Raw genomic sequence first — 57,671 nt, 5'->3', positions numbered from 1 at the left:
TGGGCTGCGGAAACGGCAATATTTCTTTCGAGATACTGCTCATCGTCCAATAGTTCATCTTTCGGAATCATTAACATGCAGTAGGAAAAGTCGCCGGAGAAATGCAATCGACCACCTTCATGAGGTCGGTACAGCATGATTTCATTGCAGCGGGGAATGTCAGTGCTGGTCGGTGTATCGATGCTAACGTATCCGGACATCATATAAATCAGCGAAACCGTATCGGGCATCATGGCAGCCAGATCTTCGTCAAACTCAATCCATATGGAACCGGATCCTTTCACCAGATTAACCGCCCAGTGACCCACATCCCTGGACTTAAATTGATACAGGTGATTATCGCCACCCCTGACGACATTGACGTGCTTCTGTGCATAACGCCAAAAGGTGGCGTATCTGGACTCGCTCTCGCCTGTGTCCATGGATTCGAATAGGTGTCGCAATTCCGCCACGTCCGCTACTCCCTGGTTAGATCATATGCCCAGGCGCATTATTGCAATAGCTGGCGCTGGGGATCAATGTTCGTTGTTCTTGATTGTGGTCTTATATCGGCAACAGCTTGAATAGCTTATCAACCAAGGAGGCCGATAATGACGTCCGACAACAGTATCAAGAATATCCGCTTAATAGAAAGGGGTGAGCGATTTATCCCTCAGGGCATTGGGGGCTACGATGAATGCTGGTATCCCATATGTCTGTCCTCAGATGTATCAAGCGGTGAGGTAAAGGGTTTCGAGTTTCTCAACGGTAAGGTTATCGTGTTCCGGGACGAACAAGGCAAAGTTTCCGTCCTCAGTGCTTACTGCAGGCATTTGGGGGTTGATTTGAGCCTCGCCAAGGTAGAAGGCTTCTCTTTCAAGTGCCCTTACCACGAATGGCGTTACGACCAGAACGGTAAGTGTGTCGAAACCGCTGTTGGGGATAAGCCGCCACCTTCCGCCAAGCTGTTTGAATTTGCCTGCGGTGAGCGTTATGGACTTGTTTGGGCCTACAATGGCACAACGCCCGCGTATGATCTGCCCAAATTCGATATGGAAGATAACGAGCTTGAGTTTGACGTCAGGCGCGGTGCCGTCTGCCCGATGGACCCATTCATGCTTTACTCCAATACCATGGATCTCCAGCACCTTATCTCTCTGCACGGTGCGAAGTTTGAGACCACCCCTGACCAATTTGATATTCGTGAACATACCATAGCTTATGAGCAGGAGATGAAGCTTCCGGGGTTAGGGCACAGCCGTCAGTCCGTAAAGTTGCACGGTACCAATTGCATCTCGCTGTCGAGCGAAATGATGGGTCGAAAGACATTTATGATGTCCACCGGATTAGCGGTAAAAGGGCCAAAAACCATAACGTTTAATATTTCCGCAACGCCGAAGAGTACGGACAAGCCTGGCGAAGAACAGATGATTCAGCAACACCTGAAAATGTGTCAGGACTTTGGTGACCAACTCAATAAAGAAGACGAGCCCATCTTTCAGTCCGTTAGCCCGAGACTGGATAACCTCTCTGCTTCCGACAAGGCACTGGGGCTCTTTTTCCGATACGCCATGCGCTATCCGCGCTCCAATGTCGCCGAAGACATGATTTGCAATGACTATATTGCTGCTGCTCAGCAGTAATCTTTTACATTTTTGAACAGGAGAAAATTTCTATGAACCTCACTCTAACTGCCAGTCAAGCTTTTACTATCCTGGGGCGTGCTATTGAAGCTTCTGAATCTCAATCCGTCCCGGTAGCAGCGGTGATAGTGGATTCAGAAGGCAATACAAAGGGCTCCATCAAAGCCGATGGTGTTCACAATGTTAATCTGGACGCCGCCCGTAAGAAGGCGTTAACCGTTTCCGCGTTTAAAATGGCCAATCATGAGTTAATCGATCAGATCAGCCGGGACGATCTCGCCAAGACGGTACTGTTTTCCCAGACTGACCTTAATCTATTGCCCGGTGGTGTTCCCATCATGGCAGGGGATGCTGTCATAGGCGCTCTGGGAGTGGCCGGTGGCCTATATCCACAGGATCAGGCAATTGCGCAGTACGCGGTCGACAGTGACAACAATCAAGATTAAGAGGAGCGATACCTGTGCTGGTTGTACATCGAGAAACCGCCCCCAAGGGTGGAGCGGCCCAACACAGAAATGGCGGCATTGAGTTTGATTATCTGCTTGACGGCGAAGAAGGTTCGAAGGGTAACTATGCACTCATGCTCGTTAGAACCACCGAGGCCTTTACGACTCCAAAGCATCGTCACAACTTCGAACAGGTTCGTATTGTCCTGAACGGAGAGTTCGGATTCAGTCCGGGCCGGATTCAAAAGGCAGGGACTGCGGGGTACTTTTGTGAGGGAACCTTTTACACTCAAAAGAGTGGCCCGGACTGCGAAGTTCTCCTGCTGCAAGTTGCTGGCCCATCGGGTCAGGGCTATATGAGCTCAAGGCAGCTTCGTCATGGAGGTGACGAATTAGCGAAGATGGGCGAGTTCCGCAATGGCCGATATTTCCCGAATGATTCTGAAGATCAGGTCAAGAGTCAGGATGGTTACGAAGCTATCTGGCAGTATCATTTTGGCTCACCACCGCTCTACGTAGAGCCCCGATTTACAGAGCCGGTGATTATGGTACCGGATCGCTTTCGCTACCTGCCGGTGCCTGGCGTACAAGGATGCTGGAGTCGGCGGCTGGGTTCATTTTACGAGGCGGGACTGGGTCTCAGCCAGCTCAAACTGAATGCAGGCTGTAGCTATTTATTCAAAGCAACGTCGCAGCCGCATCTGCTCTACGCAGTTAATGGAAGCGGCAGGGTAGAACATGAATCCTGGCGAAGTCAGTCGGCTATCAAGCTTGATACGGGGGAATGGGCAAAATTCACGGCGGAGACAGATTCTGAATTCTATGTCTTCCGTTTGCCGGTGTTTCCAGGCACTGATTAACAATAACGAAAACAGGGCGACCACGGTGTCGCCTGGAGTAGCTTACATGAATCAATCCAAAATTTGGAAAACAGCTTTAGGCGGCATGCTGGCCCCGCTGGTCTGCTCTTCGGCTCTATCCAATGCCGGTGACGAGAGTCTGGTACTGGAGGAGATAATAATTACGGCGAGGAAAATCGAGGAATCCCTGCAACGAACTCCGGTTTCAATCTCCGCCATTGATAAGGAGGCTCTGGAGCGACGGTCTATTGCTGACATTGCCGAAGTGGACAACTTTATTCCTAATATGTCCATTGATTCCTCCGCCAGAGGCAGTGGCAGTGCTGCCAGCGTTACTGCGTTCATTCGGGGGGTGGGTCTGAACGATTTCAACATATTTACTGAACCCGGTGTTGGGCTCTACGTAGACGATGTCTATCTTGGGCGAACCATTGGTGGGTTGCTGGATCTCAATGATGTGGCTCAGGTCGAGGTATTGAGAGGACCCCAGGGGACACTTTATGGGCGCAATACCATAGGTGGAGTGGTGAGCCTGAAAACCATGCAGCCGTCCGATCAGCTGGAGGCTATGGCCAAGTTCACATTGGGAGAGAATCGCCAGCGTGAGTTTGACGGTATGATCAATACGCCACTCAGCGATGCCGCAGCGGCCAGGTTTTCCCTGAACTATCGTCAGCGGGATGGCTACGCAGATTCAGATTCTACGGGCGAGGAATTGGGGGATATCGACAAGATTACTTTCCGTGCACAGTCAAAGATAAGTTTGAGCGAAGATTTCGAACTTCGACTCAGTGCAGATTACAGCAAAGTTGATCAGACCATTCCACCGACGGTGGTTCGCGCGGTGGACACGGACAATGGGCTACTGGGACTATACAACGCAACGCTTGGCAATCCGATGTTTGGCGGCACACCGATCACCGCTGAACTCGTCAGCTCTGACAGAGACGAAGCCCACCAGAACTTCATCACTGGAGACGAAGCGGAGATTTGGGGATTTTCGGCTATTGCCGATGTTGCAGTGTCTGATCACATTCAATTTCGCTCGATCACATCCTACAGGGATCTGAAGGCAAACTATGGTATCGATATCGATTCTACCGGTTACAACGTTTCCAGGGGCTATAACGATACATCGCAGTCTCAGTACAGTCAGGAGTTTCAATTAACGGGAGTTTCCTTCGATGACGCATTGACCTGGGCTGTTGGACTTTATTATTTCCATGAGGAAGCACAGGACGATTATTTCGCGGCCTTCGGTGAGGGAATGTTCGATCTGGTGGAAGCGTTCCCGACTTATTCAATGCCGTTGTCGCCAGAGGCTGCGCCTTTCTGCGCGCCTGGACCATTCGTACCGGGCGTAACCGATATGGCCTGTGCTGGAGGCGTTGGGAATCCGCTCAATGCTCGGCTCTCCTCAGTATTTCAAGGTGACCTGAGTACGGACAATGACAGCTCCGCCGTATACTCACAAGGTACCTATCGCTTTTCGGACAAATGGAGTTTGACCGCCGGAGTACGATACACTCGTGATGTTAAATCCATGGACACCACGATATTCAATCCGGAGTCAAATCAGTTGTTGCTGCCCTACAGTCGCTTTGATGAAGACTTTGAAGCGGTCTCCGGTCGTATCGGAATCGAATATCAGGCCAACGAAGACACCATGATTTACAGCTCAGTTTCACGGGGTTTTAAAAGCGGAGGATTCAACGGTCGTGGCATTACCCTTGAAGAGGTAACGACGTTTAAACCCGAGTATGTGTTGTCCACAGAAATTGGAATAAAATCGGAGCTTTTGGATAATCGCTTGCGGGTCAATATGGCCGCGTTCCACACAAGCTACACGGATATACAACTGACCGTTGCCAAACTGTTGCCATCCGGGCTGCCCGCTTTTCCCGTCGAAAATGCCGGCGAAGCTGAAATACAGGGCTTCGAGTTCGAAGGCGTGCTGTTGCTGACAGAGAGCCTGACTATGAATGCCAGCTTCGGTTGGATGGACTCCGAGGTCACTGACATCGAAGGTTCGACGGAATTGTTCGAAGGTGCTCAGCTGCAAAAGTCTCCAAAATTCCAAGGGGCTTTGGCGCTGGACTATTCGACTCAGCTTAACGCAGCCTATAATTTTGATGCGCATCTGGACTACAGTTATGGCGATAAGATGTACAACGACTCCGCCAATACAGAGGTTATCGCCCGAGAATCGCTGGGACTGGTTAACTCCCGGATTTCAATATCACCTGCTTCAGGCGAATGGGAACTGAGTATTTTTGGCATCAACCTGGCCGATAGAAAGTACATCGAATCAGGCGCCGTTCCTGCGTTTGGCGTTGCCACGGCAACCTATGCAAGGCCAAGGCAGGTTGGTGTTTCGCTTGCTTGGTACCTCTGACCGAGCGCTAGGGCACTGTGATGAATCAGTCTGCAACCGCGCACTATCGTACATGGCTACTTGTAGGCGTATTGCTGGGAGCGGTGGGGTTGTATACAGCATCGTCAATACAACCCCGTTCGCTGCTGGCGGAGTGGGCCACTGAGGCGCTGCTGGTATTTTTGGCGCCAAAGACCTGCGCGAATGATTTCGCGCAGGTCACGAATGTGATCCGGTTGCCGGCTGAAATGCCTGAACTCTACGAGAGTCTTGTCGCTCTCAAAAATGGTGATTTTGTTGTGACGGCTGCTACTCGGGGTGAATTGATCCGGGTTAGTAGAGACGGGAGCTGGAACCTACTGGCGACGTTGCCAGTAGGTAAGACGGATCTCACCCGGTTTAACGGATTACTGGGGGGAATGGTTGTCGGAAGGGACTCCGCAATCTACGCTGCGGTTAATGCCATTGATGCTCAATGGCGGGGCATCTGGCGAGTTGATCGAAAGGGCAACAGTAAGTTATGGTCTAGATTCCCGGAGCAGGCGACCCTTAATGGTATGGCGATGGACAGTCAGGGAAACCTCTTTGTGGCTGACTCTTCACTAGGACTGATTTGGAAGGTCAGTCCTCAGGGGGAAGCCCCGGTTCGTTGGCACGAAAGCCAGTTGGCGGGGGCAAATCGAAATGTGCCTCTGCCAACGGCCAATGGGTTGAAGATCCATCAAAACCATGTCTATCTTAGCAATACCTGGGACCAGCACATTCTTAAAATTCCCGTGCTTGAAACTGGAGAGTCCGGACGAGAGCAGCTCTGGGATACAGGTGTTGCGGGTGATGATTTTGCGATTGACGAACAAGGCCATCTCTACTTGACTACTCACCCCTTCAACACGGTCGTTCGATTGCAGCAGAGTGAAGCGTGCAAGTTGGTGGCAGATCAGCATCGATCTAATCTCGCAGGACCAACGGCAGCGGTTTTTGGTGAAAGACTTGAAGACCGCGACATCCTTTATGTACTCAATGACGGTGGTTTCTCCCGAAAGGTTGAAAATGGTTTTCCGTCGATTGTGGCTTTATCCATTGATCCTTGAAAAACGCCTTGTGCTGCATGGGGTCTCTACAAGCGCAGTTACTGACGCTTGTAGAGAGTGCCGGTTTGTGAGGATAAGAATTAGCAGATGTAGGACAGGGCCTGCTCCAAATTCCGGATAAGGTCTTCGACGTTCTCTATTCCCGTGGAATAACGAACCAGCCCCTCCGGAATACCCGCGGCGGCTCTTTCTTCTTCGCTACATTCCACATGGCTGGTAACCACGGGTGGACCGACAACGGTTTCCACACAGCCGAGATTGGCAGCCATATGCGCGTATTTGAGTTTGGGTAAAAATACCTTGATGGCATCAAGCCCTCCTTTCACGCTAAAACTCAGCATGCCGCCAAAACCGCGCATCTGGCGTTTGGCAATGTCGTGGTGTTCATGACTTTCCAGCCCGGGATAGTTTACCTGCTCGACGACCGGGTGCGACTGCAACCAGCGGGCAATCGTCATGGCACTCTGGTTTTGTCGCTCGATACGAAGCTGCAGGGTTTTCATGCCTCGCAAGAGACTATAGGCGTCCATGGGCGCAAGGGTGGCGCCATTGATTTCCCGATAGTGGTAGAGTTTCTTAATCAGGTCGCGGTTGCCACAGGCAACACCACCCAGAGCATCGGCATGACCACCCAAGAATTTCGAGGCACTGTGCAGAACAATATCAACGCCCAGAGCCAAGGGATTTTGGTTGATAGGTGTGGCGAAGGTGTTATCAACCACTACCATGGCGTTAACGGCCTTTGCAGCTTTGGTCAGGCGTTCGATGTCAACGATTTTCACCGTTGGGTTGGTGGGAGACTCCAAGTACAACATTGTACAGCCTTTGGCGATTTCCGCCTCTAGGGCATTGTGATCTGTTGTATTGCACAGAACGACTTCGATACCCATGGGCGGAAGAAACTCAGTAAATAACTTGTTGGTACCGCCATAGCTGTCCTTAATGGAAACAATTTTGTCTCCGGGACGCAAAAAGGTGCCAAAAGTATTGCTGATGGCGGCCATGCCACAGGAAAAGCTGGTGGCGGCCTCTGCACCTTCCAGTACTTTGACCTTGTCCTCAAACGCCCGCACGGTCGGGTTGGTGTTGCGCGAGTATATGTGGCCTTGTTCTTTTTCAAGCGCAACCGCGTGCCAGGTATCAATGTCTTTGTAGCCAAATGAGACACTGTGAACTACCGGCACTTGTGTTGAGCGCTCGTAGAGTTCATGTTCGGTTTCGCCGCCCCAGATGCTGAGCGTGCCTGAGCCAGGCTGAGTTGTTTTCGTCATGTTGGTAATCCTCAATCGTGATTGCATTGTGAGTGGATGGCTAAAATGTCTTCGACAAGCGCAAATCCGGTTTCCATGCGCCCGGCGCCGGGGCCAATAAGGGTGACCTCGCCCAGTATTTCGGTTTGATAGGTAATCGCATTGGTTGCTCCACGAACCGAAGCCAAAGGGTGATCAGCGGAAATCCGTTCAGGTTTGACAGACGCATGGTAGCCCGCGGAATTACGTTTGATGGTGGCCAGTAGTTTCCAATGCTGGTTGTTATCCCGTGCGGACTGAATGTCCTCTTGGGTCAGCCCCGAAATTCCCTCGCAGGCAACATCTTGCAATGACAAGGGTAAATCCATCAGCAGGTTTCCTAATATGACCACCTTGGCGGCCGCATCGTGTCCGTCCACGTCGCCGCTTGGATCAGCTTCGGCGTAACCATTGGACTGCGCTTGAGCCAGTGCCGTTTCAAAATCACAGCCGTGCTCCATTGCGTCCAGCATGTAATTGGTGGTTCCATTGAGAATACCCTGGACTTGCGAAATTCCTGCGGCCATTAATGATTCCCTGGCCAAACACAACGCAGGAGTGCCGCTCATGACCGTGCCCTCTACACCAAGCACGGCACCATTTTCTTTGGCCAATGTGCGTAAGGCGGGATAGTCCGTTACCAAGGGTCCCTTGTTCGGCATGGAGACATGCATGCCCCGACGCAGGGCCTGTTTAACGTGCGTTAATGCAGGCTCTCCGGTCGCCAAGTGCGTTGGTGTCAATTCCAACATAATGCTGGCGCCGCTGCGTTCAATGGTCTGCGTGGCATTCCAGTCATTATGGTATGGATGCATGTTTCGTAGATCCCCGTCGCGACCCAGCTGATCCAAAAGCTCAGCTGGGTCCAATCCTTCTGCGTTTGCGACACTGCCCTTTATCGCATCACACACCGCCACGATACGAATATCCACTTCATGGTGTGACTTTAAAAAATCGTATTTTTCACTCAGAATTCGGGCAAGGCCTTGCCCTACATTTCCGAAGCCGATCAACGCCAGTTTGTAGATTTTCATAGATCTGTTTCACACCCGACTGATTGCTGAAGATTAAAACAATAGGTTTTCACGTCGCTCATTTCCCGAGCCGCGTGGGCGACCCCCTCTCTACCAATGCCAGAACCCTTGGTACCGCCAAAGGGCATGGCGTCTATCCGGAAGTCACTGCTGTCGTTGATCATCACTCCACCGCAGTCCAGCGCATCGGCAACCCGAAAGGCGATATTGAGATCACGGGTAAAAATTCCGGCCTGAAGGCCGTGGTCGACGCTGTTGGCCTTGGCGATGGCCTCCTCTACAGAGTTGAAGCGTTCTAAAATTGTCACCGGGCCAAACACCTCTTCCTCGGCGATGGCGCAGGTCGGATCGACATTGGCCAATACCGTTGGGAAAAAGACGTTGCCTTGACGACGTCCGCCACATAGCAGCGAAGCACCGGAATCAAGCGCATCAACCACGAGTGCTTCCAGCTTTTTTGCCGCTTGCTCATTGATCATTGGCCCCATATCGGTCGCGTCATCCAACTTGTTGCCAACGCGAAGAGCGGTTGCGCGTTGACAAAATTGCCGTGCAAAGTCGTCGAAAATGGTCTCGTGCAGCAGCAGTCGCTGCACATGCAGGCAGTTCTGTCCCGCTGCCCAAAAGGCACCACTGATGCTGGCATCCAGAGCTAATGCTTCGTCCGCATCAGGAAAAACGATAACGGGGCAGCTTGATCCAAGTTCCATTGCCAGCTTTTTCACACCGGCAATGGCTTGAATGTGTTTTCCTACGTCTTTGCCACCAGTGAACGATATCATTCTGACTCTGGGGTCAGATACCAGGGTGTCGCCTATTTCAGACCCTCTGCCCGTAAGCATTTGCAGCAATCCAGCAGGCAGCCCTGTGCGTGCAAAAAGGTTTACAAGCCGTTGGGCGGATAGTGGAGTTTCAGAATGCGGTTTGAGTATGACCGCATTGCCAGCGGCAATTGCCGGACCAATCTTGTGTGCGACCAAATTCAATGGGTCGTTAAAAGGCGTTATGGCGACCACAACCCCCAAGGGAATCCGACGGTAATAACCTACACGGTTCTCAGAGCCTTCGGCCTGGTCAAAGGGGATGGTTTCTCCGGTTAATCGGCTAACTTCTTCTGCACTGAGCTTTAGGGTATTTACGCAGCGAGCGACTTCCCTTCGTGCCTCACGAATTGTCTTTATCCCTTCTCGGGCGATCAAACGAGAAAATTCCTCTCGCTCTTCATGCAACAATTTGGCGACTTCCGCCAATGCACTTGAACGTACATTGGCGGGTAAGGTTCGATAGCTCTCAAAAGCACGGCTCGCAAAGTCGACAGCTCGTTCAGCATCCGCTTTGCTTGCTGCAGGTACAGTGCCCACAGTTGAGCCGTCCTGGGGGTCGAGGACCACAATCTGGCCAGGGATCTGCACTTCATTTTCTACAATAGTCATCACCATATATCACCTGTATCGTTATCCTCAGAGTTGATCAATCTGATGAATACTCTAACAGCGATGTGTGATAGCGTACTTTCGAAAATGTGTAGTCAGTGATTGATTTATGTCATATTGTGGTTTTGTTTAATCCAATTCTCTCCACGCAGTGAGCTGGCGATGCAGGTTTCAATGATCTCAGCGGTAAGAAAGGTCGGTACACCATCATAGCCAGCCCGACTATGACTAAAACGCGTCTGTCTTAGCGATCGTGAGGGTTTTCGACCCAAGGGTATTTGTCTAAACTCATGCGACTATAGGGAATTTCATTAATCGCCGGAACAATTGCGCCAGGTGCTGCCATATAGATGATCTCTGCGGCAATCGGTTCGAAAGCGGCGGCAAAGTGGGTGGTTGATTTTACCAGCAGAATTTTTTTGCTCATCGGGTCGATACCGAAGTCAGTGTATATCTTCGGAGAGAAACACTGGCTTCGGGCACTACAAACCAAAATATCGACACCCTGGCCATGCAGCGCTACGGTATCGCCGATATCAACGGAGGTGGACTCGTTTTTTCCTTGGGGAAACTCGTGCTGGTAAGCCTCAAGCAGCTTTCCTACCGTGACTTTGATATCTATCGGATCTCCAGAAGAGGGGCCGAGCTTGCCACCGAGTCGTACATTGATTTCGGCACCATAGCCCACTGCTTTTGCGATAGATACGACGGCCGGGTCGTAAATCATGGCGAGTGCCACATCTTTAACATCGTTTTCCAATATCCATTGCAAGGCAAAGGTCGAGTCGCCAGGAGCGCCTCCACCAGCGTTGTCGGACTGATCGGCGACCACCACGGGGAATTGCGTACTTTTTGCTGCTTTGGTAAGAGCGCCCTCCAATGACAGAGAGTTCGGACGCAGCTTGTCTCGCATGTCAAACAGTCTCATTCCGAGTGATTCGGCGGTATCGATTGCCAATTGCGGATTGTCGTCACTGATGACCAGCATCTTGGTACCTGTGGACTCAGTGTCCCCCCATGGGAAACCGTGTACCAGTGAGGAAGTGAGTATGCCGTTTTCCGCTTCCAGTCGATGCAGGTCATCCACAAAGCCGCGCATGGGTTGCGTATTGGTGGGATACATGGACATCATTCGGCAGTCAAACAGCGCCTTGGTTGGTCTTACCTCTCTGCGCCGAGCGGCCACGGCCAGTTCGATCAGCTCGTCTGATCGCTCCATGACATCGATATGGGGGTATTCCTTGTAGGCAATCAGGAAATCAGAGCAATCCATCATGGTGGCGCTGACGTGGCAGTGAGGGTCCAATAGCATCCCTATGACGACGTCTGCACCGACCAGGGAACGAATTCTTTGCGTTAGGTCGCCTTCGCAGTCCTCGTAACCGTCAGCCACCATTGCTCCGTGAAGGTCCAACAAGACAACATCTACAGGCAGGGCGTTTTCAAGGTCCGAGAGAATTTCATCTCTCAAAGCTTCATAAGCGTGTTTGACGGTGGGGCCGGCGGGTTCAGCGATGGCCATAAGGCCAAAGGAGTATTGGTGTTGATGTTGTTTGCAGTAGTGACTCCAGCGGTTGGCGGGCCCCAATACCCAGTCAGACGATTCCAAATGTCCCCAGTCACTTGCGCGAATCACTTGAAAATCGTCGATACCCGTCGGTAGCGGTGAAAATGTATTGGTTTCCGAACGAACGCCGGCTGAAAAAATGTGCATAGTTGAGTATTCCTTTTTCCTTCTCGTTGTTGGTCATCAGGCGAGCAGTTTCGCGAGCAGGACTCCAATAAAATTTGCAATAACATAGCCAAACACACCACACATTAATGCCGGCGTGATCAGCGGGTTCCAGCCGCGACTGGCAGCGAATGCGGCCGCGGTAGGCGGCCCGATAACACAGGCATTGGAGGCAATCAGCACCTCGCGCAGATCCAATTTGAAAATTGTTCCGGCAGTAAGCAGGACTAACACATGAACGCAAATAACAGTCATTGCCAACAGGATGATTTCTGAAGCGGAATCCAACACTGCCCATAGGTCGGTTGAGAACCCGATGACTGCAAAGAACAGGTACATAAAAAAGATGCCGATGTCGAACTGTCCTTTAACTTTATCGAGTGGGCGGTGAAACACCGTTGCCACCACCACCGACAGTAGGGTAATCAGCAGCAGCAGATACTCTTCCATGCCCAGTTTCAGCGTAATCAATCTGGAAAGCGCAAACAGGGAGAGACTAATGCCCAGGCCACAGATCAAGTGGCGGGCGACTGTTAAGGGCGGGCGTTGGTTGGAGTGTTGTTCTTGCTTGCCTGATGTATCTCTGGTGGTGTCCGTGACAGTATCTGAAAAAGGCATTAATTTCTGCAACAGGGTGACCGACGGCAGTACCGCCAGTATCATCAAAAACACAATACCAATGATGTTGTCGGTAGCCAGTGCTGCGGACGTCAGTTCGGGTTCCAGGCCGAGAGCATTGCTGACAGTCACGAAGTTCATCGATCCGCCAATATAGGTAGCGGTGAAGACACCGGCAAGCTTATGCCCCTCCTCCCCCAGATCCAGCAAATGAAAACCGAGCAGGGCACCAATGACAGAGCCGCTGGCCGCCAATATGAAGATCGGTAACATGCGACCGGTTTCCAACAGGATCTGTCGCAGATTGGCGTGTAATAACAGCAGTGGTATAGCGAGGGGCACCAGGTACTGAACCACCCCCTGGTATATAGGGGAACTCTTGGTGATTAGGCCGGTGTTGGACAATAACATCGCGGTAAAAAGGATGACTACTGTCGCCGACAAAAAGCGTCCCCAGGGCCAGCGCTCAGACCAATAACCAAAAGCGCATATCGCCAGGAGGATAGCGCAAACCGCTGGGTTTGATTCAATCACAAGAACTCCACCTCAATATAAAAAATTGCAGAATTGCTAAAATATAGGTTAAGTCTAGCCATAATTTGCAAATATAGCAATATTTGGTAGGGTGACTATGTTCTGATTATCTTCTGAAGTTAAAACGCCGGTTAACGAGTTTCTCGGGAATTCTGCTGTAATTGGGATAAAACATTGAATTTTTGGGTTGTTTCACCGGATCTTGTTGACAATGCAAAAAATTGCAGATAAAACAAAAGTTAATTTCATATAAAGCAAAGACTGTAAACTATCCCAATGAATTTCCTGCAGCGAAGGGGAGCACCTTGGCTCCTTACTTTATTGATGTTGCCCATTCTTTCCCCTGCTCACTCAGCAGCAATCCCTGATGGGATCTGGGAGCTTGAGGGCTACCAGTACATATTGGAAAGCCGTTCCGGCGACCTGCAAGGGTTCTACACAGTAGCCGGCAGTTATTGTGGCGCTTTACCCCGGTCGATGGCCGACGAGTTTGGTTTTGAGATGGTCGAATTCAAGGGGCGCAAAAGCATCGAACTCAAGGCCGGTATCAGTCGATATAGGGCGCGGCGACTGGCCCAACTGCCGCATCAGTGCGAGGCTCTGTCTACTGGACCGGATTTCAATCCCGAGACCAACTTTGATGCTTTCTGGGGCTATTTCGATCAGAACTACGCCTTTTTTGACGAGCGCAATATCGATTGGTCTTCTGTCTATCGGCGCCATCGTCCCGCTATTACCGAAAACACGACACCGCAGCAACTGTGGCAAATTCTGGGCACGGTGATTGGCCAGCTGGGGGACGGACACGCCACCTTGGTCAATGACATCCGAACCAGAGAGCAGACGGCGAGGGGAGGGCAGGTTCGCGAACTCTTACCCTTGTTATACGAATACTCGGGTAAATCCATTGACTTCAATAGGTACCCGGGAGTATTTCTGGGTTTTAGAGAGGATGTTTTTCGCCAACTGCCCGCAAAGCTGAAACCGGGTAGCCACTGGCGCCTTGCCAACGGCATGATTCAGGGCGGTTATGTCAATGAGCGCACTGCCTATCTGGCGATCAATGAAATGTCCGGCTTTAGCGATGGGCAGTCGTCCGATGAGGTGAGTGCAATTAACGCCTTAATGAATCAGGTGATGGACAGAGTGAGAGGTTCGGATTCGCTGATTGTGGATGTACGACTGAATCCGGGTGGTGATGACAAGGTCTCAATGGCGATTGCAGAGCGTTTCGCCGACAAGCAACGGTTAGCGTTTACTAAACAAGCCAGGCTGCGCCATGGCTTTACTGCGCCTCAGGAAATCACAGTGCAGCCAGGTGCGACCCAAGGCTACCGCAGACCGGTGTGTCTATTGGCCGGCGAGCTGACCGCCAGTGCTGCCGAAATATTTGTTTTGGCAATGCGGGTTCTTCCTCAGGTCACGGTTGTGGGTGAACCCACAAAAGGCATCTTGTCAGATACCCATGTGTTTGTCATGCCGAATCAATGGATGTTAACCGGCTCCAACGAACGCTATACTGCCGCTGATGGAAATCGCTATGAAGCCGTGGGCGTGCCACCGGATATAGTGTCCAAACGCTACGACAAGCAGCGCCTGATTGACAGTCACTTTGATTCCATGGCGGATTGCACCGCATATCTATCGGCAGGGCGCTAGCGCGGTGGCGCAGGTTTATATAAGCTTTGCCGGTCGTCACCAGCTTCCGGCAATCCACAAATTCAACGAATCTTCAGGGGAAATTTCAGTTTGATTGACAAGACTCGCGTAGGGAATCGAATCAGAGAGTTGAGGCGTGAGCGCAAGCTGACGTTGGAGCAGGTGAGCAAGGGCACGGGCATTCCCGTGTCCTCTTTGTCGAGGATCGAAAACACTCGCCTTGCGCTCAATGTCGAAAAAATGGCCAAGCTGGCGAAGGTGTTTGATCTTGAAGTATCGGAGTTACTGGAATCCACACAGCCCCAGGCTGAGCCGGTTCGCCCTCGACGACCAATGGCACGGCGCGCCATTGAAAAGCGCATCGACAAAGATCTGGTGGTTGAAGAAGTCGGACAATCCCAGGCGCACTATTTATTCTCGTCCATCAACGGTGCCAATATCCAAACCATGTACTATGAAGTATCGGGAAAGAGCCCCTGGGATACCTACTTCCTGAAGTATGCGGGTGAAAAATCGACCTATATCATTGAAGGCCGTGGCGTACTCTACTCCGAGTTTTACACGCCTCAGATACTGGAGGCGGGAGATGCCATTTTTATCGATTGTGACGGTTGGCATTGTCTGGTCGCTGCAGAAGATTGCGACGTCGTCAAACTGTTTGTAGTGAACTACTACGACCCTTCTGTGAATCCGCCAGAGATGGAAACCAAGGAGTTTACCGAACAAGAGTGGAATGCGTTGACAGGAAGTTAAATGTCAAGTCACCCAGTGGGAGTTACCCTGTGGGTAGGGGTAACTCCAGTCCAACTTTAGTACGCTCCATTACCACAGACGTTTTGTAGCGGCGCACATTTTTGTCCCCATAGAAGACCTCTTGAACAAAGCTATTAAACTCTTCCATGTCCCTCGTCATCACAATAAGCATAAAGTCGGCATCTCCCGTGACATAGTAGCATTGTTGAATGCGGGGCTCATTTTTGATTTTCGCTTTGAACTCTGACAAGAACCTGAGTTCATCGCGCTCCAATTCGACGGAAACCATAAAGGTCATGGCAAGGCCAACGCGCTTAGGGGACACAACAGCCACCTCGGCGGCGATCGTTTGTTGCTGTCGAAGGCGCTTTAAGCGCCTTTGCACGCTGGCGGTAGATAGTCCGACTTGTTCTGATAACCGCTCAATGGGAATCCTGGCATTGGTTTGCAATACACTCAGGATTCTTAAATCATGCTGATCAAGTGTCATGGCAGCTCTTTGGGCGGATCAGTCCGAACAAAAGAGAGGTCATGAAAATCATAACTGAAGTCCGTTGCCGGTGAAATGGCCTGCATGGTCATGCCATTGGGGTGACCATTGAAATCCGTCGAGAAATTAATATAGGCATCCGCGTCCAAACTTCGATCATCCCAATGCACCGTGAATACATTGCCTCGATAAGGAATCATCTTGCCCCTAAGTCGTGTCGAGCGCTTGGAACGAAAGTAGAGTCCCTGATCCTGAGCTGAGATCTCGACATCACCGAACCATTGATCACGGTATACGCCTACAAAATTGTCCAGCGATGCGTCAAATGGCTCTCTATTGTCTTCAATTTTTATCAGTATCTGATCTGCTTCGGTAGTGCTTTCTTCGTCAAGTGACTTGAATCGAGCGATCCAGTTATTTTTCTCCTGCCCAGCGTAGGCGTCCAGTATACTGAACACGATTGTATCCAGTGCGCTGCCGGATTGCTGATTAGTCAGTACCACAATTCCCAGATCCAGCTCCGGAATCATGGCCACTGTGCTTACCATGCCCAATAAACTGCCGCCATGCCCGATCCACTTGTAGCCATAGACATCTTTTACCTCCCAGCCCAGTCCGTAGCTCCTGAAGCGAGTGTTGAACCATTGATGCTCCAGCTCACTGATGCCGATAAGGGTATGCGCGCCGACTAAGTTGGCCTGTTGTTGTTTGCTCAAAAATTGCTTTCCGTCCGCAGTAACGCCTTCATTGAGGTGCATGGCGAGCCACTGCAACAGGCTGTCGACGCTGCACTGCAGTCCACCTGCAGCGGCGATAACGGCCGGCTCGTGCACGGCTTCGAGACGGGTGGCTTTCTCCAGATTCCCCTGTGCCAGAATGTGAGGCTCGGCGATGTTGTTCTCTTGTTTGAGGCGGGTACGATTAGCTGCGCAATGATTCATTTGTAACGGTCGCAAAATACGTTGATCTACAAAGTCCTCAAATGACTTGCCGGTAATAGCCAGGACAAGTTCACCGGCAGCGATATACAACAAATTGTCATAAGCAAACTCTGAACGAAAGCTGCTGACGGGTTTCAGGTGTTTCAGGTTGGCAATAATGTCCTCACGGGATGTATCCGACGAGGGCCAGAACATCAGGTCACCGGCCCCGATTCCCAGACCACTGTTGTGAATCAGCAGGTCTCGAACGGCGAACTCCCTGGTGACCCAGGGATCATAAAGTTGGAACTGCGGCAGGTGTTTAGTGACTTTATCTTCCCAACGAAGCAAACCGTCATCTACTAGCAGTGCTAGAGCAGCGGCGGTAAACGCCTTGCTGACCGAAGCGATGCTGAAGAGCGTTTCAGGGGTAACAGGTGACGGTTTTCCGTTTTCGCGAACTCCATAACCTTTGGAGAGAACTACCTTGCCGTCTTTGATAATACCTACGGCTACCCCAGGCACTTGAAAGTTGGACATGGCAGATTCCACCAGGACGTCAACAGACTTCTCGTCCAGCGGCGTATTAGAGGCAGAAGCAAATCCGTGGCAGGGCAACGTCGACAGCAATGCCACCGCGAGCGTGTGTTTAAGCGCGTTGAGCACAAAAAATCCTCAGGAGAATTGAAATGGTTGCTCACCGGTTGCCTGCGGGCATAACCGGTGAGCAGCTTAAGGTTTAGAAAGATTTGCTGATATTCAGACCAATGGTTCGGGGGCGGTTTCGGTAGTTGACCTGCCTGCCCGAAGCGGCCTGGTCGAGGAATATATCGGCTTTTTCGTTGGTAAGGTTGTTTGCGTAGAGTGCGATATCCCAACTGTCGTCCTGGAATCCCAGTCGCAGGTTGGTCAACACATAGCTATCCATCTTGCGGCGCAGAAAACTGAACTGGCCCTGCTCGTAGGTGTTGTAAGATTCGCCGGTGTAAGAGACATCCAGATTCAGATAACCATCAAAGGCCGCGACGACACTGGGAACCACGTAGTTAACCGCCACACTGTAATTGTGCTTTGGAATGCCGGGGAGTCTTTCGCCTTTGGGAGCCAGCGTCAGGTGATCAGGATAGGGTATTCCCGCAAGATCACGCAGTACCGGGTCTACTTCTTCCGCCGTCAGTTTGGCGTCGGTATAAGCAGCAGATGCCATTACGTCGAGATGCTCATTCACCCGATAGTGGAACTCAAGCTCCACACCTTTGGTTTCCGCCGAAGGTCCATTGGCCGTGTAGCCAAATCCGCTGGAATCATTAACATCCACCCGAATATCCTCCCAATCGATCAAGTAGATTGCACCGTTGACGATCAGTCGATCATTCAGCCAGGAGGTATGGGCTCCAATTTCCCAGTTGGTCACCAGATCGGATTCGAATTGTGTCGGCATATTGTGTACGCCGAATGCGGCCGCAACTCCAATGCTGTTGTATCCGCCCCGACGGAATCCCTCGGCAACCGCAAAATAGAACAGAGCATCGTTCGAGGGTTCGTAGGCGACTTTTAACTTGGTGTAGTAGTTATTGTGATCCGATTTTTCCGGCACCAGGGGGCCAAGCCCTTCCAGGCCGAAAATCGCCGAATCGAGATACATCTGAAAACGTTGCTTGATGTCCAGGTAGCGAACGCCTCCGGTAACATAGAGTTCATCATGGAAATAATAGGTCAGCTCCCCAAACCCGGCGATTTCGCGCACGCTATCGTTCATGGTGTACTGCTCCACCAACATGTCCGGGTGGCTTAAACCGTTGATATTGCCGACACGATCACCCAAGCCGGGATTATCCGGGTCAATTTCTTCCACGAAAATGGAGGTGTCGCCGCCACCGTTCAACTCCTGGTAAAAGACGCCCACCGTCCATTCGAAATCACCCTCCGTGTCGGACACCAACCGTAACTCGGACACTTGCGAGCGATTCCAAGCATCGTCATTTTCCTGATAAACCGACTTAAAAACGTAGCCGAGCTCGGCGTTAAGAACCGCAGAGGCGTCGTCGGTCATGTTCACCTTTTGTTCTACGTAGGAACCGCTGTAGACCAGGTTGGCAAAGCCCAAATCCCAATTCACAAGCAGGTTGGCCAGATTGACTTCCAGATCCTGCACTTGACGGATATCGGTGGTTTGCTGGTAGTCATCAAGACCGTGGGTTTCGGCATCCTGGTAGTCACCTCGGTCGATACTCTCGTGCATATAGGTGGCCTGTATATCCAGCACATCATTGGGGGTCCAGAGTAGTGACAGGCGGCCGCCATTGACTTTTTCGTCATTAATCTTCTCGATTCCCAGGCCAAGGTCATCGATAAACCCATCGTAATCGTGCCGGTAGGCGACGGCTCTCAGTGCGAGGGTATTTTCGACCAGCGGCAGGTTGACCATAGCATTGATTTCGTTGTTGTCCCCATCGCCACTGGTAACAGAGTACTTGGTATCCAGTTTTGCGCTAAAGCGTTCGGTATCGGGCTGATTGGTGACCAGTCGCACGGTGCCCCCCATGGCTCCGGCACCGTAGAGGGTACCCTGCGGTCCACGCAATACTTCGACCCTGGCGATATCAAACAGTCTGAAGTCGTGGTCCAGCGGAATTTCATCCAGGTATCGAGATACGGTACTGGAACCGCCCCTGGAACTTTCCAGCTGCGAGCTGAGACCTCGAATGGTATAGCCTGTTCCGGTTTTTATCAGCCCGGGTACCTGTTCGACGATGCCGTCAAGGTCAACGGCACCGAGTCGCTTTATCATATCTTCATTGACAACCTGGATACTTGCTGCCGTCTCTTGGAGGCTGGTAACTCTTCGCGTGGCAGTAACTTCAATTTCTTCGAGTTTGAATATTGACTCGTCCAGAGATTCATCGGCGTTTTCCGCCCACACTCCTCCTGAGCCCAGTGTGAGGCCGGCTATCGCCATCGCGAGCGCTGTGGGTAATCGGCGACGAACCGCTGTGGCAGCAGTCATTGGCAGGGTCAAAAATGGATGTGTTGTCTGGTCATGGTTCATATTGCCCAGGCTCCTCATAGGTAATTTTGATTATAGGCGTTGAGTACAGAATTCGAATCCTGTTTGCAGTAAATCACAAAATTTGCAAAAAGTGCAATAAATAAATAATAATTACGCCTTACTGCAAATCACCAAATGATATAAGCGGCTAAACTTGCCGTATTTACTCGTTATGCAGCCTGGGTGCTGCCGGAATCAGGAGATTGTCTCTATGCCTTGCCTACTCAGGCCACACGTTTATCTGTTTTTGACACTCTGGCTTGTCAGCGTGGTCGTCGCTGCTGCCTCAACCGGCAGCCTGGACAGCCCCCAGAGACTAGAGGCCTTTATCGACGGGCTGATAGAACCCAGGATGAAGGAAGAGCATCTTGCTTCTGTATCGGTGTCGATAGTGCATAGGGGAGAGCTGATCCTCTCAAAGGCCTACGGATACAGTGACATCGAGCAGCAAAAGCCAGCCGATCCTGAACGAACATTGTTCCGGCCAGGTTCAATTTCCAAGCTGTTTACCTGGATCGCGGTAATGCAGCTGGTGGAACAGGGCAAACTGGATTTGGACCGAGACGTGAATCAGTACCTGAAATCATTTCAGATACGGGATAGGTTTCCGTCTGATCCTATTACCTTGCGTCATCTAATGACCCACACACCAGGATTTGAGGATGGGGGTTTGGGTTACTTGCAGCCCACGGAAGTGGATCGAATTCTGCCTTTAAGTGAAGCAATGCAGAAGTACCAACCACAACGCATCCTGCCACCGGGACGGCAGGTATCCTATTCTAACTACGGAACCGCCTTGGCAGGGCTGATTGTTGCGAATGTTTCCGGTTTGAATTATCAGGAGTATGTCCGTCGCCATATCTTTGAACCGTTGAACATGCAGCGTTCCACGTTTATTGAACCGCTGCCTGCTCACCTCATCGATGATATGGCCATCGCCTATGCCTATGAGGGCGGGGATTTTGTCCCTCACCCATTTGAAATTATCAGCAACTTTGCACCAGCGGGTGCCATGAGCGCAACGGCAGACGATCTGGCCCGGTTTATGATGGCTATGTTGCGCTATGGGAAATTCGGTGAGCGAAGGATTCTCCAGGAAGTTACGGCCAAAACTCTATTGGAGCGGGCGTTCAGCACAGACTCCCGTTTACCGGGAATGGCGCTGGGTTTTTATGAAAGTATAGTGAATGGTTATCGGTTGGTGGGCCATGGTGGTGATACCGATTTCTTCCATTCCGATCTAGCCTTGGATTTTCAAAATCAACTGGGCATTTTTATTTCCGTTTCTGGCAGAACCGGTGGGGATCTGCGTTCAGCATTTATACCTGCGCTTTACGATCACCTTTTTGCCAGCAAAAGAGAATCTTCAAGCACTGAGAGAAACTTCGGTAATCGGGTCAGTGACTATAGCGGCGAGTTCAAATTCTGGCGAGCCAACTTTTCTACGCTGGAAAAACTGTTCTCTTTATCCGCCGGCATCAAGGTCATGCCTGGTGAAAACAGTAGTTTGGTCATGGAGCAGGGTGGAGAGGTCTTTCAATACGTTGAAATCGGTGCGGACCACTTTCAAGAGATAAACTCCGAGAATCAGGTCGCATTTCAACGGGATGATTCGGGGGAGGTGACGGGACTGATATTCAGTTGGGGGCCTTTTCTGTCCGCCTACAAAGCCCCGTTTTACGAGACGTCGGCATTAAATCAGTGGCTTCTCGGTCTGGCGGCACTGGTATTTATCAGTGCAACACTGCGGCGTCTGTATCAAAAACCCGAGCCTTGGATGGTTGGTAGCGCGGTGTGGGTGTCTGTTGCGCATTTGGCGGTATTGCTTGTGGGCGCGCTCAGCTTCGGGTTGACGGCGGAAGTCTTGGGAGAAAGAGTACCGTGGCAGGTTAAGGTCTGGCTGATACTGCCTATTCTAGCCACGCTGTTGACGGCTTACCTCAGCTATCAGGCCGTGGTGGTGTGGAAGACTCAGATCGGAACTCTCTTTTATCGGATTCGACTCAGTGTTGTTGTCGTGATGTCTCTGGCGATGGTCTGGTTCTACTGGTTTTGGAACATGCTGGGATTTCAGTACCTGTAGCGACTGACGCTCAAGGCGTTTCAAAAATACAAGTATAGAGAGAGTCATGACAATAAAAAATCACGAATCGGGTGAGATGCTGGGTCACCCGAAAGGCCTGTTTTTGCTGTTTGGTACTGAAATGTGGGAGCGCATGAGTTACTTCGGTATGCGCGGCATCTTCGTCCTTTATCTGACGCAGGCGGCGACAGCGGCCGCCATGGGGTGGTCTCACCTCAGTTTCGAGCAACTGCAGTCCAACGCGCTGAGTATTCTTGGCACCTATGCGATGTTGGTGTACCTGACGCCTGTCATCGGCGGCTGGCTGGCTGATAACAAGCTGGGTCAACGTAAAGCCATTCTCATCGGTTGCTTATTAATGATGACAGGTCAGTTCATTTTGGGGACTCCTCATTGGATGATACCGGGCCTGGAAAGACTGTTTTTGTGGTGCGGACTGACACTGCTGATTGTGGGTAACGGCTTCTTCAAACCTAACATTTCCACAATGGTCGGTGATCTTTACACGCCGGGAGATCAGCGGCGCGACAGTGCGTTTACCATTTTCTATATGGGTATCAACCTGGGGTCTATATTGGGTTACTTTGTTGTCGGCTCCATCGGTGAGAAAATCAATTATCAATATGGATTTCTTGCCGCCGGTATGGGTATGGGGATTGGGTTAATGCTGCAGCTTTTCATGGCTCGAAGATACCTTGGCGATATTGGCAACAAACCCGCCGCTCAATTGGCTTTGGCCAAGGAGGGCAAACACAAACCTCTGTCGCAACAAGAGCGCGACCGAATCAAGGTCGTGCTTGTTCTCGGTTTATTTACGGTCATGTTCTGGACGGGCTTCGAGCAGGCGGCTGGGTCCATGAACCTGTTTGCAAAATACAACACTGACTTGGTTTTTTGGGGTTGGGAGATGCCTGCCAGTTGGTTGCAATCGGTCAACCCGTTACTGGTTGTAGCGCTTGCACCGCTCTTCGCCAGCCTGTGGGTTCGTATGGATGACAGGGAACCCAATAGCCCGGTCAAATTCGCCTGGGGGCTTTTGATGCTGGGGGTTGGTTTTCTGGCCATGGTGGGGGCTGCCCTGCAAATAGACGGTAATCCCAGTGCCAAAGCCAGCGTTGTCTGGTTGATATTGGCCTATTTCTTTCATACCGTCGGTGAGTTGTGCCTTTCCCCGGTTGGTATGTCGATGGTGACCAAGCTGTCTCCGTTGCGCTACACCTCGTTGATGATGGGGCTATGGTATTTCTTTACGGGTCTGGCAAACAAAGCTGCAGGCGAGGTCGGGCGGCTTGTGGGCGAAGCAGGGCCTTTAGCCACCTTCGGGGGCGTGGCAGTGTCCTCCATTATCTGTGGTTTAGTCCTGTTTTTACTCTCCGATAAGTTGGTTGATTGGATGCACGGAGCAGAAGGCAAGCAAGCACGAGGTACTGCCATCGACAAGTCACCACTGTCTGCGCCATATGCCGAGATCGCTCAATAACCAGTGAATGATTTTGTCCACAAATATCGGACGCCTTCGACATTGTCCAGCTAATGTCCAATTCATAAACTCCTAACATCATACGCGTGAAACAACGCAAAAACGGCAGGAGTGCAACAACATGAACAAGTGGGAATGCCTGATCTGCGGCTTCGTCTATGACGAGAGCCTGGGATTGCCCGATGACGGCATCGCTCCTGGCACTCCGTGGGACGAAGTGCCAGAGGACTGGATGTGTCCGGAATGCAGCGTTGGCAAGCTGGATTTCGAGATGGTTCAGGTTTAGCTCTCGCCGCTTCGGCCATCCAATTTGTATACGGACAATGGAAACCCTATGACCACAGAAGCCTACATCTATGATGCCATTCGCACCCCGCGCGGCAGGGGTAAAGCCGGGGTGCCTGGCAAACCGGCCGGCAGTCTCTATGAAGTCAAACCTATTGATCTGGTGACCAACCTGCTCGACGCCATGCAGTCTCGCAACGAGTTGGACACCACTCAGATCGATGACATGGTTCTGGCAACTGGTGAGCCGATAGGCGAGCAAGGGCAAAATCTTGCCAAAACCGCGTTGGTGTATTCTGACTGGAACGACATCACTACTGGAGCGCAGCTGCACCGCTATTGTGCCGGCGGACTGGATGCTGTGAACGTCGCTGCCATGAAAGTACGATCCGGTTTTGAAACGATGGTTATCGGTGGGGGTGTCGAATCTATGTCACGTCTGGGCATCGGTGCCGGTGGTGCTGCCGTCAGTGACCCCTGGGTGTCCATGCGCAGTTACGTCATCTCCCAAGGTGTTGCGGCCGATTTGACCGCGACGCTGGAAGGATTTAACCGTGAGGATGTGGATCGCTACGCGCTGATGTCGCACCAGCGAGCCGCACATGCTCAAAACATTGGCTACTTCCAGCGTTCATTGGTGCCGGTTAAAGATATGAACGGCGTGACCATACTGGCCGAAGACGAGAGTGTTCGTGCAGACGTCTCGATTGAAAGTCTGGAGATGCTGCAGCCTTCATTTCGGATGTTTGGCGAATCCGGTCACAACGAATTGCTTAAATTCAAATACCCGCAGGTAGAAACAATCGACCACATTCATACTGCGGGTAACTCATCAGGGATTGCTGACGGCGCAGCCCTGGTTTTGGTTGGTAGCGAGGCGTCGGGTCGCGAGCAGGGGTTGCAACCCCGCGCCCGCATTGTCGCCTGTGCTACCACCGGTACCGAGCCCACCATTATGTTGGCAGGGCCAGTACCGGCAACACAAAAAGCCCTGAACATTGCGGGCCTGACCATCGACGATATTGATCTGTTTGAACTCAACGAAGCATTTGCTTCGGTGGTATTGCGCTATCAGAAAGCCCTGGGTATCGCCGATGAAAAAATCAATGTCAATGGTGGAGCAATTGCTATGGGGCACCCCATCGGCGCCACGGGAGCCATGTTGGTGAGTACTCTGCTTGACGAGTTGGAGCGTCGTGACCTGAAACGCGGTCTGATATCTCTCTGCGCCGGTGGCGGCATAGGTATCGCCACTATCATCGAACGGCTTTAGTGCCCTGAATCTGAAGTTCGTTACAGCAATAGAGTGCGGAATTAACTGATTATGGAATATATACGTTTAGAGCAAGACGCCGATGGCATTGTTGAGATGATTCTCGACCAGCCGGGTAAAGCGGTTAACACCATGGGAGCTGAATACGCTGAGGCGATGGCGGATACTGTCGCAACCCTGGAGGCTATGGTTGCCGATGGAGACATAAAAGGAGTCTATGTGCGCTCCGGTAAGGATACCTTTGTCGGAGGTGGCGATCTGTCGAGCATGCTGGATGCGCCCAAGCAGATGAGCGAGGCGGAGGCGACCGAAAAATTTGACGGTATTCTCGACGCCAAACGCTCCCTTCGACGGTTGGAAACGCTAGGGGTTCCTGTCGCCGTGGGTATTAATGGTGCGGCCTTGGGCGGAGGCTATGAAATTTGTCTGGCCTGCCACCATCGGGTCATCCTTGATGCCCCGGGTGTTCAGGTCGGACTGCCCGAAGCTCAGCTGGGTTTGATGCCAGGGGCCGGTGGGGTGGTACGCATGGTACGCATGTTCGGTTGCCAGAGCGCTATTGACTGGATATCGGCGGGTCGAAAGTTCAAAGCCCGCCAAGGATTCGAAAAGGGTTGGGTTGATGAAACCGCCGACTCGCTGGAAGACATGCACACCAAGGCCAAAGCCTGGCTGCTCGCGAACCCCGAAGCCCGCCAACCTTGGGATCGGGAAGGGTTTCGTATCCCAGGCGGGGCTCCCGGTGACAGTGCCATACCCAAAGCGCTGCAGGGATTGTTTCACTTCGGTCCGGGCAATGTCATCAATACCACCAAGGACAATCTACCGGCACCCAAAGCAATCTTTGCCTGCGTGCATGATGTAGCGCGAGTGGATTTTGACACTGCTGAAAAAATCGAGGCGCGTTATTTTCTCAAATTACTGGATTCCCAGGTATCCAGGAACATGATGCGTACCTTTTTCTTTCAACTGAATGACATTAACAAGGGACTCTCCCGTCCCGCTGATATTGAGACCACCCGTGTCGCCAAGTTGGGCATTCTGGGCGCGGGCCAGATGGGGGCGGGATTGGCGTTCACTGCTGCCAATGCAGGCATTGACGTGGTACTGAAAGACATTTCCGCTGACAACGCCGAGCGCGGCAAGGATTGGTGTCGAAAAGCCTGTGAAAAGAATCGTCGCATTGACCAACAGCAGGCAGAGCAACTGTTGCAGCGGATTACCCCGACCGGGGATTACCGTGATCTGTCTGACTGTGAACTGGTGATCGAAGCGGTTTTTGAAGACCGAAACATAAAGGCCCAGGTTACTCAGGAAACAGAGGTAGTGGTTAAAGAAAACTGCGTATTTGCCTCCAATACGTCAGCATTACCCATTACTGAATTGGCGCAGGCTTCTTCAAATCCGGAAAACTTCATCGGCATGCACTTCTTTTCTCCGGTGGAGAAAATGCCATTGGTCGAGATTATCTGCGGTGAACTAACATCCGCACAAACCCTGGCGAAGGCGTTCGATTTGGCGCGGCAGCTGGGTAAAACACCCATTGTGGTCAATGATGCCCCCGGCTTTTTTACCACGCGGGTGATCGGCACCACTATCTCCGAAGGTGCCACGATGGTCATGGAAGGGGTGCACCCGGCGCTGATCGAAAACGCCGCTCGCTTTAACGGCTCACCGGTAGGCCCTTTGTCGGCAATTGATGAAATCAGTCAGGAGACGGCCTACAAAAATGGCGAACAGGCCAAAGCAGATGCTGAGGCCAGAGGCGAAACCCCCGAACAGAAACCAGCCGCGCTATTAGTGGAAAGAATGGTGAAGGAGTTCGGACGCCGGGGCAAGGTACATGGTGGTGGTTATTACGAATACCCGCAAGAGGGCGCCAAATACCTGTGGCCGGGCCTGAAGGATCATTTTGCCCCTGAGGGCTATTGCGAGTTGCCGTTCGAAGATGTGAAAGATCGGCTGCTGTTCTGTCAGTGCATCGAAGCAGTACGTGCGATGGAAGAGGGCGTGGTGAATTCGGCGGCCGACGGCAATGTTGGGTCCATTTTCGGTATCGGATTTCCCGCTCATACCGGAGGTGTGTTTCAGTTTATCAATGCGTACGGAGTGCGCGAGTTTGTCTCCAGAGCAGCGGAGCTCACCGAAAAATACGGCTCCCGTTTTGCTCCACCTCAGTTACTGTTGGATAAGGCAGAGAAAAATCAGCTCTTTGTTTAGTCCTCTCGTGGTTTTGACGATTTCACCACATTCACAAGGAGCTTTTTATGCAAGACAACAGTTACGACTATATCATTGTCGGGGCCGGATCAGCTGGGTGCGTGCTGGCCAACCGGCTTTCTGAAGACAGCAGTTGCCGAGTACTGTTGCTGGAGGCGGGAGAGCCTGACAATCATCCTTTGATCCACATGCCTATTGGTTGGTCACAATTGGTGAGCAACGAAAAGTTCAACTGGCGATACTATAGTGAACCGGAGCCTGGTCTCAACGACCGTCGGATTCCGGTACCGAGGGGACGGGGTTTGGGTGGCTCCAGTTCCATTAATGGCATGGTTTACATTCGGGGGCAGGCGGAGGACTATGATGATTGGGCAGCCGCTGGCTGCACGGGTTGGTCCTATGCCGACCTGTTGTCTTACTTCAAGCGCTCGGAAAACTTCGAACCCACTGGCGCGGGTCCGTATCATGGCGCAAATGGTCCGTTGAATGTCAGTGAGCCTCGGATCGAGAATAAACTTTCTGATCTTTATATCGAGGCAGCGATAGAAGCGGGTCATCCTCGCAATCCGGATTTCAATGGTGTCAGCCAGGAGGGCGTTGGTTACTTTCACGTGAATCAAAAGAATGGTCGGCGGCACAGTGCTGCCGCAGCTTATCTCAAGCCTGTTAAAAACAGACAAAACCTTCACATCCATACCGGTGCTCTGGCCAGCGGCATACATTTCCAGCGGGGCCGAGCGGTCGCAGTGAGTTATCGCAGTGGCCAGGAGACATGCAAAGTATTGGCCGGGAAGGAAATCATTCTCTGTGGCGGTGCCATTAATACTCCTGCACTGTTGGAGCTTTCCGGCGTCGGGCGTCGAGACGTGTTGGCTAAGGCAGGCATTGAACCCGTGCATGAGCTACCTGGCGTGGGAGAGAATCTGCAAGAGCACCTTACCTGTTCCGTGCAATATAAGGTTCACAACGCCACAACCATGCGTGAGCAGGCAAGACCACTGGGGTTAATTAAGAACCTGCTGCGCTATCTGTTTACCCGGCGTGGACTCCTGACTGCTCCGGCGGCTACCGTTGGCGCCTTTTTACCTGGCCAGGGTGACACCAGACCGGCTTATCAAATTCACTTCGCCGCTGGTGTTGGTGAGGTTGATGATAAAGGCAACACAATATCGGCGGGATTTCCGGGGGTTACCTCCACAGGTTGCGTGTTGCGCCCAAACAGTCGGGGCAGTGTGCACGTCCATTCTGCGAATCCGCAACAGGCTCCTCATATACGCTTCAACTTCCTCGACAGCGAGGAGGACCGGCGCCGAATGATCGAAATCATTCGTCTGCAGAGGGATATCTTTAAGAGCCCAGCTTACAACGCCCATCGCGGTGAAGAGTATCTTCCCGGCTCGCAGGTACAGAGCGACGCAGAGATTCTGGAGTATATTCGTCAAAATGCCCACAGCGTCTATCACCCCGTGGGAACCTGCAAAATGGGCATCGATGACAGCGCCGTGGTCGACCCTCAACTGCGTGTGCGCGGAGTCAGGGGTCTAAGGATTGCGGACGCATCTGTATTTCCAAGCTTGATCTCCGGCAACACTCACGCAACCTGCGTGGTAATTGGAGAAAAGTGCGCGGATTTGATACGGCAACCGTCTCCGCAGTCAGATAAAACCAATGCCTCCAACTCCCGGGGCGTGAACTCCTCCGTTATGAACCACGAGACTGCATAATGAATTTTGAATTCTCCGAAGACCAAAATATGATCCGGGAACAGGCCAGGGGGTTTCTGGCCAAACACGCCAGCTCTGAAAAAGTGCGCGAAATCCTCGATACTGAGCGACGCTATGATGAAAGCCTGTGGCAGGGCATCGCCGAATTGGGCTGGACGGCTGCGGCCATACCCGAGGCCTATGGTGGATTGGCATTGGGTCACCTTTCTCTGTGTGTAATTGCGGAAGAGCTGGGGCGTTCTCTAGCCCCGGTGCCTTTTTCATCGTCGATTTATCAGGTGGCAGAAGCGCTGTTGGACGCTGGGACGGAGGCTCAAAAGCAAACCTGCCTGCCGAAGCTGGCAACGGGTGAATGGATCGGCACTTTTGCTTGTAGCGAAGGCAATACTGACCCACTGGAGACGCAAACGGTTTATCGGGATGGGCGCCTTTATGGCACCAAACGACCGGTGACGGACGGTGATATCGCCGACATCGCTATAGTTACCGCCACTATAGAGAACCAAGGCTCTAACAGTAGTGAGCTGACTTTGTTTCTGGTACATCTGGATTCGGCCGGGGTTGAGCGACAGCCCATCAGCTCTCTGGACCCAACCCGTGCCAGTGCCTTGCTTTCATTTAATGGTGTCAAGGCTGAACCGCTGGGGGCAACTGGCACCGGTGCTGCAATTGTGAATCGGGTATGGAATCGGGCGGCGGTGTTGCTGGCGTTTGAGCAACTGGGGGGTGCCCAGGCCTGCCTTGAAATGAGCCGTCAATACGCTATGGATCGATTTGCCTTTGGTCGACCTATTGCCAGTCTTCAGGCAATTAAACACAAGCTTGCGGATATGTACACGGCTATCGAATTGCTGCGCTCCAATGCTCTCTATGCTGCCTGGGCCCTTTCGGTGGATGACGACGAGCTGCCACTGGCGGCGGCCACCGCAAGAGTGGCCGGCATTCAAACTTACTACCAGGCCAGCAAAGAGAATATGCAAACCCATGGTGGCATGGGTTTTACCTGGGAGTTCGATTGCCATTTGCACTATCGTCGCGCCCATGAACTGGCGCTCTGTGTCGGCAACGAAAGTCACTGGAAGCGTCGCATGGTAGCGGCCTTGAAGGAGACCCGGAATGGATTTTAACGATACGCCCAGTGAGGCGAAATTTCGCGCGCAGGTGCGCGCCTGGTTGAAACAACATGCCACGCCCAAAATCAACGGTGTGGCCGCCAAACGCAAACTGCCCGAGGCGCAACAACTGCAAGCGGCCAAACACTGGCAGAAAAAAATCTACGATGCCGGTTGGGCCTGTATTACCTGGCCCAAAGCTTATGGCGGTCGAGGCGGCACTCAAATGGAGCTGGTAATCTGGCGCGAAGAGGTCGCTGACTACGACGAACTCGATGGTTTTTTTACCATCGGTCACGGCATGTGCGGCCCCGCTCTGATGGCCTATGCCACCGAAGAGCAAAAACGCCACCTCCTGCCGAGGCTGGCTTCCGGTGAAGACGTATGGTGTCAGCTGTTTTCTGAACCGGGCGCCGGCTCCGATGTGGCCGCGTTAAAAACCCGGGCAGATCCCTGCGGCAACGGCTGGAAGGTGAACGGCCAAAAAGTCTGGACCTCAGGGGCTCATTTCGCGGACTATGGTATCGTACTTTGTCGTACTGATCCCACCGTACCCAAGCATCAGGGCATTACCTTTTTCTTTATTGATATGAAGCAAGAAGGGGTAACAGCACAGCCAATAAAACAGGCCGACGGTGGTGCCCACTTTAACGAAGTGTTCTTTAATGATGCCGAGATTCCCGATATTCAGCGCCTGGGGGAAGTGGGCGGAGGCTGGAAAGGGGCGCTCACCGTTCTGATGAGCGAGCGCATGGCGGTAGGCAGTTTGCAGGCCACAGGCTTTCCTGAACTTTTATCGTTGGTTCAGCGCTTACCACTGGAAGATGGATTTGCGATCGACAATGCTGCGGTGGCGGACAAGCTGGCCGACTGGTACGTGAAACACGCGGGTCTCAAGCACACCAACTCCCGTATTCTCTCGGCCATTTCCCGGGGGGCTCCCCCTGGGCCTGAAGCCTCTATCGGCAAACTGGTGGCGGCGCCAATGAATCAGGACATTAACAGCTACGCCGTGCAGCTGTTGGGAATGAACGGCATGGTGACGGACCCTGAGCTGGCAGAAAAACAGGCACATTTTCAAAAGGAGATGCTATTTGCACCGGGCATTCGTCTGGCGGGAGGTACTGACGAGGTTATGCGCAATATTATCGCCGAGCAGGTGTTGGGCATGCCCCAGGATAAACGTGACGACAAGGATGTGCCCTTCAATGAGGTGCCGGTTGGTGTTTAGCAGGTGTCCCGACCCCAGAGAGATCTTGAACAGTGAAGAGGGTTAAAACGGTGAATGAGTTGACTGAATTTCGTCAGCAAGTGCGTCAGTGGCTGGAGCAAAACTGCCCTGTATCCATGCGCGGCGCCGCCGCGTTAGATGAAATCTACCGTGGAGGTAGCCGTGAAACGTTCAGTAGCGATGAGGCGAAGTTGTGGTTTGAGCGTATGCTCGACAAGGGTTGGACGGCGCCGGGTTGGCCCAAGCAGTACGGCGGCGCAGGTTTGTCGGACCCGCAAGTCAAAGTGCTTAAGCAGGAAATGAAGCGATTGGGCTGTCGTGCGCCTTTGGAGGCGGGGCAGGGGCTGGCGATGTTGGGGCCTGCATTGCTGGAGTTCGGTACCGAACAGCAAAAGCTTGAACATCTTCCACGAATCGCTCGCGGAGAGGTCCGTTGGTGTCAGGGTTACAGTGAGCCAGGCGCCGGATCGGATCTTGCCAATGTGCAGTGTCGGGCAAAAGACATGGGTGATCATTTCTTAATTAACGGCACGAAAATCTGGACCTCCAATGCGGATGTGGCTGACTGGATATTCTGTTTGGTCCGCACCGATCCAGATGCAGGCAAACAGGAGGGCATCAGCTTCCTGCTGGTGGATATGGCGCAACCAGGCGTGAGTGTAAAGCCTATTGAGCTCATTTCAGGAGATTCAGATTTCTGTCAGGTCTTCTTAGATGATGTGCGCGCAGAGAAGCACAACCTTATTGGCGAAATAAATCAGGGATGGACGGTTGGCAAGCGCCTGTTGCAACACGAACGTACACTGATGTCGGAAATTGGCGATCTTTCGATGGGAGCTGCCAGTGATTTACCAGAGTGTGCACGGCTTTATATCGGGTTGGAAAACGGAAAGCTGGCAGAATCACAGTTGAGGATGCGAGTGGCGCAATCGGAAATGAACAGCCAAGTACTGCAGCTAGCGCAACGCAAAGCATTCGAAGAAGCGAAGTCCGGAAGGGTGAACCCGGCAGCGACCTCCTTTTTTAAATACTACGCCACGGAACAGCAAAGTGTTCGTTATGAACTGATGCTGGCTCTTATGGGCGAGCGTGCGCTTGGTTGGGAGCACAAACGCATGGATGTGTCGAGCTTTGAAGATCAGGAACTCTCGGTTACCCGCAACTGGGCGTTTTCCAAGGCATTGACGATTGCCGGAGGCAGTTCGGAAATTCAACTCAACGTTATTGCCAAACGTGTATTGGGATTACCTGACCGAACCGAAGGAGCAAACAAATCGTGACCATGGTGTTAACTGAAGCCCAGAACCTGTTAAAGGACACGGCGCGAGATTTTATTCAATCCAAAGCGCCGGTGGCCGCACTGCGACAATTGCGAGAATATTATAAAGATCTTCCCGAGGGTTCTTGCAATGCAGCCGCGATCGAGTTGGGCTATTCTCAGGAGTTATGGGAGCAAATGTCCGAACTGGGTTGGGCGGGTATAGTCATCCCGGAAGCCTACGGCGGGCTGGAGTTTGGTTACCAGGGCTTGGGTGTGGTGCTGGAGGAGTGCGGACGAACGCTCGCCGCATCGCCATTGTTTGCTACGGTAGCGCTAGGGGCCGGCTGTATTCAGGAGATCGGTAGCGACGAACAAAAGCAGACGCTGCTGCCTAAGGTGGCTGAGGGACGTACCACGCTCGCGCTCGCGCTTGAAGAGCATCCTCGCCACACTCCAACTCGAATTGCCACCTGTGCAGAAGCCACTGATGATGGCTATACCCTCAAGGGTTTCAAAACATTTGTTCTAGACGGGCACTGTGCGGATCAACTGGTGGTTGTAGCCCGTACCAGTGGTGGTATTGAGGAGTCAGAGGGTATTAGCTTGTTCTTAGTAGACGCCAATGCCCCCGGCGTGCGCAGAAGCCGTACTGCAATGTTGGATAGCCGCAATGTTGCTCGTATCGTGTTTGATAATGTTCGACTGAAATCCGAGGCGCTTATTGGTATGGAAGGACAGGGTTATCCAGCGCTGGAGACTGTACTGGACAGAGCGCGCATATTACTGGCTGCCGAAATGTTGGGTGGTGTGCAGGAGTGCTTTGAACGCACGATTGAATATTTGAAGGAGCGGGAGCAGTTCGGTACCAAGATCGGGTCTTTTCAGGCGCTGCAACACCGTGCTGCGAAGATGCTTACAGAAGTGGAGCTGAGTCAAGCGGCCGTAATGGCGGCGCTTTCGGCGCTTGATGAAAATTCCTCGAATGCCCGGTTGCTGGCCAGTTTGGTAAAGGCACGACTTAATGATACCTTTGAGTTGATTACTAACGAAGCTGTGCAGATGCATGGGGGTATGGGGGTTACCGATGAGCTGGATATCGGATTGTTTCTAAAACGGGCCCGGGTAACCATGCAGATTCTTGGTGATAGCAGTTATCACCGGGATCGTTATGCTTCGTTGAGTGGGTACTGAGTGTTGGGGCACATCTGACCTAATAGTACTTAGACAGTTGAAGGCAATCTCAGACTCGCTTCGGCGGTTACGGTCTTACCTTTCTTGCTTTCCGCCCAAACTTCAAGACGAACGATGTTGTCTGGCTCAAGGGCAATGACTTTTGCTCCAAAAGAAAGCACATCACCCGGGCAATTAAAGGTGGTCATTCTAAGGGAAGTGATCTTGCGCAATGTTCCCTTTGATCCCATCCACTCGCGAAGCGTGCGCTCGATCATGCCCATGATAAAAAAAGTATTGGCAAAAGCATCGGGTGATCCAGTGGCAATCGCCGCTTCCCGATCATGATGCATCAGCGACAGATCACGATTGGCGCCTGCTTCCATTACCAGTCTCTGTAAGGTCAAAGTTATTGAGACAGGTGGAACCTCCGTGCCTACTTCTACGTCTTCAAAATAGACTTGGTGCAACAGGTCTTTCATATAGGTGCATCCTCATGGGGTACAAATCGAAAGATGTCCATATGGACAATGGCTACCGTTTCTCCCCGTTGGTTGGTATAAGTGTCTTGTTGCCTGAGAAAAGCGCCTTTACCGACGCTCATCGTTTTGTGAGTGACGCCCACCAGTTTGCTGGTGTTTGTAAGTTGATCACCGAGCAACAGCGGAGCGCCAAATTCTACGTCCACGCTGGTAGCAAAACTGAGGATGCACGGAGCAGGCACATCGAAGATCGCCGGGATATTGATCTGCTTGGCCGGGTCTTCAAGTTGTTGTTGCGGATCGCCCGGTTTCCAATAGGGACCAACGCCATAGGTAAAAGCCATCGTCGCCGGTGCGACAATGTCCGGGAAGCCGGCATCCTTGGCTGCTGATGAGTCGGTATGAATCGGGCAATCGAATTCTTTTGCTTCCAACCAGCGCCGAATGCTGCCCTTTTCCACCGCGTCTGCGCCATGACTTACGCCAATGATTTTTCCGAGCAGGGCTTGAGTTTCTTCCCAGCTACCCCATTTGCCCCATCCGCTATTACTCATAACCTAATCCTCTGCTTGGTGATGCTCCCGGGTGTGCCGGGAGCATCACTGCTTAAACAACCGGGCTGGAGGGTGTGAAATACGGGATGGTGATGTCTTCGGTGGCTTGTTGAAAAACCACGTCTACCTCCATGCCGATTTCGATCTCGTCTGGATCGCAGTTCAGCAGATTGGTGCACATGCGCACGCCCTCCGGGAGATCCACCCAAGCCAGAATAATTGGCAGATCCTGCTGGAACATAGGTTCCAATCCTTCGTAGGTTACGGAGAAGGAAAACACCTTGGCTTTACCGCTGGATTCAATCCAGTCGAGATTCTCTGACCAGCACTCCGGACAGTGCTTGCGTGGATAGAAGATGTTGCTGTCGCAATCACGGCAGTGCTGGATCATCAGCTTGTGCTGGCGAGTACCCTCCCAGAAAGCGGCGCTGTGTGGCTGAATCACGGGTAGTGGTTTCTGGTAGTTACTCATCTTGGTTCGCTCCCGAAAACAGTAGTGCAGGTGTTCATGCCGGATCCGCCGGACGTTGTAACAATGACGTTATTGCAGTTCTGAATCTGCCGTTCACCGGCTTCGCCTCGGATCTGGCGGACACAGTCGATGTAGAAGGCCATGCTGACGCCGGAGCCGGTGTGGCCGCGTCCAATGGCATCACCCATGGTGGTGCAAGGCAGGTCGCCTCCCGGCCCGCAACGGCCTTCGGCCCAGGCAATGGCACCCTGGTTTTCCGGCACCGCTCCGTAGCCCTCCAGGGCTGAGCACTGGGTAAAGGGGTAGGCGCCGTAGATCTGCCGCAGATCTATATCGTCAATGGTCATGCCGGCTTGCTTAAGCGCGTCCTGGCTGGAGGCGCGATAGGATTCGCGGAAGAAAATATCCTCCCGAGTAAACGGAGCTGCGCTGGTAAAGCGAGTGCCGTGACCCAGTTTGTAGGCATGGCGGCCGTCGCCCATCTGACGCGCAATTTCATGTGAGGTCACCACCATTGCGCCTCCGCCGTCTGCAAGCAGATTGCACTCGCGTGCATGCAGGGGGGTACTTACCATGCGCGATTCCAACACGTCATCCAGCGTAAGAGGTTTGCCGTAGAAGATCGACATGGGGTCCATCGCCGCCCAGGCTCTCAGGCCAACGGTTACTGCGGCCATCTGTTCCTGGCTGGCACCGGTTTCGTACATGTAACGATTGGTGATCAAGCCCATGGAGCCATTGAAACTCACGCCCCAGGGATACTCCCATTGTTTATCAAGAGGAGCCGTAGCAAAGAAGTTGATGAGGTCTGCGGGTGGCATGTCCGACTGTACTGTGGTGTGTGGGATCAGTACAAAATTTGCCTGCCCGGAGTCTATAAGCTCCTGTGCCAGGCGCAGGCAATTGGTATTTGAGGTGCCACCGGCGTTGGCGATACAGATATCGCGGCATCCTTTCAGTCCCAACACATCCGGAATCTTTCCCAGTGCCATGTCGTTTTGCATTTCCGGCTGCGCCATGGGGTTAGGCGAAATCACGGCATTGATTTCGTTCTTGTCGATACCGGCGTCCCTTACGGCGCCTACACAGACTTCCAGCAAAATATCCCAACGGGTGCGCTCGGGGTCACGTTTGGTCGGAACTTCAGCGATTCCGACAATGGCCAGGCCTTTGCTCATACGGCTGCCTCCTTAGTTGGATTGGCTTGGGTTGAAATGGCATTAGATGAGTAAACCTCATTAATGGGATCTGTGTCAATAATTTGATGTGTATTATTTATTTACTGACCTAAATTGTCGTTGTAAACAACCACTATATAGACAAGGTTATTAGGGCTGAAAGTTTTATCCAGGAATCGTATATCGAATAAAAAGCTTATAAAACAAATAGTTGTTATAATATCATCGAAATTTTAAGTCGGTCTGCCAGTAGAGAAAATGTTTTTCTGGACTTAATGGGTATCGCTCATTAATATTTTAAGAGTAATCGGGAGTCAGATAGATATCACTGAAAATCAAATTAAAATTTGGTAATAAGTGAGTGAAATTTATATGGCGTGAAGATACTCAGAATCAATGGCGGCAGTTGGAGTCGATATCCATGAACTTTGAAGAGCAAGAACACATTACGATGTTGCGGCAGAGTATTCGCCGCTTCTTGGACCAGAACTATTCAAGAGAGCAGGCCCGGGAACAGGATCGCACCATGGCGTTCGCCCGGGAGGCGTTCCAAAAGCTGTGTGATCTCGGGGTGACCGGATTAACAGTGCCGGAGGAGTATGGTGGCGCTGGAGTGGATGTGGTCGCCGCCATGGCAACCATTGAGGAGTTATGCAAGCGTGGCACCGGCCTCGCGGGCCCCTTTATCCACTGCGCATTCTACGGGGGTATGAACCTGGTCGAAAATGGCAGCGAGGCGCAAAAGCGTGAGTTTCTGCCCAGGCTGGCAACAGGTGAATTGCTGTTTGCCTATGGTCTCAGTGAGCCGGACGTTGGCGGTGATCTGCCGTCGGTAAAGGCGACCGCGACTCTGAAGGAGGATGGCAAGACCCTGGTGCTCAATGGCACCAAGCGTTGGTGTACCGCCGCGCGTATTGCGGACTATATCTTAACGCTGGTACGCACGGGCCCGGTTGAGGAGAAGTACAAGAACCTGTCGATGGTGATGGTGCCCGCCTCAGCGCCGGGTATTACCATTGTGGATATTGAACACACCGGCATTCACTATGCCGAAACCACCGATGTCATTATGGAAGACGTGGAAGTCTCTATCGACAATGTTCTTGGTGGGCCGGATTGTCTCAACAAGGGTTGGCCCATGCTGGTGGGGCGTGGTCTGGATGTGGAGCGCCTGGAGACGGCTGCCATTGGTGTGGGTATTGCCACGGCCGCAGTGGAGGATGCCTGGCAGTACGCCCAGGAGCGCTCCCAGTTCGGCAAAAAGATCTGCGGTCACCAGGCGGTGCGCCACTCGCTGTCGGACGTGAAGACCAAGTTGCAGGCCTGTCGACACATGCTCTATCACGCCGCCTGGCTCGCCGATGCGGGCAAGGATCTGGCGGTAGAGAGTTCCATGGCGAAATTGTTTGTGGGTGATACGTCGGTAGAGATTGTGCTGGAGTGCCAGCGCATTATGGGTGCCTATGGTTACGCCAATGAGTACGATATGGAACGTTATGTTCGAGATATTCTGTCGTTGCCGATTGCCGGTGGTTCCTCCAATATGCAGAAGAACAATATTGCCAACCGCCTGGGTTTACCCCAGCGCTAAGAGGTGAGCAAAGCAAAGAAAACGGCCGCATCAGCGGCCGTTTTTGGTTGCGGCAAGAGGTGGGGACAGGCGGGGTCAGATCGGCTGATCCGACCCCAGGCGGGCGAACGCCTGCCCGAAAAACACCTTGTAAACTCCCACGGTGAACAGTGGAATCGTAAAGATAAACAGCGACAACCAGAAACCAAATGCAAATACCTTCGCCAGCAGAGCAATCACGCCGACGCTGGACAGCGACAGGCAGGCGGTCAGGATTGCTGCCGAGAAACCGGCGTGCGCTTTTCGGCTCAGGCGGCGGTTGCGCTTGGCCAGCGACCAGTTGTCGAGGCGCTCCAGAAACCCCTGCAACAGACCGACGCCGGTTTGCAGAATGGCGATAAACAGCACGGCCACAAAAATATCGCTAAATGCCGGTGGCATAATCTCGGCGGCGATCCAGCGGTTGGGAATATCCTGCTGCAGGGCTTGCGGGTAGCGGCTCAGGTAGCTCAGGTGCATGCAGAGGATCGGTGTCACATAGACAAAGCCGCTGATATAACCGGCCACCAGGGTTTCCTGTCGGCTTCTCAGGTCGCGCGCGGTATATAGCATCACTGGTACGTAGGCGATGATAGCGACGGTGTAGATTGCCAGATTGCCCAGCATGGCTGTTACGTCAACAAGGTTGTCCTGCAGGCTGGAGGCGACGGCTTCTCCGTGAGCAAAAACCGAGGTCAGAGCCATACTCAGCAGGCACAGCAGCAGCATGACCGACGTTCCCACCATCGACATCTCCACAATGCGTCGACCTTGGTAGGTAAGAAATACCACCATGCTCAGCAGCGCGATGGTGACGCCGAAACGCGGCAGATCAAAGTGATTGGCGACTGCCGTACCGCCAGCGGTGGCGGCGTAGGCCAGAGTCAGAAACATTGAGAGGGTGATGAAGATCTCATACAGGGGAGCTCCCTTGTCACCGAGAATGGTTTTGCCAAAGGCCTTGTAATCGTAGGCGCGATGGAGTCGACCCAGTTCGTAAACCAGAAAAATCACGGTGCCGACGATCAGGGCGATAATGCCGATGGCGAGCAATCCGGCCAGTGGGCCGCTGGAGCTCATATAGGTGACGGTTTCCAGTCCCGAAGCGGCACCACCGCCAAACATCACCGCCAGAAACACACAGGGGGGAATCAGGATGACGCGAAACAGATAACTTTGCAGTATGTCTTTCATGATCAGATCCAACCGCTAAAAGGTTTGCGCACGCAGCCGGCCTGCATCCAGCTCACCAGGGTGGTGAAGTCCCACACGTTCAGTCGCACGGCGTCCTGGATCGCATGGGCGTGAATGGAAAGCTCGCTGCACTCCAGTACAAAGGCGCCAATCTCAGGGTGTTCATGCACCATGGTCAGGGCGGTATCAATCAGCACCTGTTCCATTTCCTGCAGGCTGTAGTGCCCTTTGAGTGTCAGTACATTCTGCATGGGGGGTGTGTCTTCGATACCGACAATCACCGCCCGGCTCGGATCGACAAGGCCGCAGGATTGCAGTGCCGGTGAGGCACGCAGGGCGGCACCATTGGCGGTGATGATGCCCACCTTCTGGTCAGGGCGCAGACCGTTGGCGACCTGGGACACCTGCATCAGGCTGGAGGAGAAAAACGGCACTTGCAGTTTGGCGGCAATCTGTTGCTGGCAGCTGGCAAAAAAGCCGCAGTTACCAACAATGGTGCGCACGCCCTGATTTTGCAGGCGTCTGGCCGCGGCAATGCTTTTTTCAATCACGACCGGGTCGGGTGCTTCGGACACCAGCAGGTGAGGATCGATATCGCCGAGACCCTCGAACAGCACCGGAAAATTGAACGAGCTGGCATTGCTCATATTGCCTGGCGCCATGGGGGTGTTGGTCTGCAGGATCAGGATGCCCACTGCCACGCCGTATATGTAACGCCCCTGTTGATGGTACTCCCCAAAGGCGTCGCGTCCCTGGGGGTCGTTACCGGTGGTCAGGGTGTAGTACCCCTTATTGGGTTGATTCATGGGCGCTGCCTCTCGCTGGTGAAAATGGGAATGTGGCTGTCGTTATTTAAGTCATTAATGGTCAAGACCGGTGAATTCGACCTTTCTGCTTCGCCTCTGGCTGGACAACCGCCAAAACTCATGTAGTATTTTATAAACCGTCCAGACGGTACAGTCAACGAATTACAACACCAGGTGATGACCATGACGACAAAGGAAGTGAGCCCTGATCAGGATGTGCCGCCGAAAAAGGCGAGCAAAAAAAACACCCGCAGCAACAACTCCAGGGTAGCCGTGCTGCATGCCGCCGAGCGTGTGGTGCAGAAGCTTGGCCCCGGCCGACTGACCATTGATGCGGTGGTGACCGAAAGCGGTATGAGTAAGGGCGGCATTCTCTACCACTTTCCCAGTAAGTCAGCTTTGGTGGAAGGGATGATCAACCATATGGTGGAGGAGAGTAACCGGCGTGTAGCTCAATTGGTTGAGCAATTGGAGGGTGAGGCTAACCCCACGGTTCGAGCACTGATTGAAGTGCAGGGCGGTAGCTGGGTCGAGGAGCAGTCCCTGTCGCGCGCCCTGATGGCCGCCGCCGCCCAAGACCCTGAACACATCGGCAAAGTGCGCGACAACAAGCGCCTGTTTGTCGAACGGATGCAGGCTGAATCGCAAGACTCAGACGATGCCATTTTACTGTGGCTGGCGGCCGACTGCATGGCGATTAATAAAGTGCTCAATATTTCCTGCTTCACTGACGAGGAGGAGAAGCGTCTGCACGCGCGCTTGTTGTCACTGGTGGACAAGTTGTCTGCGAAGTCCCGAACCTAAGCGACTGCATCTCAAGAGGTAGATAAGTGATGTTTGAAGCAAACAAAAAGTGGGATGTCATCATTATCGGTGGCGGCATCGTCGGTGTATGCGCCGCCTACTACGCAGCAAAGCAGGGTCTTAAGCCGCTGATAATCGAACGCGACAATATCGGTGCAGCGCAATCTGGCCGCTGTTTGGGGTACGTTCGTCGACAGGGGCGGGATATTCTCGAATTGCCCATGATGATCGATGCCATGGATATCTGGCGCAATGCCGAGAAAGAATTGGGCCGCTCCTTTGATTGGAAACCCGGCGGTAATCTCTGGTGCGCCCACGACGGCAAAAGCGCAGAAAAACAACAGCGCTGGCTGGAGTTGGCCAAACCCTTCAATATCGGTAGTCGCTGGTTATCCGGTAATGAGATTAACGATGTGATGCCGGGTATGAAGCATCGGTTCCTGGGAGCGCTCTACACGCCTGATGACGGCATGGCCGATCCGGTTAAGGCGACTCGGGCCTTTTATGAAGCGGCGGTGGAGTTGGGTGCGGAGACTGCGCTGGGGTCGGTAGTGGATGAAATCGTTACCCAGGGTGGTGCGGTACAGGGTGTGCGCATCGGCGCCCAATTGCTGAAAAGCGACCTTGTTATCTGCGCCGCCGGCGCTGCGTCCAGTGGTCTGTTGCGCAGGCACGGATTACTGTTCCCACAGGATTGGGTGCGCGCTTCCATTATGCGTACCGAGCCGGTAAGTCAAACCATCGCCCCTGGCATTGTTGGCGGCAATATTGGATTGCGTCAGGGGCGCGATGGCTCACTCTATGTATTCCATAAGCTGGCCAGCTACGATGTGCGCCTGGAATCACCTCGATACAGCTGGTGGTTCAAGGATTTTCTGTTCGACGACTCCTTCGATATCAAGATCAATCCGTTTTCAAAAATCACCCGCAAAATGTCGCTGGCAAAAACCAGCCCCGTTAACGATATTCCGTCGTCCTGGCAGGCACCCTATCCGGATCACAAGGCACTGGCTAAAGCCAAGAGGGATCTGGCGGCACTGCTTCCGGAGTGTCAGGGCATAGGCATTGTGGCGGAGTGGGGCGGCTATCTAGAAAGCACACCCGATGCGCTGCCCCTGATAGGGCAGGTTGAGGCTGTGGAGGGTTTGCTGGTGGCATCCGGTTACAGCGGTCACGGTTTCGGCACTGGCCCCATCGGCGGCAAACGCATCATAGAGCTGGCCACACGCGGACAGGCGGACATTCCCGAGGCACTCAGCCCCGGCCGTTTCAGGAGTGGTGAGTGGCTCGACGTAGAGTGGTCAGCGATATAGTCAACCGCTAGATGAGGAGGGCTATTGATGAGTAAATATGGCTTAACCAGCTGAAAATTTTAGACTTTCACGGCAATCCTGCGGTTGCTCAAGGCTCTTTAATAAATTATATTCAGCAGGTCGCGCTGGCCAGGTGCAGCTGTACCGGACCAGCGCTTGATCTTTTCTGTTTGTTGCAGCCGAGGTGACTTCCATGCCCAAAACCCGAACCCGTACGCGTCAGGTTTCCCGTTTGCCTCGCGAGCAACGTCTGTCTGACATTATGAAGGCCGGGCGCGAGATTTTTTCCGAAAAAGGTTTTGAGGCTGCCTCCATGGCTGAAATCGCCGACCGGGCAGGCATCGTTGAGGGGACGATCTATCGGATCTTCAAGGGTAAGCGCGAGCTCCTGGAAAAAGTGGTGGCCCAGTGGTACGAGGAGGTGCTGGCGGACTACGACGTGCAGCTGGCGGGCGTGAGAGGCACCTGGAACCGGCTGCGGTTTATGATCTGGTATCACCTGCAGGGGATTCACGATCAGCCGGATCTTTTTGCTCTGGTGGCGCAGCAGCTGCGCGGGCGACCGGACTATGAGGAAACTGAGGTTTACGCCTTAGCCCGTCAATACGCCAGTCATGCAACCGACATCATCAAAGAAGGCATTGCGGCCGGAGAGTTTCGGCCCGATCCTCCAATGCAGCTGGTGCGGGACATGATTTTCGGTGGCACCGAACATTATGCCTGGCGTTTTCTGTCCGGCAAGGGAGACCTGTCAGTGGAGGAAACCGCTGACCAGATGGCGAATCTGGTCTATGGTGGTCTGGCGCAGGGGGGCGATGCGCCAGCTCCCGGGGGGTTGGAATCCGTTGTTCAACGTCTTGAGGCGGTGGCGCAAAAGCTGGAGCAATAAATCTCCGGGTCGGTAGAGTTGCTTCAGCTCTACCGATCACCGTTTTTATCCGATGCGAGTCTGCATCACCCATCTTTAGTTCTGTTCGATATGCCCCTGTGCGCAGACTTCAACCACCAGGCCGGGGGCAACCATACCACTGACCACAATGGTCGCGCGGTTGGGATAGGGCGCTTCGAAATACTTGCCCCAGACGTCATTTAGCTGGGCGCTGTATTTAATATCTGTCAAAAACACCTGCACCATATTCAAGTCGGCGAGGCTGCCGCCGGCGGCTTCACAGACTTTCTTCAGGTTGGCGAAAGTAAGATCCATTTGCGCCAGCGGGTCACCTGTTTCCAGGGTGCCTTCGGGCGTGACTGCTACAACGGTGGTGTAGAGGTGGCCGTTGCTTATGGTGGCCCACTCCAGGGGCAGGCCCAGTTCGGGAAGTCCGGTGGTTACGGCGGTTTTCATAGTGCATCTCCATTAGGTTAAGGCAGAGGCCCTTGCTGGGCGCGAGTCATTATTATTACAGTAAATGAGTAGTATTTACTATAGGATTTTTTCGAGCTCATACAATAAAATCCTATATATCACTGTATTTAATAACTTTTGAAAATTTCAAATAGAGTTTTTATAGCTTCATCCATCTTGAAAAGAACATTAAGTAAGTTATACTCATTAGTGTTTTCAGGGTGCCCGGTACCATAGTTCACGCACCATAGTTCATGCAGCAGGGGGCGCCTCAAGCGCGTCTCAACAGGAGTAAGCAATGACCCAGTACGACTACTTGATTATTGGCGGCGGCATCGCCGGAGCGTCCCTCGGTTACCGCATTGCCGGCGAGCACAAGGTGGCCCTTCTGGAGCAGGAGGATCAGCCGGGGTATCACACCACCGGGCGCTCGGTGGCGGTGTGGACCACCGCCTATGGTCCGGCGCCCATGCGTGCACTGTGCAATGCCAGTATCGACTTTATTCGCAATCCGCCAGAGGGATTTGCGGAGTACGAGCTGTATCATCCGACCGGTCTGATGTTTATTGCCACTGACGAGCAGCGTCAGGATCTGCTCGATTTGCTGGCGGCGGTGCGGCAGCTGGCACCTGAGATTCACGAAATCAGTGTGGACGAGGCGCTGGAAAAGGTGCCGGTGTTGAGCCGCGACCATGTCAAGGCGGCGTTCTACGATCCGGGCACTCTCGGGCTGGATGTGGCAACCATGCACCAGGGTTTTCTTCGCGGTATCAAGGCCAGTGGCGGCGACGTGGTTTGCAAGGCAGAAGCGCAGACCATTGAGCGTCGCGATGGGCTCTGGCATGTGTCTACGCCGTCAGGGGATTTTTGTGCGCCCGTGATCATCAATGCAGCGGGCGCCTGGGCGGACGTGGTGGCGGAGAAAGCCGGCGTCGAGAAAATCAATATTGTGCCCAAACGCAGAACGGTGGTTTCCGTTGATGGTCTCGAAGGGCTGGATGCCAAGACCTGGCCAGGCGTGATGGATGCCCATGAGAATTTTTACTTCAAGGTGGATGGCGGCGCACTGGTGGCCTCGCCAGCCGACGAAACGCCGGACCTGCCTCGCGATGTACAGCCGGAGGAGCTGGATATTGCCATCACAGTGGATCATCTCCAGCACGCCACCAATCTCGATATTCGCCGGGTGACTTCCAGTTGGGCAGGGCTGCGCAGCTTTGTTGAAGATCGCCTGCCGGTGGTGGGGTACGCACCGGATGCTGAGGGATTCTTTTGGTTTGCAGGACAGGGGGGTTACGGTATTGCCACCTCTCCGGCGCTGGGTGAGTGCGGGGCGGCGTTGCTCAAGGGTGAGGATTTGCCCGAGTATGTGAAAGAATTTGGCATCAGCAAAGAGCAGATTGCGCCCGGGCGTGATATGACCGAAGCGGGGCGGTTCGAATAGGCTGTAACGAACACCATTCCTGCGTTATCAGTCGCCGATATGTCGGCGACTGATTGTTTTTTGGGAGTGTTGATTCTGCATTCGTCTCACAGACTATTCGGAGACTTTAGTAATACCCCTCAAAACGCCGTCTGTGGGTGGCTTTCTGAAACAGGTCAATCATGGTAAGAAAGTCAAAAACCGGCAGGCCGGTCGCTTCCTGCACCGCTTTGCTGTAGGGAGGAAGCATTGAGCACTCAAACAAAAAGGCGCCGATGTTAGGGTGGTCGGCAGCCGCCTGGCTGGTCAGTGCCACGATCTCGGCTTCGACCTTGTCCGAGTCGACACAATCGCTTTCCTGGCAAAGCTTGCTGGCAAATTCTTCGCACTCCAGCAGTCCAAGTGCGATAACTTCCCGCACACCGTCGAAGCCGGTCTTGTCCAGCAGGGTCTGGGTCATTTGCTCAGGGCCTGGGGTGACCACGGCTATGGCCTTGTCCTGGCCAATCATGCTGGCGATTACCGGCAGTTGCTGCAGGCTGGACATAAACAGCGGTATATCGACTTCCCGGGTGGCTTCGTCCAGATAGTTGAGCAGAAACCCGCAGTCGCCGGTAATGCCCTTGACGCCCTGCCGGTTCATGTCTTTTACCGCCTCCAGCACGCCGTCCTTTTCACTGCGGTCTCCAGTTACAACTCTGGTCAGGTCGACACCGGTGTAGGTTTTAATCAGTACTGGATAGTCATAAGTGCTGGCGTTGGTAACATCCCCGGGAATGTAGGGCACCTTCCAGGGGAAATCCATAACCCCAACGCAGTAGCCGTAAGCGGTGGGTCGGTGGATCTTTTGCTTGAATACTTTCATATTTCTCTCCGCTTACATATGACCTTGCCTGGCCCGTGGATGAATGGCAGCAAACAGAAAGTCCGCCAGGGTGATGGCATCGAACACGGGCACGCCGCTGGTGTCCTGAATGGCTTTGGCGTAGGGCGGGAAACGGCCGTCCTCAAGCACCATGGCGCCGGTGTGGGGATTGTCTGCCATCAGCTGCCTGGCACTATGGACCAGGGAGGCTTCCGTGGCGGAGAAATCCAGGTCGGCTGTCTCGCTTTGCTTGACGATGTCGGCGCCGCAGGTGGTCACGGGGTTGGCAACCTCAATGCCGGCGCGCGCAATCATGTTTACCATGTGCTTGTGGGTCGAAGGCGCACTCATCACCGCAATGGTTTTTTGCGCGCCGATGCTTCTGGCGATCATGGGTAACAGCAGCAAGGGTGACAGGGCGACCGGGATGGATACCGCACTGGCGATCATGCTTTGGAGGGCAATGGCGCAACCGCAGTTGGATATGATGCCTTGCACTCCTTCCCGCTGCAGTTCTCGCGCCGTTTCGATCATATTGTCAACGCAGTCGTTGTTGCCGTCGACGAGTTTGGTGGTGGTGAAGCCGGGGACGACCCTGTAAACAACCGGGCACGCGAAGCTGCTGGCGTTGTTGACGGCACCGGGCGGAGAAGGCTGGGGCTCTTCATCCAGGCAGAGGATACCAATTGCCTGACCGCAAATTTCGCTGCTGCCATTGGTTCTATAGATGGGCATGGTGTGGGGCCTTATTCAGTGGTGTCGTTAAAGTTGCTTGCCTGCATTGATTATTGACCCTGGCGGCCGGATGCGCCGATTCTCTATGGCGTTTCTCGTTTGGTCGGGTGGTCCTGTCGTCCATATTGTCATATCTCAGCCGCTTTTTTGTACCTTAAATAAGTTATATTTATTAGTGTTGTTCGTCAATCTGTCGCCCAAAAAATATAGATTCTAACTTTAATATAAGCATATATTGATCGATACTCGGAAGTATCAATGTTGGTTTATGAAGTTTTATTTCATTAATAATGAGTAATGTTCATTGGTGTGGTGAACAGTCCGCTGATAGGCTGGTCACGAGTGATGAGTAAACGTTTATTGAGGAGCCAGATATGTTTGACACCAATTGTCTTGATTTGACCGGCAAGGTTGCGGTTGTTACCGGAAGCTCCCGGGGGATTGGCCGAGTGATTGCGCTGCGCATGGCCAGTGCGGGAGCCAGGGTAGTGATCAACTGTGTTTCTTCTGTGGCTCAGGCTGATTTCGTAGTGCGGGAGGTTTGCGAGCTGGGTAGTGAGGCTATTGCGATTCAGGCCGATGTGAGCGACCGCGCTGAGGCGGAGAGCCTTATCGCAAGGTCGATTGAGGCTTTTGGTCAGGTGGATATTCTGGTGAGTAACGCCGGTCTGATTCTCGACAAGCCGTTTGTCGAGCACAGTGATGACGATTGGCGGAGGTGTATGGGTGGCATGCTCGACGCCAGTTTTTATCTGGCTCGGGCGGCGGTACCTCATATGGTAGCCAGGGGCGGTGGTCGTATTCTGGCGCAAAACTCAATTATTACTGAGCGTTTCGATTTGGCCGGGTCGACCTTGGCCGCTTGTGCCGCGGCCAAGGCGGGGACTTTTGCCATGTTGCGCTCCCTGGCTGCCGAGGTGGCGCCCTGTGGTGTCACGGTGAATGCGGTTGCGCCCGGGGTGGTGGCGACGGACATGATGAAAGAGTTTGACGAGTCTTCCCTTGAGGCGGTGCGCCAGATGATTCCTGTTGGCCGCTTTGCCGAGCCTTCGGAGATTGCCAGTGCAATGCTGTTTTTGGCGTCCGATCTGGCCGGCTATATTACCGGGCAGACGCTGCGTGTGAACGGTGGAATGAATATGGTTTAGTTGTTCTATCCCATAATGAGTAATATTTATCTATAATCTGACTATGGTTTTATTTCCCCTACTCTTTTGATGTTAATCCCGTTTTTCCACGTAAAAAAGGCCGTTAACAGCGGCCTTTTGTTATATCCGAAGAAATTCTTATAGTAAGTTGTACTCATTAGTGCGTTGACATGACGAACTGCTAGGGATAATGTTAGTTAGTAAATGGGCGGCACTCATTAGTAGTTGGGGCTTCCATTTGAGGTTTCGAATTACACCGTCTAGAAAGAAGATATGAGAGAGGGAAGAGTTATGTTAACGAAGACCAGGCTGGCAGCCGCGATTGCCACGATCACCGCTGGTTTGACGGCGGGACAGGTTCTTGCCGAGGAGTTTGCACTCGAGGAAATTGTGGTTACCGCCACCAAGCGTGAGACCACTATCCAGGAAATGCCCATGTCCATTCAGGCCATGTCCGGCGAGAAAATGAAGAATCAGGGCATCGACAACCTCGACCAGCTGGCCGCCTCGGTGCCCAGTTTTCAGGTGGGGGACGGCGCCCTGACCACCAATATTTCCATGCGTGGTATGGGCTCGCAGCCCGAGCGCGGATTCGAGCAGTCAGTCGGTATGTTTATCGATGGCATTTACATGCCTCGCTCGCGCCAGTATCGGGCGCCGTTTATGGATGCCAACCGGGTTGAGATTCTGCGTGGGCCCCAGGCGGTGCTGTTTGGATTGAACTCCACTGCCGGTGCGGTGAGTGTGGTTTCCAATACCACCCGTCCTGGCGACGAAACAGAGCTCAACCTGACTCTCAAGCATGAGTTTGAGTATGAGGGCACGACGGTCGAAGGCGTCTATGGCGTCTCTCCTACTGACAGGCTTGGTCTGCGTCTGGCGGGTAAGTACCGCAAGGATGAAAAAGGCGCATTCAAAAACGACTTTACTGGCGATGACGAAAACGCTCCACAAGAGCTGGTGTTGCGGGGAACCGCCGTGTTTGAGCCCAGTGATGCAACCACATTGACTTTCAAGGTCGATTACGCCGATTTCGAATTTGATGGCGATCTGGGTGAGACTGGCGGTGACGACAGTCTGTTGGACTGGCGCCGGGATATGGACGCCACCGGTGCCGCTGAGATCAGTGCCGGATCGGAAGTGGGTATCGACAAGCCGGGTTTGCAGCAGGAGTCTCTCAATATCGGGTTAACCTTCGAGCGGGATTTTGGTGGTCATACGCTGACGGCGATCGCCGGTTACTCGGATCTGGAGTGGGATGCCATGTTCGATATTGATGGCACTTCCCTGGCGATTATGACTGGCGGTGTTCATGAAGAATATCAGCAGAGGAGCCTGGAGGTGCGCTGGACCTCGCCGGAAGGCCAGGCGCTGGATTGGATTGTGGGCGCCTATTACCAGGACAGTGAGCTGGACAATGCCCAGCCCAATATTCTCGGTGCCTGGGCGCTGGGTGTGCAGGCCAATCTGCCGGCGGTATTCCTCGATGCTGAAATGGGCAGCGAGACTGAGGCGACTTCGGTATTTGCCATCGGGACCTGGAATGCGTCCGACGTGCTGAGTGTCACCGGTGGCTTGCGCTGGGTGGACACTGAAATCGACTATCATCGTGGCGACAATGCCTGTACCGATATGATTGGTGGTTTGCAGGAAACCATCGATGCCGTGCCCGACGCCTTTTTCTGCTTTAACGGCAGGGGCTACAAGGATCGGCGCAGCTCTGACAACCTGATGCCGGAGCTGGCGCTGCAGTGGGACGCCACCGAGGCGTTAATGGTTTATGGCAAGGTCAGCAAGAGCGCCAAGTCAGGCGGTTATGGATTCAGTACCGTGCTGGCCTCTGATGCGGACGGCAATCTGCTGGCCGAATATGACGACGAAAAAGCCACCGGGGTCGAGTTCGGTCTGAAGTACCAGGCTGCGACCTTCGAGTTGAACGCTACCCTTTATCGCACCGAGTTTGATGATTTGCAGGTGAATTCCTTCGACATCGACACCGGAGCCGGCTCCATACAGAATGCCGCCGAGGTGGTGACCCAGGGGCTGGAACTGGATGGCCGTCTGGCCGTCACCGACTGGTTGACCCTGACCGGATCGCTGGCCTACCTGGACGCGGAGTTCAAGTCATTCGATGAGGCGCCGGCGCCGTTCGATGGATCACTGCCTCCGGCTCCCTCCGGTAATCCTGCCGCAGCCAATGCCACCGGGATGGAAACGCCCTACGCGCCGGAATGGGCAGGCAGCCTGGGGGCGGATGTGAATCTGCCGCTGGGTGATTCGCTGGAGCTGGTGGCGGGGCTCTATCTCTCCTTCAGTGATTCCTACCTGACCGATTCAACCCTGGCCAGGGCCTTTGAGCAGGATGCCTATGAAAAGGTGGATGCGCGCATCGGTATCGAGGGTGGTGGTGGCCAGTGGAGCGTGGCCCTGATTGGCAATAACCTGACCAACGAGGAGATCATCAACAACTCGGTGAATTTTGCCGGACCCATTTCCTACCTTAAGTCGCCCCGGACTGTGGCGCTGCAGGGGACTTATCGTTTCGGCTTGTGAGTCAACTGTGGTCTAAGTGTAGACATTCAATAACACGATCAGCCCTCGCCCCATCAGGCGGGGGCTTTTTTTGTCTTTTGTTTGGGTAAAGGCGATGAATGTTCTGATTATTGGGGCGAGAAGTCATATTGGTCGCAGCGTAGCGCGTTATCTGTTGGGCTGCGCCGAGGTAAATCTGTTTTTGGGCAGCCGCAGCGACAGTGGTGTTGAGGATTTGCGAACGGTTTTCCCGGGAGCGTTGGTGCTCAAGATTGACGCCAACTGTGTTAATTCCCTCAGGGGTGCCGTCGGGGGAATGCATCGTGTGGTGGTGATTTCTTCAGATTTTGCGAATGAAACCGTGGTGACCAGGAATCTGATTGAGGCGCTTTACGGAGTCGTAACCCTGGAGCAGGTGATACGCGTGACGGGTCAGTGGCCCCCAGTTGCTGCTGCGGCGCCTAAATCGATGCAAGAGGTCAATCTGACCGCCCCGCAGCTCCTTGCGGCCTGGCGGTTGCTGCGGGAAAGCGGATTGCCAGTGACTTTGGTTGATTTGGCAGCCGATGATTCGAAAAACTTCCACCGCTTTACTGGGGAAGGTACCTGCAGTATCGCCGAAATGATTGCGGGGCTGTTACAGCAGGAGTCTGGGTCCCAGATAGGCCGGGAATATAGCCTGTAAGGGCGAGTTGGTTTTAAGCCTGGCTATTCAAATGTAAGTATTATTCATTAATAGTTCGTATTCGATTCTTTCACATTGAATATATTCTCGTAAGATAACAAAAACTACTATTTATATAGGAAAAAATAAGATATTTAATCGATCGCACTAAGTGAGTATAACTTATTAGTGGTTGACTCTGTCGGCTGGACTACTCTAAGATAAGGGACTGTTGATCACCCTTTGTACGGAGAGGTTTGAGTGAAGCTCGCGCAAGTCAGTCTTGAGGACAAATACGAAGTGCAGTCTGGTCGCATCTACCTGACAGGCAGTCAGGCCCTGGTGCGTTTGGCATTCATGTTAAAGCAGCGAGATGAAGCCATAGGGCTCAACACTGCGGGTTTTATTTCCGGCTATCGCGGATCCCCTATGCACGCCATCGACACCTCCCTATGGCAGGTGCCGGAACTGCTGGAGCAGCATGACATCAAATTTGTACCCGGCGTTAACGAAGACCTGGCGGCCACCGCCGTGCGCGGTACCCAAATGGCCGGTATCTACGGCGATGGTGAAAAGGACGGGGTTTTTGCGTTCTGGTACGCAAAAGGGCCGGGCCTGGATCGCAGCCTCGATGCGCTGCGCCACGCCAACCTCTGCGGTACATCCCCCAAAGGCGGCGTACTGGCACTGACCGGTGATGACCATGGCATGCGTTCAACAGACACCCCCGCTCACTGTGAGCCGACCTACGAAGATCTGATGATGCCCCTGCTGTACCCGGCGAATGTGCAGGAGGTTCTGGATTTCGGCATTCTTGGCATAGAGCTGTCACGATTCAGCGGTGCCTGGGTAGGTTTCAAAATGGTGTTCGAAACCGTGGATACCAGCGTATCCGTAGATGTGGACCCCCAGCGGGTGCAGGTGGTTACACCGGAGTTTGACATGCCCGAAGGCGGCCTGCACACCCGTATGCGCGACTGGCCACTGTTTCAGGAGGAGCGCCTGCGCCGCTATAAATTGCCAGCTGCCATCGCCTTTGCCCGCGCCAACCAGCTCAATCGCGTGTCCCATCACAGTCGCCAACCGCGCTACGGAATAGTTGCGGCGGGCAAGGCCTGGCTGGACGTATTGGAGGCGCTGCGAGAACTCGGCATCAACGACGATCTGATGGAGGAGCTTGGAATCGTCGTGTACAAGGTCGGCATGGTCTACCCTCACGATCTGGAAGGCTACCGTGATTTCGGCCGCGGACTTGACGAAGTTCTGGTGGTGGAAGAAAAGCGCGAGCACATAGAGCGAGCGGTGAAGGATGCCTGTTTCGATCTGCCACAAGATGTGCGACCCAGAGTGGTAGGACGCGCCGACGAGGCGGGAGAACTGCTGATCAATGAGCTGGGTGAGCTGACTCCGGAAGTGGTCGCCCAGGCTATCGCCAAGCGCATCGCGTATTTTCACACCAGCGAAAAAATTGATGCGCGCATCGGTTTTCTGCAAAGCCAGTGTCAGCACCTGGCACAGCTTCCTGCAGTCAATATCACACGCATGCCTTATTTCTGTTCCGGCTGTCCGCACAACACGTCCACCAATGTTCCCGAGGGCAGCCGTGCCCACGGCGGTGTGGGCTGCCACGGCATGGCGATGTATATGAACCGCGGCGTGGTGGACTGGACCCATATGGGCGGCGAGGGAATGACCTGGATAGGCGAGTCACCCTACGTGAAAGCCGATCACGTATTTCAGGATCTGGGTGACGGCACCTATTTTCACTCCGGCTCTCTGGCCATTCGCCAGGCGGTGGCAGCGGGAGTGAACATTACTTACAAGATTCTTTACAACGATGCGGTCGCCATGACGGGCGGTCAGCCCGTGGACGGCTCTATCTCGGTACCGGAAATCACCCACCAGGCGCAGGGAGAGGGGGTGAAAAAAATCGTAGTGGTTACCGACGAGCCGGAAAAATACCAGCGCGATAAATACGAGCCGTTTGCATCGGGAGTAGAGGTGTTTCACCGTCGCGAACTGGACCGGGTACAAAAAGAGTTGCGGGAAGTCAAAGGCGTTTCCGTCATGATCTATGACCAGACCTGCGCGGCGGAAAAACGCCGCCGTCGCAAGCGTGGTACCTTTCCAGATCCAGCCAAGCGCGCCTTTATCAATGACCGGGTGTGCGAGGGTTGTGGCGACTGCAGCGTAAAGTCCAATTGCCTCTCGGTGCTGCCGTTGAAAACCGAATACGGCAACAAGCGCACTATCGACCAGTCTTCCTGCAACAAGGATTTCTCCTGCGTGGAAGGTTTCTGTCCGAGTTTTGTCACGGTGCTGGGTGGGCGTCCGCGCAAGGGCAAGGGAGTCGGTAGTGTGCCGGCAGGGCTGGAGTCTCTGCCGAACCCGGTGCTGCCGAGCATTCCTCATCAGGGCACCTACAATATTCTGGTCAACGGTGTTGGTGGTACTGGCGTAGTGACCATCGGCGCACTGCTGGGCATGGCAGCTCACTTGGAAGGCAAGGGTGCCTCCATTGTGGATCAGCTGGGTATGGCCCAGAAGGGCGGTGCCGTCACCACCCACATTCGTTTCGGCAATACCCCTGATGATATCAAGGCCGTGCGCGTCAATGCCGGCAATGCCGATCTGCTGCTTGGCTGCGATTCGCTGGTGGCCGGTACCGATGTTGCGCTGAAGGCTGCTCGCAGGGGCCACACCTACGCGCTCATTAACACCAATGAGGCGATTACCGGTGATTTCACACAGAATCCGGATCTGAAATTTCCTGCCAATACCCTGGAGGCACGGGTGCTGGATGTTGTCGGTAGCGAGCGCACCGACCTTTTGAATGCGACACGACTGGCCACCCGCCTTCTGGGTGATTCCATCGCCAGCAATCTGTTTATGGTGGGGTACGCCTGGCAAAAGGGTTTACTGCCGATCAGTGCCGCAGCCATCAGTCGGGCTATCGAGCTCAATGGTGTCGCGGTGGAGTGGAATCAGCAGGCTTTCGCCTGGGGGCGCCGTGCAGCGCATAATCTCGAAGCGGTTATTGAACTGGCTGAGCCCGCGGCGCCGGTAAAACTGCTGGAAACGGCTGCGGCAATTGCTCAGAGGCGGGCAGCTGACTTGGTTGAATACCAGGATGCCGCCTATGCCGAGCGTTACCGCAAACTGGTCGCCCAGGTGGAAGAGGCGGAAAAGAAAGCTGGCGCAGGCTTAAATGGCTTGGCCGAGGCCGTCGCCGAGAACGCCTACAAGCTTATGGCCTACAAAGATGAGTATGAAGTTGCTCGTCTCTATAGCGACCCGGAATTCCTTCGCAAGCTTGAGGATCAGTTCGAAGGCGATTACAAACTGCAATTCAACCTGGCTCCCCCTTTACTGGCACGGCCCGATAAGAGAACCGGGGTGGTGCGCAAGATGCAGTTCGGTCCCTGGATGATGAAGGCATTTGGTGTGCTGAAACACCTGAAACGCCTGCGGGGATCTGCGCTGGATCCGTTTGGATATACAGCGGAGCGTCGGCAGGAAAGAGCGCTGGTTATTGAATACGAGCAGCAGATACTGGCTATTCTGCAGAAGCTATCACCAACCAACCACGCTCGGGCAATCGAGATTGCAAGGTTGCCTGAGTGCATTCGTGGTTATGGTCATGTCAAGGAAAGACATATGGCGGAGTTTCGCCAGCGCCAATCCGAACTGCTCAGAAAGTGGCGTATCGGTGACTCCGTACTGGAAGCGGTGCAGTTTCACCAAGCCTGATTGAACAAGTTGTATTGGCGCCCGGTAATCGCTGGTGCGCTGCTTGTTTCTCCACTCGTTTGAGGGGCTCCGGCCCCCTTTTTTCAACTGAAGTTATAGGAGTATTGCATAATGCCAAAGCAAATTATTGGTGAAGAAATTGTTGTTGAAGGTGTAAAGATTTCCCTTTCCGAAGGTGTGATTGCGGGTAACGACGTGCTCCTGTCGGGCTGGATCGCCCTGACAGAAGATGGTGAAGTCAAACTGGATGGTGACATTCGTGAGCAGACGGTCCTGACAATGAAGACCATTGAGCGGGTACTGGCAAAGGCGGGTTGTACACTTGAGGATGTGACACGCTCCTTGGTGGTGTTAAAACACCGGGAAGACTTTACTGGTTTCAATGAAGCCTACGGAGAGTTTTTCCCGACTGAACCACCCGCGAGAACGACCATCATTGCCGAGCTCGTCCATCCGGATGTGTTGGTAGAAATTGAGATGACAGCACGTCGTCCAATTTAAACCTGGAATGCGTGTGGCTGGATCTGCAGTCACATTCGCGAGGTTCCGATTCCTCTTCTTGATTTTAAACCGATTTCATCGCCCATAAGGTCGGGATTGATGTCCCACTGAACTTTCAGCGTGGGCGATAGATGTTCCTCTTTGCGCTCATGCTTGAAAGCGCCCTCGTCAACAACACCGAAGCCTCCCACAAGAACGGCAACCGTCACCTCTTCGTCGGAAGCAGGGAGTCCTGTCGGTACGGACTTTTTCGGCGCCAGTTCCGTTTCAGAAAACATTGGACCTAAACACCTCCTGCAATATACCTATGTTGCCTACGGCTCGGACCCGGCCGAGGCGATGGGGGATATTGAGGCCGCTTTGGCGTGTGCTGCCAACCATTCTGGCGCGTGATGCCAAGCGCCCCAGGGCTGATCTCTCTAAAGTAGGTCTCATGGGATCAGGTTTTCGTGTTGGGATGATACAAGTTTCGGGTAGAGCAGATTATGAAAGACAAAACACATTCAGAACCAATTAACCTCGGTCGCCGCAAGTTTGTCAGCAGCGCCGTGGCCCTGGGCGCCGGGGCAACTGCGCTCGGGGGCAGTGCCCTGGCTTCTGCCGGAGCGAAGAGCGAAGGCAGTTGTAAAGCGCCTGGCTGTGACTACGACGTTATCGTTGTGGGCGGCGGTAATGCCGGTGCTGTGGCTGCACGTGACTCCGTCAAAAACGGCTACAAAACCCTGCTGCTGGAGGCCCGAAACCGTCTCGGAGGTCGCACCTTCAGTAGTGAAATCGACGGCGTGCCGATCGAGTTGGGGGGGACCTGGATCCATAACACCCAGCCCTTTGTCTGGGCGGAAGTCGAACGCTATGGTCTGGAGGTGGTGGAGACACCCGGAGCGGTACCCGATGTGATGCACGTCATTCTTGAAAACGGCAAGCGCCTCACATTGGCGGAAGATGATCTGGTGGAAGCGGCCATGGGGTGGGAGGCCTATGTGGCCGACGCTAGAAAAATCATTCCGCGTCCCTACGATATTCTTCACAACCGGGAAGAAGCATTAAGAGCCGAAAAAATCAATGCACTGGCGCACCTGGATAATCTCAAATTAACACCATTACAGCGCGCTTTTAATCGGGGTTTTATTGAAGCTATCGCCCACAATGTCGCCGAGTCGGTTTCATATCTTGAGGTGTTGCGTTTATACCTGATCGGCGGGGGTTGTTTACCGACGTTTATGGACACTACCATCCGATTTAAACTGAAAGACGGCACCATCAGTTTGATCCACAAAATAGTGGAAGACGGCCGTCCCGACCTGAAAATGTCCAGCCCGGTTAAATCGATACACGACTTGGGTGATCGAGCGGTGGTCACAACGCTAAGGGGGGAGAGTTTCTCCTGCCGGGCGGTTATCAGTTGTCTGCCAATGAATACGATAGTCAATATAGATTTTCAGCCGCCCCTCCCGACAGGTGTGGTTGCTGCAGGGAAGGAGCGACATCCCGGTGCTGGGCTGAAGCTCTATATCAAGGTCAAAGGCGATGTAGGTAACGTCTCTACAGTTGCGCCCGGTCGGCCGCTGAACTTTGTGTTGACCTACAAACAAGGCAAGGACCATACGTTGCTGGTTGCTTTTGGGGCAGACACTCAGGCGTTGGATGTCTATGACGACAATGCGGTTGAAAAAGCGCTGGACGAGCATCTGCCTGGTACCAAGGTTCTCAGCACCATGAACTACGACTGGAATAACGATCCCTATGCGCAAGGCACTTGGGCGACCTACCGTCCCGGTTGGTTAGGTAAGTATCACGACCAGTTTCAGAAGGGCTACGGACGTCTGTTTTTTGGTTCTTCAGACCACGGTGAGGGCTGGCGTGGCACTATTGATGGCGCTATTGGTGGAGGCGTCAGGGCTGCCCAGAAAGTCAAACAGTTGCTGGGTTAAAGGAAGGAAGTATGAAAAAGTTACTCTTTGCACTGACTATGTCGGCAATGCTGCAGGCGTCTGGTGAGTCCTTGGCGGCTTCTGACAGCTGTGACAAACAGATTGGAAAATCGCAGTACAACAAGTGTGTCGCCTGTCACTCCGTGAAGCCCGGTGTACACAAGATGGGACCTAGCCTGCATGGGCTGATTGGGCGCAAAGCTGGCGCGGTTAAAGGCTTTGGTTTTTCCTATGCCATGGAGCAGGCGGGGTTCGTGTGGACGCAAGAGTCGCTGGATCAATTTCTTGAGTCGCCCATGCAGAGTGTGCCTGGAACGGTCATGCCTTTTGGTGGCATGCAAAATAGTGATCAGCGTAAGGCACTGATCTGTTATCTGCAACAGTTTCAATAGTCAGGTTGTATGCAGCTAAATTGTGTTTGCACAGACAATCGAATCCTGAGTGATACAACTGAAAATATAATATAAACGAGGAGATCGACGATGATTAAGAGTAATCTGAACGAATTCAAACTGCTGTGTGGAGCAGTTGCAGCAACCTTGCCCATGACTCTGCAGGCGCAAAGCTTTGCTATTGAAGAGGTTATAGTCACTGCTCAAAAAAGAGCGGAAAGCTTGCAGGA

49 protein-coding genes (2 of these 49 running past the window's edge) are annotated in these 57,671 nt (G+C 53.3%); 30 read left to right on the top strand and 19 right to left on the bottom strand.

Translation table 11 applies throughout. The features are described from left to right. Window positions 1-452, bottom strand: partial view of a helix-turn-helix domain-containing protein gene (locus tag HBA55_RS00725; RefSeq protein WP_166985462.1) — the beginning only. 505 nt of this gene lie to the left of the window's left edge; only the first 452 of its 957 coding nucleotides appear in the window; it begins with the start codon at window positions 450-452; its stop codon lies beyond the left edge, outside the window. A gap of 138 nt (window positions 453-590) precedes the next feature. Here HBA55_RS00725 and HBA55_RS00720 point away from each other — a divergent pair, with 138 nt between their 5' ends. Genes HBA55_RS00720 through HBA55_RS00700 form a run of 5 tightly spaced genes read left to right on the top strand, consistent with a single transcriptional unit; the run spans window position 591 to window position 6,393 of the window. Beyond that, on the top strand, window positions 591-1,622 hold the full coding sequence (locus HBA55_RS00720) for a Rieske (2Fe-2S) protein (protein WP_166985459.1): 1,032 nt from the start codon (window positions 591-593) through the stop codon (window positions 1,620-1,622). Window positions 1,623-1,654: 32 nt separating this feature from the next. Continuing rightward, the gene (locus HBA55_RS00715; RefSeq protein WP_166985455.1) at window positions 1,655-2,068 is read left to right on the top strand and encodes a GlcG/HbpS family heme-binding protein; all 414 of its coding nucleotides are present in this window, start codon (window positions 1,655-1,657) and stop codon (window positions 2,066-2,068) included. A gap of 14 nt (window positions 2,069-2,082) precedes the next feature. Continuing rightward, a complete protein-coding gene (locus tag HBA55_RS00710) occupies window positions 2,083-2,928 on the top strand; it encodes a hypothetical protein (RefSeq protein WP_166985452.1) in 846 nt (281 codons plus the stop codon). Between the two features lie 46 nt (window positions 2,929-2,974). After that, window positions 2,975-5,323 (top strand): TonB-dependent receptor, encoded by a 2,349-nt coding sequence (locus tag HBA55_RS00705; protein ID WP_166985449.1) that lies wholly within the window; start codon window positions 2,975-2,977, stop codon window positions 5,321-5,323. Between the two features lie 20 nt (window positions 5,324-5,343). Beyond that, a complete protein-coding gene (locus HBA55_RS00700; RefSeq protein WP_166985446.1) occupies window positions 5,344-6,393 on the top strand; it encodes an SMP-30/gluconolactonase/LRE family protein in 1,050 nt (349 codons plus the stop codon). Window positions 6,394-6,473: 80 nt separating this feature from the next. Here HBA55_RS00700 and HBA55_RS00695 read toward each other — a convergent pair whose 3' ends face one another. From HBA55_RS00695 to HBA55_RS00675, 5 genes are all read right to left on the bottom strand, one after another. Beyond that, entirely contained in the window at window positions 6,474-7,664 is a 1,191-nt protein-coding gene (locus HBA55_RS00695) for a cystathionine gamma-synthase family protein (RefSeq protein WP_166985443.1), read from the bottom strand. A gap of 11 nt (window positions 7,665-7,675) precedes the next feature. Next, the gene (locus HBA55_RS00690) at window positions 7,676-8,716 is read right to left on the bottom strand and encodes a homoserine dehydrogenase (RefSeq protein ID WP_166985440.1); all 1,041 of its coding nucleotides are present in this window, start codon (window positions 8,714-8,716) and stop codon (window positions 7,676-7,678) included. Then, window positions 8,713-10,149 (bottom strand): aldehyde dehydrogenase family protein, encoded by a 1,437-nt coding sequence (locus HBA55_RS00685; protein ID WP_206019475.1) that lies wholly within the window; start codon window positions 10,147-10,149, stop codon window positions 8,713-8,715. Before HBA55_RS00685 ends, HBA55_RS00690 begins: the two co-directional genes overlap by 4 nt. 244 nt (window positions 10,150-10,393) lie before the next feature. Further along, entirely contained in the window at window positions 10,394-11,863 is a 1,470-nt protein-coding gene (locus HBA55_RS00680; RefSeq protein ID WP_166985433.1) for a M81 family metallopeptidase, read from the bottom strand. Between the two features lie 36 nt (window positions 11,864-11,899). After that, a complete protein-coding gene (locus tag HBA55_RS00675) occupies window positions 11,900-13,033 on the bottom strand; it encodes a DUF819 family protein (protein WP_166985430.1) in 1,134 nt (377 codons plus the stop codon). A 402-nt stretch (window positions 13,034-13,435) separates the two neighbouring features. Here HBA55_RS00675 and HBA55_RS00670 point away from each other — a divergent pair, with 402 nt between their 5' ends. Further along, window positions 13,436-14,692, top strand: coding sequence for a S41 family peptidase (locus HBA55_RS00670; protein WP_166985427.1), 1,257 nt, complete (start codon window positions 13,436-13,438; stop codon window positions 14,690-14,692). A gap of 90 nt (window positions 14,693-14,782) precedes the next feature. Continuing rightward, window positions 14,783-15,445, top strand: a complete 663-nt coding sequence (locus tag HBA55_RS00665; RefSeq protein ID WP_166985424.1) for a helix-turn-helix domain-containing protein — start codon at window positions 14,783-14,785, stop codon at window positions 15,443-15,445. Between the two features lie 22 nt (window positions 15,446-15,467). Here the strand turns inward: HBA55_RS00665 and HBA55_RS00660 are convergent, their stop codons facing one another. The 3 genes from HBA55_RS00660 to HBA55_RS00650 form a co-directional block, all read right to left on the bottom strand. Beyond that, window positions 15,468-15,935 (bottom strand): Lrp/AsnC family transcriptional regulator, encoded by a 468-nt coding sequence (locus tag HBA55_RS00660; protein WP_166985421.1) that lies wholly within the window; start codon window positions 15,933-15,935, stop codon window positions 15,468-15,470. After that, window positions 15,932-17,521, bottom strand: a complete 1,590-nt coding sequence (locus tag HBA55_RS00655) for a serine hydrolase (RefSeq protein WP_166985418.1) — start codon at window positions 17,519-17,521, stop codon at window positions 15,932-15,934. Before HBA55_RS00655 ends, HBA55_RS00660 begins: the two co-directional genes overlap by 4 nt. Before the next feature lie 73 nt (window positions 17,522-17,594). Then, window positions 17,595-19,904 (bottom strand): TonB-dependent receptor, encoded by a 2,310-nt coding sequence (locus HBA55_RS00650; RefSeq protein WP_166985415.1) that lies wholly within the window; start codon window positions 19,902-19,904, stop codon window positions 17,595-17,597. Between the two features lie 211 nt (window positions 19,905-20,115). Here HBA55_RS00650 and HBA55_RS00645 point away from each other — a divergent pair, with 211 nt between their 5' ends. From HBA55_RS00645 to HBA55_RS00600, 10 genes are all read left to right on the top strand, one after another. After that, entirely contained in the window at window positions 20,116-21,987 is a 1,872-nt protein-coding gene (locus HBA55_RS00645) for a serine hydrolase domain-containing protein (protein WP_166985412.1), read from the top strand. A gap of 46 nt (window positions 21,988-22,033) precedes the next feature. Then, a complete protein-coding gene (locus HBA55_RS00640; protein ID WP_240945847.1) occupies window positions 22,034-23,467 on the top strand; it encodes a peptide MFS transporter in 1,434 nt (477 codons plus the stop codon). Window positions 23,468-23,588: 121 nt separating this feature from the next. After that, window positions 23,589-23,753 carry a rubredoxin gene (locus HBA55_RS00635; protein WP_166985409.1) on the top strand — a complete coding sequence of 55 codons (165 nt, stop codon included), beginning with the start codon at window positions 23,589-23,591 and terminating at the stop codon, window positions 23,751-23,753. Window positions 23,754-23,801: 48 nt separating this feature from the next. Then, window positions 23,802-25,025: an acetyl-CoA C-acetyltransferase gene (locus tag HBA55_RS00630; RefSeq protein ID WP_166985407.1), complete on the top strand. Its 1,224-nt coding sequence runs from the start codon at window positions 23,802-23,804 to the stop codon at window positions 25,023-25,025. A 51-nt stretch (window positions 25,026-25,076) separates the two neighbouring features. Beyond that, complete coding sequence (locus HBA55_RS00625; protein WP_166985404.1) at window positions 25,077-27,245, top strand: 3-hydroxyacyl-CoA dehydrogenase NAD-binding domain-containing protein; 2,169 nt, start codon at window positions 25,077-25,079, stop codon at window positions 27,243-27,245. Window positions 27,246-27,292: 47 nt separating this feature from the next. After that, complete coding sequence (locus tag HBA55_RS00620; RefSeq protein ID WP_166985401.1) at window positions 27,293-28,969, top strand: GMC family oxidoreductase; 1,677 nt, start codon at window positions 27,293-27,295, stop codon at window positions 28,967-28,969. Continuing rightward, a complete protein-coding gene (locus tag HBA55_RS00615) occupies window positions 28,969-30,096 on the top strand; it encodes an acyl-CoA dehydrogenase family protein (protein ID WP_166985398.1) in 1,128 nt (375 codons plus the stop codon). Before HBA55_RS00620 ends, HBA55_RS00615 begins: the two co-directional genes overlap by 1 nt. Beyond that, window positions 30,086-31,312, top strand: a complete 1,227-nt coding sequence (locus HBA55_RS00610; RefSeq protein ID WP_166985395.1) for an acyl-CoA dehydrogenase family protein — start codon at window positions 30,086-30,088, stop codon at window positions 31,310-31,312. The genes HBA55_RS00615 and HBA55_RS00610 overlap by 11 nt, the downstream gene beginning before the upstream one ends. A 32-nt stretch (window positions 31,313-31,344) precedes the next feature. Beyond that, on the top strand, window positions 31,345-32,592 hold the full coding sequence (locus HBA55_RS00605; RefSeq protein WP_338109342.1) for an acyl-CoA dehydrogenase family protein: 1,248 nt from the start codon (window positions 31,345-31,347) through the stop codon (window positions 32,590-32,592). A 2-nt stretch (window positions 32,593-32,594) separates the two neighbouring features. After that, on the top strand, window positions 32,595-33,764 hold the full coding sequence (locus HBA55_RS00600) for an acyl-CoA dehydrogenase family protein (RefSeq protein ID WP_206019528.1): 1,170 nt from the start codon (window positions 32,595-32,597) through the stop codon (window positions 33,762-33,764). Between the two features lie 29 nt (window positions 33,765-33,793). Here the strand turns inward: HBA55_RS00600 and HBA55_RS00595 are convergent, their stop codons facing one another. The 4 genes from HBA55_RS00595 to HBA55_RS00580 are packed head-to-tail and all read right to left on the bottom strand — an operon-like array spanning window position 33,794 to window position 36,429. After that, window positions 33,794-34,225, bottom strand: a complete 432-nt coding sequence (locus HBA55_RS00595) for a hotdog family protein (protein ID WP_166985389.1) — start codon at window positions 34,223-34,225, stop codon at window positions 33,794-33,796. Beyond that, window positions 34,222-34,779 (bottom strand): FAS1-like dehydratase domain-containing protein, encoded by a 558-nt coding sequence (locus HBA55_RS00590; protein ID WP_166985385.1) that lies wholly within the window; start codon window positions 34,777-34,779, stop codon window positions 34,222-34,224. Before HBA55_RS00590 ends, HBA55_RS00595 begins: the two co-directional genes overlap by 4 nt. Window positions 34,780-34,831: 52 nt before the next feature. Next, window positions 34,832-35,251 carry a Zn-ribbon domain-containing OB-fold protein gene (locus HBA55_RS00585; RefSeq protein WP_166985382.1) on the bottom strand — a complete coding sequence of 140 codons (420 nt, stop codon included), beginning with the start codon at window positions 35,249-35,251 and terminating at the stop codon, window positions 34,832-34,834. Next, window positions 35,248-36,429, bottom strand: a complete 1,182-nt coding sequence (locus HBA55_RS00580) for a thiolase family protein (protein ID WP_166985379.1) — start codon at window positions 36,427-36,429, stop codon at window positions 35,248-35,250. The genes HBA55_RS00585 and HBA55_RS00580 overlap by 4 nt, the downstream gene beginning before the upstream one ends. 361 nt (window positions 36,430-36,790) lie before the next feature. Between HBA55_RS00580 and HBA55_RS00575 the strand changes: the two genes are divergently transcribed. Beyond that, on the top strand, window positions 36,791-38,020 hold the full coding sequence (locus HBA55_RS00575; protein WP_338109341.1) for an acyl-CoA dehydrogenase family protein: 1,230 nt from the start codon (window positions 36,791-36,793) through the stop codon (window positions 38,018-38,020). 75 nt (window positions 38,021-38,095) lie between these two features. Here the strand turns inward: HBA55_RS00575 and HBA55_RS00570 are convergent, their stop codons facing one another. Further along, window positions 38,096-39,232, bottom strand: coding sequence for a hypothetical protein (locus tag HBA55_RS00570; protein WP_166985374.1), 1,137 nt, complete (start codon window positions 39,230-39,232; stop codon window positions 38,096-38,098). Between the two features lie 2 nt (window positions 39,233-39,234). After that, complete coding sequence (locus HBA55_RS00565; RefSeq protein ID WP_166985371.1) at window positions 39,235-40,038, bottom strand: aspartate/glutamate racemase family protein; 804 nt, start codon at window positions 40,036-40,038, stop codon at window positions 39,235-39,237. Between the two features lie 183 nt (window positions 40,039-40,221). On the opposite strand from HBA55_RS00565, the gene HBA55_RS00560 reads away from it, so the two are divergent. From HBA55_RS00560 to HBA55_RS00550, 3 genes are all read left to right on the top strand, one after another. Then, window positions 40,222-40,842 (top strand): TetR/AcrR family transcriptional regulator, encoded by a 621-nt coding sequence (locus HBA55_RS00560; protein WP_166985368.1) that lies wholly within the window; start codon window positions 40,222-40,224, stop codon window positions 40,840-40,842. A gap of 29 nt (window positions 40,843-40,871) precedes the next feature. After that, window positions 40,872-42,155: an NAD(P)/FAD-dependent oxidoreductase gene (locus HBA55_RS00555; RefSeq protein ID WP_166985365.1), complete on the top strand. Its 1,284-nt coding sequence runs from the start codon at window positions 40,872-40,874 to the stop codon at window positions 42,153-42,155. 193 nt (window positions 42,156-42,348) lie between these two features. Further along, window positions 42,349-43,044 carry a TetR/AcrR family transcriptional regulator gene (locus HBA55_RS00550; RefSeq protein ID WP_166985362.1) on the top strand — a complete coding sequence of 232 codons (696 nt, stop codon included), beginning with the start codon at window positions 42,349-42,351 and terminating at the stop codon, window positions 43,042-43,044. A gap of 75 nt (window positions 43,045-43,119) precedes the next feature. Here HBA55_RS00550 and HBA55_RS00545 read toward each other — a convergent pair whose 3' ends face one another. Beyond that, window positions 43,120-43,500: a RidA family protein gene (locus HBA55_RS00545; protein ID WP_166985359.1), complete on the bottom strand. Its 381-nt coding sequence runs from the start codon at window positions 43,498-43,500 to the stop codon at window positions 43,120-43,122. Between the two features lie 298 nt (window positions 43,501-43,798). On the opposite strand from HBA55_RS00545, the gene HBA55_RS00540 reads away from it, so the two are divergent. Further along, complete coding sequence (locus HBA55_RS00540) at window positions 43,799-44,944, top strand: NAD(P)/FAD-dependent oxidoreductase (protein ID WP_166985356.1); 1,146 nt, start codon at window positions 43,799-43,801, stop codon at window positions 44,942-44,944. A 106-nt stretch (window positions 44,945-45,050) separates the two neighbouring features. Here the strand turns inward: HBA55_RS00540 and HBA55_RS00535 are convergent, their stop codons facing one another. Together HBA55_RS00535 and HBA55_RS00530 are read right to left on the bottom strand one after the other, a co-directional pair. Then, window positions 45,051-45,788, bottom strand: coding sequence for an aspartate/glutamate racemase family protein (locus HBA55_RS00535; RefSeq protein ID WP_166985353.1), 738 nt, complete (start codon window positions 45,786-45,788; stop codon window positions 45,051-45,053). A gap of 12 nt (window positions 45,789-45,800) precedes the next feature. Further along, window positions 45,801-46,523 (bottom strand): aspartate/glutamate racemase family protein, encoded by a 723-nt coding sequence (locus tag HBA55_RS00530; protein ID WP_166985350.1) that lies wholly within the window; start codon window positions 46,521-46,523, stop codon window positions 45,801-45,803. Between the two features lie 374 nt (window positions 46,524-46,897). Here HBA55_RS00530 and HBA55_RS00525 point away from each other — a divergent pair, with 374 nt between their 5' ends. From HBA55_RS00525 to HBA55_RS00505, 5 genes are all read left to right on the top strand, one after another. Then, window positions 46,898-47,671, top strand: coding sequence for a 3-oxoacyl-ACP reductase family protein (locus tag HBA55_RS00525; RefSeq protein ID WP_166985347.1), 774 nt, complete (start codon window positions 46,898-46,900; stop codon window positions 47,669-47,671). Window positions 47,672-47,962: 291 nt separating this feature from the next. Further along, on the top strand, window positions 47,963-50,224 hold the full coding sequence (locus HBA55_RS00520) for a TonB-dependent receptor (protein ID WP_166985343.1): 2,262 nt from the start codon (window positions 47,963-47,965) through the stop codon (window positions 50,222-50,224). 94 nt (window positions 50,225-50,318) lie between these two features. Further along, complete coding sequence (locus HBA55_RS00515) at window positions 50,319-50,888, top strand: SDR family oxidoreductase (protein WP_166985340.1); 570 nt, start codon at window positions 50,319-50,321, stop codon at window positions 50,886-50,888. Between the two features lie 240 nt (window positions 50,889-51,128). Then, on the top strand, window positions 51,129-54,617 hold the full coding sequence (locus HBA55_RS00510; protein WP_166985337.1) for an indolepyruvate ferredoxin oxidoreductase family protein: 3,489 nt from the start codon (window positions 51,129-51,131) through the stop codon (window positions 54,615-54,617). A 111-nt stretch (window positions 54,618-54,728) separates the two neighbouring features. Beyond that, on the top strand, window positions 54,729-55,118 hold the full coding sequence (locus tag HBA55_RS00505) for a RidA family protein (protein ID WP_166985334.1): 390 nt from the start codon (window positions 54,729-54,731) through the stop codon (window positions 55,116-55,118). 29 nt (window positions 55,119-55,147) lie between these two features. Here HBA55_RS00505 and HBA55_RS00500 read toward each other — a convergent pair whose 3' ends face one another. Further along, window positions 55,148-55,396 (bottom strand): hypothetical protein, encoded by a 249-nt coding sequence (locus HBA55_RS00500; protein ID WP_166985331.1) that lies wholly within the window; start codon window positions 55,394-55,396, stop codon window positions 55,148-55,150. 207 nt (window positions 55,397-55,603) lie between these two features. Between HBA55_RS00500 and HBA55_RS00495 the strand changes: the two genes are divergently transcribed. The 3 genes from HBA55_RS00495 to HBA55_RS00485 all read left to right on the top strand — a co-directional run. Next, a complete protein-coding gene (locus tag HBA55_RS00495) occupies window positions 55,604-57,049 on the top strand; it encodes a flavin monoamine oxidase family protein (RefSeq protein WP_166985328.1) in 1,446 nt (481 codons plus the stop codon). An 11-nt stretch (window positions 57,050-57,060) separates the two neighbouring features. After that, a complete protein-coding gene (locus HBA55_RS00490) occupies window positions 57,061-57,441 on the top strand; it encodes a c-type cytochrome (RefSeq protein WP_166985325.1) in 381 nt (126 codons plus the stop codon). 90 nt (window positions 57,442-57,531) lie between these two features. Further along, on the top strand, window positions 57,532-57,671 hold the start of the coding sequence (locus tag HBA55_RS00485) for a TonB-dependent receptor (protein ID WP_166985322.1). The gene runs 2,203 nt beyond the window's last position; only the first 140 of its 2,343 coding nucleotides appear in the window; the start codon lies at window positions 57,532-57,534; its stop codon lies beyond the right edge, outside the window.

Origin of the sequence: Pseudomaricurvus alkylphenolicus, assembly GCF_011683955.1 — a bacterium.
GTDB classification, from domain to species: Bacteria; Pseudomonadota; Gammaproteobacteria; order Pseudomonadales; family Cellvibrionaceae; genus Pseudomaricurvus; species Pseudomaricurvus alkylphenolicus.
This window is presented reverse-complemented; position numbering and strand designations above follow the sequence as displayed.

Coding starts and splice junctions, on each gene's coding strand:
- HBA55_RS00490 (WP_166985325.1), top strand. CDS start 57,061: ATGAAAAAGTTACTCTTTGCACTGACTATGTCGGCAATGCTGCAGGCG.
- HBA55_RS00595 (WP_166985389.1), bottom strand. CDS start 34,225: ATGAAAGACCTGTTGCACCAAGTCTATTTTGAAGACGTAGAAGTAGGC.
- HBA55_RS00525 (WP_166985347.1), top strand. CDS start 46,898: ATGTTTGACACCAATTGTCTTGATTTGACCGGCAAGGTTGCGGTTGTT.
- HBA55_RS00585 (WP_166985382.1), bottom strand. CDS start 35,251: ATGAGTAACTACCAGAAACCACTACCCGTGATTCAGCCACACAGCGCC.
- HBA55_RS00705 (WP_166985449.1), top strand. CDS start 2,975: ATGAATCAATCCAAAATTTGGAAAACAGCTTTAGGCGGCATGCTGGCC.
- HBA55_RS00625 (WP_166985404.1), top strand. CDS start 25,077: ATGGAATATATACGTTTAGAGCAAGACGCCGATGGCATTGTTGAGATG.
- HBA55_RS00500 (WP_166985331.1), bottom strand. CDS start 55,396: ATGTTTTCTGAAACGGAACTGGCGCCGAAAAAGTCCGTACCGACAGGA.
- HBA55_RS00550 (WP_166985362.1), top strand. CDS start 42,349: ATGCCCAAAACCCGAACCCGTACGCGTCAGGTTTCCCGTTTGCCTCGC.
- HBA55_RS00580 (WP_166985379.1), bottom strand. CDS start 36,429: ATGAGCAAAGGCCTGGCCATTGTCGGAATCGCTGAAGTTCCGACCAAA.
- HBA55_RS00645 (WP_166985412.1), top strand. CDS start 20,116: ATGCCTTGCCTACTCAGGCCACACGTTTATCTGTTTTTGACACTCTGG.
- HBA55_RS00680 (WP_166985433.1), bottom strand. CDS start 11,863: ATGCACATTTTTTCAGCCGGCGTTCGTTCGGAAACCAATACATTTTCA.
- HBA55_RS00720 (WP_166985459.1), top strand. CDS start 591: ATGACGTCCGACAACAGTATCAAGAATATCCGCTTAATAGAAAGGGGT.
- HBA55_RS00630 (WP_166985407.1), top strand. CDS start 23,802: ATGACCACAGAAGCCTACATCTATGATGCCATTCGCACCCCGCGCGGC.
- HBA55_RS00505 (WP_166985334.1), top strand. CDS start 54,729: ATGCCAAAGCAAATTATTGGTGAAGAAATTGTTGTTGAAGGTGTAAAG.
- HBA55_RS00520 (WP_166985343.1), top strand. CDS start 47,963: ATGTTAACGAAGACCAGGCTGGCAGCCGCGATTGCCACGATCACCGCT.
- HBA55_RS00615 (WP_166985398.1), top strand. CDS start 28,969: ATGAATTTTGAATTCTCCGAAGACCAAAATATGATCCGGGAACAGGCC.
- HBA55_RS00555 (WP_166985365.1), top strand. CDS start 40,872: ATGTTTGAAGCAAACAAAAAGTGGGATGTCATCATTATCGGTGGCGGC.
- HBA55_RS00515 (WP_166985340.1), top strand. CDS start 50,319: ATGAATGTTCTGATTATTGGGGCGAGAAGTCATATTGGTCGCAGCGTA.
- HBA55_RS00560 (WP_166985368.1), top strand. CDS start 40,222: ATGACGACAAAGGAAGTGAGCCCTGATCAGGATGTGCCGCCGAAAAAG.
- HBA55_RS00610 (WP_166985395.1), top strand. CDS start 30,086: ATGGATTTTAACGATACGCCCAGTGAGGCGAAATTTCGCGCGCAGGTG.
- HBA55_RS00530 (WP_166985350.1), bottom strand. CDS start 46,523: ATGCCCATCTATAGAACCAATGGCAGCAGCGAAATTTGCGGTCAGGCA.
- HBA55_RS00620 (WP_166985401.1), top strand. CDS start 27,293: ATGCAAGACAACAGTTACGACTATATCATTGTCGGGGCCGGATCAGCT.
- HBA55_RS00495 (WP_166985328.1), top strand. CDS start 55,604: ATGAAAGACAAAACACATTCAGAACCAATTAACCTCGGTCGCCGCAAG.
- HBA55_RS00715 (WP_166985455.1), top strand. CDS start 1,655: ATGAACCTCACTCTAACTGCCAGTCAAGCTTTTACTATCCTGGGGCGT.
- HBA55_RS00545 (WP_166985359.1), bottom strand. CDS start 43,500: ATGAAAACCGCCGTAACCACCGGACTTCCCGAACTGGGCCTGCCCCTG.
- HBA55_RS00685 (WP_206019475.1), bottom strand. CDS start 10,149: ATGACTATTGTAGAAAATGAAGTGCAGATCCCTGGCCAGATTGTGGTC.
- HBA55_RS00650 (WP_166985415.1), bottom strand. CDS start 19,904: ATGAACCATGACCAGACAACACATCCATTTTTGACCCTGCCAATGACT.
- HBA55_RS00660 (WP_166985421.1), bottom strand. CDS start 15,935: ATGACACTTGATCAGCATGATTTAAGAATCCTGAGTGTATTGCAAACC.
- HBA55_RS00570 (WP_166985374.1), bottom strand. CDS start 39,232: ATGAAAGACATACTGCAAAGTTATCTGTTTCGCGTCATCCTGATTCCC.
- HBA55_RS00540 (WP_166985356.1), top strand. CDS start 43,799: ATGACCCAGTACGACTACTTGATTATTGGCGGCGGCATCGCCGGAGCG.
- HBA55_RS00635 (WP_166985409.1), top strand. CDS start 23,589: ATGAACAAGTGGGAATGCCTGATCTGCGGCTTCGTCTATGACGAGAGC.
- HBA55_RS00700 (WP_166985446.1), top strand. CDS start 5,344: ATGAATCAGTCTGCAACCGCGCACTATCGTACATGGCTACTTGTAGGC.
- HBA55_RS00535 (WP_166985353.1), bottom strand. CDS start 45,788: ATGAAAGTATTCAAGCAAAAGATCCACCGACCCACCGCTTACGGCTAC.
- HBA55_RS00690 (WP_166985440.1), bottom strand. CDS start 8,716: ATGAAAATCTACAAACTGGCGTTGATCGGCTTCGGAAATGTAGGGCAA.
- HBA55_RS00640 (WP_240945847.1), top strand. CDS start 22,034: ATGACAATAAAAAATCACGAATCGGGTGAGATGCTGGGTCACCCGAAA.
- HBA55_RS00695 (WP_166985443.1), bottom strand. CDS start 7,664: ATGACGAAAACAACTCAGCCTGGCTCAGGCACGCTCAGCATCTGGGGC.
- HBA55_RS00590 (WP_166985385.1), bottom strand. CDS start 34,779: ATGAGTAATAGCGGATGGGGCAAATGGGGTAGCTGGGAAGAAACTCAA.
- HBA55_RS00565 (WP_166985371.1), bottom strand. CDS start 40,038: ATGAATCAACCCAATAAGGGGTACTACACCCTGACCACCGGTAACGAC.
- HBA55_RS00600 (WP_206019528.1), top strand. CDS start 32,595: ATGGTGTTAACTGAAGCCCAGAACCTGTTAAAGGACACGGCGCGAGAT.